Source organism: Burkholderia sp. MSMB617WGS, from assembly GCF_001532025.2.
In the GTDB taxonomy this organism is placed as follows: Bacteria; Pseudomonadota; Gammaproteobacteria; order Burkholderiales; family Burkholderiaceae; genus Burkholderia; species Burkholderia savannae.
The window spans coordinates 573,494-629,602 of sequence record NZ_CP013458.1; the positions used below are offsets into that span (position 1 = coordinate 573,494).

Annotated in this window: 55 protein-coding genes and 1 pseudogene (1 of these 56 running past the window's edge); 42 read left to right on the forward strand and 14 right to left on the reverse strand. The window is 66.5% G+C overall.

Annotated elements, in window-relative coordinates; translation table 11 throughout:
• Positions 1–162: 162 nt before the first annotated feature.
• The 8 genes from WT60_RS22715 to WT60_RS22765 all read left to right on the forward strand — a co-directional run bounded on the left by WT60_RS22715 (position 163) and on the right by WT60_RS22765 (position 8,513).
• Positions 163–576, forward strand: a complete 414-nt coding sequence (locus WT60_RS22715) for a YciI family protein (protein ID WP_038747998.1) — start codon at positions 163–165, stop codon at positions 574–576.
• Between the two features lie 21 nt (positions 577–597).
• Complete coding sequence (locus WT60_RS22720; protein ID WP_038748001.1) at positions 598–1,137, forward strand: SRPBCC family protein; 540 nt, start codon at positions 598–600, stop codon at positions 1,135–1,137.
• On the forward strand, positions 1,134–2,402 hold the full coding sequence (locus WT60_RS22725) for an RNA polymerase sigma factor (protein ID WP_038748004.1): 1,269 nt from the start codon (positions 1,134–1,136) through the stop codon (positions 2,400–2,402). The genes WT60_RS22720 and WT60_RS22725 overlap by 4 nt, the downstream gene beginning before the upstream one ends.
• Positions 2,403–3,079: 677 nt before the next feature.
• Entirely contained in the window at positions 3,080–4,126 is a 1,047-nt protein-coding gene (locus WT60_RS22740; protein ID WP_060355638.1) for an N-acetylmuramoyl-L-alanine amidase, read from the forward strand.
• A 301-nt stretch (positions 4,127–4,427) separates the two neighbouring features.
• Complete coding sequence (locus tag WT60_RS22745; protein WP_038748009.1) at positions 4,428–4,850, forward strand: rubrerythrin family protein; 423 nt, start codon at positions 4,428–4,430, stop codon at positions 4,848–4,850.
• Between the two features lie 127 nt (positions 4,851–4,977).
• Positions 4,978–6,315 (forward strand): heterodisulfide reductase-related iron-sulfur binding cluster, encoded by a 1,338-nt coding sequence (locus WT60_RS22750; protein WP_038748014.1) that lies wholly within the window; start codon positions 4,978–4,980, stop codon positions 6,313–6,315.
• A gap of 28 nt (positions 6,316–6,343) precedes the next feature.
• On the forward strand, positions 6,344–6,925 hold the full coding sequence (locus WT60_RS22755) for a DUF3501 family protein (RefSeq protein ID WP_038748016.1): 582 nt from the start codon (positions 6,344–6,346) through the stop codon (positions 6,923–6,925).
• Positions 6,926–7,508: 583 nt separating this feature from the next.
• The gene (locus tag WT60_RS22765) at positions 7,509–8,513 is read left to right on the forward strand and encodes a transposase (protein ID WP_060355639.1); all 1,005 of its coding nucleotides are present in this window, start codon (positions 7,509–7,511) and stop codon (positions 8,511–8,513) included.
• Positions 8,514–8,591: 78 nt separating this feature from the next.
• On the opposite strand, the gene WT60_RS22770 is transcribed toward WT60_RS22765, so the two are convergent.
• On the reverse strand, positions 8,592–10,106 hold the full coding sequence (locus WT60_RS22770; protein WP_059671621.1) for a mannose-1-phosphate guanylyltransferase/mannose-6-phosphate isomerase: 1,515 nt from the start codon (positions 10,104–10,106) through the stop codon (positions 8,592–8,594).
• A gap of 139 nt (positions 10,107–10,245) precedes the next feature.
• Between WT60_RS22770 and WT60_RS35580 the strand changes: the two genes are divergently transcribed.
• The 11 genes from WT60_RS35580 to WT60_RS22820 all read left to right on the forward strand — a co-directional run bounded on the left by WT60_RS35580 (position 10,246) and on the right by WT60_RS22820 (position 23,274).
• Positions 10,246–10,374, forward strand: a complete 129-nt coding sequence (locus WT60_RS35580) for a hypothetical protein (protein WP_257790889.1) — start codon at positions 10,246–10,248, stop codon at positions 10,372–10,374.
• A gap of 160 nt (positions 10,375–10,534) precedes the next feature.
• Positions 10,535–11,917: an undecaprenyl-phosphate glucose phosphotransferase gene (locus tag WT60_RS22775; protein ID WP_059581189.1), complete on the forward strand. Its 1,383-nt coding sequence runs from the start codon at positions 10,535–10,537 to the stop codon at positions 11,915–11,917.
• A gap of 45 nt (positions 11,918–11,962) precedes the next feature.
• Positions 11,963–13,384: a UDP-glucose/GDP-mannose dehydrogenase family protein gene (locus tag WT60_RS22780; RefSeq protein WP_059671620.1), complete on the forward strand. Its 1,422-nt coding sequence runs from the start codon at positions 11,963–11,965 to the stop codon at positions 13,382–13,384.
• A 20-nt stretch (positions 13,385–13,404) separates the two neighbouring features.
• Positions 13,405–13,839, forward strand: a complete 435-nt coding sequence (locus WT60_RS22785) for a low molecular weight protein-tyrosine-phosphatase (protein ID WP_059671619.1) — start codon at positions 13,405–13,407, stop codon at positions 13,837–13,839.
• Positions 13,833–15,008, forward strand: a complete 1,176-nt coding sequence (locus WT60_RS22790; RefSeq protein ID WP_059581197.1) for a polysaccharide biosynthesis/export family protein — start codon at positions 13,833–13,835, stop codon at positions 15,006–15,008. The genes WT60_RS22785 and WT60_RS22790 overlap by 7 nt, the downstream gene beginning before the upstream one ends.
• Positions 15,009–15,058: 50 nt before the next feature.
• Positions 15,059–17,278 carry a polysaccharide biosynthesis tyrosine autokinase gene (locus tag WT60_RS22795; protein WP_059644599.1) on the forward strand — a complete coding sequence of 740 codons (2,220 nt, stop codon included), beginning with the start codon at positions 15,059–15,061 and terminating at the stop codon, positions 17,276–17,278.
• A gap of 31 nt (positions 17,279–17,309) precedes the next feature.
• Positions 17,310–18,257: a glycosyltransferase family 2 protein gene (locus WT60_RS22800; protein WP_060355676.1), complete on the forward strand. Its 948-nt coding sequence runs from the start codon at positions 17,310–17,312 to the stop codon at positions 18,255–18,257.
• 43 nt (positions 18,258–18,300) lie between these two features.
• Entirely contained in the window at positions 18,301–19,440 is a 1,140-nt protein-coding gene (locus WT60_RS22805) for a glycosyltransferase (RefSeq protein WP_038748038.1), read from the forward strand.
• Between the two features lie 11 nt (positions 19,441–19,451).
• Complete coding sequence (locus WT60_RS22810) at positions 19,452–20,927, forward strand: glucose-6-phosphate isomerase (RefSeq protein WP_038748138.1); 1,476 nt, start codon at positions 19,452–19,454, stop codon at positions 20,925–20,927.
• Entirely contained in the window at positions 20,924–22,108 is a 1,185-nt protein-coding gene (locus WT60_RS22815) for a glycosyltransferase family 4 protein (RefSeq protein ID WP_038748041.1), read from the forward strand. The genes WT60_RS22810 and WT60_RS22815 overlap by 4 nt, the downstream gene beginning before the upstream one ends.
• Complete coding sequence (locus tag WT60_RS22820) at positions 22,108–23,274, forward strand: glycosyltransferase family 4 protein (RefSeq protein WP_038748044.1); 1,167 nt, start codon at positions 22,108–22,110, stop codon at positions 23,272–23,274. Before WT60_RS22815 ends, WT60_RS22820 begins: the two co-directional genes overlap by 1 nt.
• 327 nt (positions 23,275–23,601) lie before the next feature.
• Here WT60_RS22820 and WT60_RS22825 read toward each other — a convergent pair whose 3' ends face one another.
• Positions 23,602–24,354: an AraC family transcriptional regulator gene (locus WT60_RS22825; RefSeq protein WP_038748047.1), complete on the reverse strand. Its 753-nt coding sequence runs from the start codon at positions 24,352–24,354 to the stop codon at positions 23,602–23,604.
• A gap of 46 nt (positions 24,355–24,400) precedes the next feature.
• Complete coding sequence (locus tag WT60_RS22830; protein WP_038748049.1) at positions 24,401–24,742, reverse strand: FKBP-type peptidyl-prolyl cis-trans isomerase; 342 nt, start codon at positions 24,740–24,742, stop codon at positions 24,401–24,403.
• A gap of 498 nt (positions 24,743–25,240) precedes the next feature.
• On the opposite strand from WT60_RS22830, the gene WT60_RS22840 reads away from it, so the two are divergent.
• The 3 genes from WT60_RS22840 to WT60_RS22850 all read left to right on the forward strand — a co-directional run bounded on the left by WT60_RS22840 (position 25,241) and on the right by WT60_RS22850 (position 27,836).
• Positions 25,241–26,149 carry a metal-dependent hydrolase gene (locus WT60_RS22840; protein ID WP_038748054.1) on the forward strand — a complete coding sequence of 303 codons (909 nt, stop codon included), beginning with the start codon at positions 25,241–25,243 and terminating at the stop codon, positions 26,147–26,149.
• A gap of 569 nt (positions 26,150–26,718) precedes the next feature.
• On the forward strand, positions 26,719–27,138 hold the full coding sequence (locus WT60_RS22845) for an MbcA/ParS/Xre antitoxin family protein (protein ID WP_038748057.1): 420 nt from the start codon (positions 26,719–26,721) through the stop codon (positions 27,136–27,138).
• A complete protein-coding gene (locus WT60_RS22850; RefSeq protein WP_059671613.1) occupies positions 27,129–27,836 on the forward strand; it encodes an RES family NAD+ phosphorylase in 708 nt (235 codons plus the stop codon). The genes WT60_RS22845 and WT60_RS22850 overlap by 10 nt, the downstream gene beginning before the upstream one ends.
• An 87-nt stretch (positions 27,837–27,923) precedes the next feature.
• On the opposite strand, the gene WT60_RS22855 is transcribed toward WT60_RS22850, so the two are convergent.
• A complete protein-coding gene (locus WT60_RS22855; RefSeq protein WP_038748062.1) occupies positions 27,924–28,658 on the reverse strand; it encodes a metallophosphoesterase in 735 nt (244 codons plus the stop codon).
• 121 nt (positions 28,659–28,779) lie between these two features.
• Between WT60_RS22855 and WT60_RS22860 the strand changes: the two genes are divergently transcribed.
• From WT60_RS22860 to WT60_RS22935, 15 genes and pseudogenes are all read left to right on the forward strand, one after another.
• The gene (locus WT60_RS22860; protein WP_038748065.1) at positions 28,780–29,433 is read left to right on the forward strand and encodes a DUF1345 domain-containing protein; all 654 of its coding nucleotides are present in this window, start codon (positions 28,780–28,782) and stop codon (positions 29,431–29,433) included.
• Between the two features lie 143 nt (positions 29,434–29,576).
• Complete coding sequence (locus WT60_RS22865; protein WP_038748068.1) at positions 29,577–30,038, forward strand: SRPBCC family protein; 462 nt, start codon at positions 29,577–29,579, stop codon at positions 30,036–30,038.
• On the forward strand, positions 30,022–30,387 hold the full coding sequence (locus WT60_RS22870; RefSeq protein WP_059581213.1) for a metalloregulator ArsR/SmtB family transcription factor: 366 nt from the start codon (positions 30,022–30,024) through the stop codon (positions 30,385–30,387). The genes WT60_RS22865 and WT60_RS22870 overlap by 17 nt, the downstream gene beginning before the upstream one ends.
• Positions 30,388–30,615: 228 nt before the next feature.
• Positions 30,616–30,814: pseudogene (locus WT60_RS22875) on the forward strand (hypothetical protein); the annotation flags it as partial.
• Positions 30,815–31,485: 671 nt separating this feature from the next.
• Positions 31,486–33,075, forward strand: coding sequence for an amino acid adenylation domain-containing protein (locus tag WT60_RS22885; protein WP_059581216.1), 1,590 nt, complete (start codon positions 31,486–31,488; stop codon positions 33,073–33,075).
• On the forward strand, positions 33,072–33,332 hold the full coding sequence (locus WT60_RS22890; protein ID WP_038748080.1) for an acyl carrier protein: 261 nt from the start codon (positions 33,072–33,074) through the stop codon (positions 33,330–33,332). Before WT60_RS22885 ends, WT60_RS22890 begins: the two co-directional genes overlap by 4 nt.
• A 94-nt stretch (positions 33,333–33,426) precedes the next feature.
• A complete protein-coding gene (locus WT60_RS22895; protein ID WP_059581219.1) occupies positions 33,427–34,332 on the forward strand; it encodes a chlorinating enzyme in 906 nt (301 codons plus the stop codon).
• Between the two features lie 18 nt (positions 34,333–34,350).
• Positions 34,351–35,133: an alpha/beta fold hydrolase gene (locus tag WT60_RS22900; RefSeq protein WP_059671612.1), complete on the forward strand. Its 783-nt coding sequence runs from the start codon at positions 34,351–34,353 to the stop codon at positions 35,131–35,133.
• A 7-nt stretch (positions 35,134–35,140) separates the two neighbouring features.
• A complete protein-coding gene (locus WT60_RS22905; RefSeq protein ID WP_059671611.1) occupies positions 35,141–35,824 on the forward strand; it encodes an RraA family protein in 684 nt (227 codons plus the stop codon).
• A gap of 14 nt (positions 35,825–35,838) precedes the next feature.
• Positions 35,839–36,783, forward strand: coding sequence for a branched-chain amino acid transaminase (locus tag WT60_RS22910; RefSeq protein ID WP_038748091.1), 945 nt, complete (start codon positions 35,839–35,841; stop codon positions 36,781–36,783).
• The gene (locus WT60_RS22915) at positions 36,780–37,622 is read left to right on the forward strand and encodes a thioesterase domain-containing protein (protein WP_038748093.1); all 843 of its coding nucleotides are present in this window, start codon (positions 36,780–36,782) and stop codon (positions 37,620–37,622) included. The genes WT60_RS22910 and WT60_RS22915 overlap by 4 nt, the downstream gene beginning before the upstream one ends.
• Positions 37,619–38,512: an acetaldehyde dehydrogenase (acetylating) gene (locus WT60_RS22920; protein ID WP_038748095.1), complete on the forward strand. Its 894-nt coding sequence runs from the start codon at positions 37,619–37,621 to the stop codon at positions 38,510–38,512. Before WT60_RS22915 ends, WT60_RS22920 begins: the two co-directional genes overlap by 4 nt.
• Complete coding sequence (dmpG, locus tag WT60_RS22925; protein WP_038748096.1) at positions 38,509–39,552, forward strand: 4-hydroxy-2-oxovalerate aldolase; 1,044 nt, start codon at positions 38,509–38,511, stop codon at positions 39,550–39,552. Before WT60_RS22920 ends, dmpG begins: the two co-directional genes overlap by 4 nt.
• Before the next feature lie 48 nt (positions 39,553–39,600).
• Positions 39,601–40,008, forward strand: coding sequence for a cupin domain-containing protein (locus WT60_RS22930; protein ID WP_038748097.1), 408 nt, complete (start codon positions 39,601–39,603; stop codon positions 40,006–40,008).
• Positions 40,009–40,045: 37 nt separating this feature from the next.
• Positions 40,046–40,648 (forward strand): LysE family translocator, encoded by a 603-nt coding sequence (locus tag WT60_RS22935; RefSeq protein ID WP_059581226.1) that lies wholly within the window; start codon positions 40,046–40,048, stop codon positions 40,646–40,648.
• 76 nt (positions 40,649–40,724) lie between these two features.
• On the opposite strand, the gene WT60_RS22940 is transcribed toward WT60_RS22935, so the two are convergent.
• Both WT60_RS22940 and WT60_RS22945 read right to left on the reverse strand, forming a co-directional pair.
• Complete coding sequence (locus WT60_RS22940; RefSeq protein WP_038748101.1) at positions 40,725–41,756, reverse strand: autoinducer binding domain-containing protein; 1,032 nt, start codon at positions 41,754–41,756, stop codon at positions 40,725–40,727.
• A gap of 752 nt (positions 41,757–42,508) precedes the next feature.
• A complete protein-coding gene (locus WT60_RS22945; protein WP_038748103.1) occupies positions 42,509–43,363 on the reverse strand; it encodes an AraC family transcriptional regulator in 855 nt (284 codons plus the stop codon).
• Positions 43,364–43,456: 93 nt separating this feature from the next.
• Between WT60_RS22945 and WT60_RS22950 the strand changes: the two genes are divergently transcribed.
• Positions 43,457–44,050 (forward strand): LysE family transporter, encoded by a 594-nt coding sequence (locus WT60_RS22950; RefSeq protein ID WP_038748140.1) that lies wholly within the window; start codon positions 43,457–43,459, stop codon positions 44,048–44,050.
• A gap of 240 nt (positions 44,051–44,290) precedes the next feature.
• On the opposite strand, the gene WT60_RS22955 is transcribed toward WT60_RS22950, so the two are convergent.
• The gene (locus WT60_RS22955; RefSeq protein WP_059581232.1) at positions 44,291–44,701 is read right to left on the reverse strand and encodes a winged helix-turn-helix domain-containing protein; all 411 of its coding nucleotides are present in this window, start codon (positions 44,699–44,701) and stop codon (positions 44,291–44,293) included.
• 251 nt (positions 44,702–44,952) lie between these two features.
• Here WT60_RS22955 and WT60_RS22960 point away from each other — a divergent pair, with 251 nt between their 5' ends.
• Positions 44,953–46,209 (forward strand): alpha-hydroxy acid oxidase, encoded by a 1,257-nt coding sequence (locus WT60_RS22960; RefSeq protein ID WP_060355677.1) that lies wholly within the window; start codon positions 44,953–44,955, stop codon positions 46,207–46,209.
• Between the two features lie 44 nt (positions 46,210–46,253).
• On the opposite strand, the gene WT60_RS22965 is transcribed toward WT60_RS22960, so the two are convergent.
• Positions 46,254–46,709, reverse strand: coding sequence for a YbaK/EbsC family protein (locus WT60_RS22965; RefSeq protein ID WP_038748104.1), 456 nt, complete (start codon positions 46,707–46,709; stop codon positions 46,254–46,256).
• 255 nt (positions 46,710–46,964) lie between these two features.
• Positions 46,965–47,678, reverse strand: a complete 714-nt coding sequence (locus WT60_RS22970) for a class I SAM-dependent methyltransferase (RefSeq protein WP_038748105.1) — start codon at positions 47,676–47,678, stop codon at positions 46,965–46,967.
• A gap of 273 nt (positions 47,679–47,951) precedes the next feature.
• Between WT60_RS22970 and WT60_RS22980 the strand changes: the two genes are divergently transcribed.
• Positions 47,952–49,595 (forward strand): DUF3459 domain-containing protein, encoded by a 1,644-nt coding sequence (locus WT60_RS22980; protein ID WP_038748108.1) that lies wholly within the window; start codon positions 47,952–47,954, stop codon positions 49,593–49,595.
• Positions 49,596–49,747: 152 nt separating this feature from the next.
• Here the strand turns inward: WT60_RS22980 and WT60_RS22985 are convergent, their stop codons facing one another.
• From WT60_RS22985 to WT60_RS23005, 5 genes are all read right to left on the reverse strand, one after another.
• A complete protein-coding gene (locus WT60_RS22985; protein WP_038748110.1) occupies positions 49,748–50,338 on the reverse strand; it encodes a thiamine phosphate synthase in 591 nt (196 codons plus the stop codon).
• Between the two features lie 62 nt (positions 50,339–50,400).
• Complete coding sequence (locus tag WT60_RS22990; RefSeq protein ID WP_038748112.1) at positions 50,401–51,741, reverse strand: hemolysin family protein; 1,341 nt, start codon at positions 51,739–51,741, stop codon at positions 50,401–50,403.
• Between the two features lie 93 nt (positions 51,742–51,834).
• Positions 51,835–52,614, reverse strand: a complete 780-nt coding sequence (locus WT60_RS22995; protein WP_059581244.1) for a HAMP domain-containing sensor histidine kinase — start codon at positions 52,612–52,614, stop codon at positions 51,835–51,837.
• A gap of 84 nt (positions 52,615–52,698) precedes the next feature.
• A complete protein-coding gene (locus WT60_RS23000) occupies positions 52,699–53,622 on the reverse strand; it encodes a DMT family transporter (RefSeq protein WP_038748116.1) in 924 nt (307 codons plus the stop codon).
• A 66-nt stretch (positions 53,623–53,688) separates the two neighbouring features.
• Complete coding sequence (locus WT60_RS23005; protein ID WP_038748118.1) at positions 53,689–54,564, reverse strand: LysR family transcriptional regulator; 876 nt, start codon at positions 54,562–54,564, stop codon at positions 53,689–53,691.
• A gap of 97 nt (positions 54,565–54,661) precedes the next feature.
• Between WT60_RS23005 and WT60_RS23010 the strand changes: the two genes are divergently transcribed.
• Positions 54,662–55,045, forward strand: a complete 384-nt coding sequence (locus WT60_RS23010) for a tautomerase family protein (RefSeq protein WP_038748120.1) — start codon at positions 54,662–54,664, stop codon at positions 55,043–55,045.
• 213 nt (positions 55,046–55,258) lie between these two features.
• Positions 55,259–56,109, forward strand: the 5' portion of a protein-coding gene (locus tag WT60_RS23015) for a CHAD domain-containing protein (protein WP_059671602.1). It continues 1,045 nt past the right edge of the window; 851 of the gene's 1,896 nt are visible here — the first part of the coding sequence; it begins with the start codon at positions 55,259–55,261; its stop codon lies beyond the right edge, outside the window.

The window sequence follows — 56,109 nt, forward strand, 5'->3', positions numbered from 1 at the left end:
CCGGATGCGAGCGCGCGCGCAACGCTCGCCGGAAGCCGTGCGCCGCATGAATCTGGGGTTTTCCCTGATTCGATATCCTTGATGTCGAGCGGGGATCGCGTCGTCCGTCGTAGGGGCAGGACGCCAGGTCAGGCGTCCTGTCATCTGCCGAAGGAGAGCGCGATGCGTTTCATGATCATGGTGAAGGCCAACGCAACGAGCGAGTCCGGCGCGATGCCCGACGAGTCGCTGATCGCCGCGATGGCGACGTATCACGAAGAACTGGCGAAGGCGGGCGTACTGCTCGACGCGTCCGGCCTGCAGCCTTCGTCCAAAGGCTGGCGCGTGCGCTATTCGGGCGGCAGGCGCACCGTCGTCGATGGTCCGTTCACCGAAACGAAGGAGCTGATCGCCGGCTACACGCTGATTCAGGTGCGCTCGCGCGACGAGGCGCTCGAATGGGCCCGCCGTTTTCCCGCGCCGTTCGGCGAGCGCGAGGACGGCGAGATCGAAGTGCGGCAACTGTTCGAGCTCGACGATTTCGAGCCGAGCGGCGCGGTCGAGCGATTCCGCGAGCTCGAGAGCAAGCTCGGCTGACGCCGGCGACAGGAGACGGCAATGGTCCAGATCGTGGTGATCGCCGGCGCGGTGGTGATTGCGCTCGCGCTGCTGTTGATGCTGTATGCGGCGTCGCGGCCGGGCACGTTTAGCGTCGAGCGCAGCGCGCGGATCGACGCGAACGCCGCGCGCATCTTTCCATACGTGGCGGACTTGCGCCGCTTCAACACGTGGAATCCGTACGAGCGCAAGGACCCGACGCTGCGCGGCGAATACGGCGCGGTGACCTCGGGCGTCGGCGCGAGCTATGCGTGGACGAGCGAGAAAGTGGGCATCGGCCGTTTCGAGATCACCGAACTCGACGAGCCTTCGCACGTGACGATGCGGCTCGATTTCGAGAAGCCGTTCGAGGCACACAACGTCGCGGAATTCACGCTGCGGCCGGAGGGGGACGCGACGGTCGTCACGTGGGCGATGCGCGGGCCGTCGCCGTTCCTGTCGAAGCTGATGCAAGTGTTCTTCAGCATCGACAAGATGGTCGGCGCGGATTTTTCCGCGGGGCTCGCGAACCTGAAGGCGCTCGCCGAAGGACGCGCATGACGGGGAACGCCGTTCATCGCGCGATAGACGCCGTCTGGCGGATCGAGGCCGCGAGAATCATCGCGCATGTCGCGCGGCTCGTGCGCGATGTCGGCGTGGCCGAAGAGCTCGCGCAGGATGCGCTCGTTGCCGCGCTCGAGCACTGGCCGCGCGGCGGCGTGCCGGATAATCCCGGCGCATGGCTGATGACGGCCGCGAAGCGCCGCGCGCTCGATCATCTGCGACAGAACGCGCTGCATGCGCGCAAGCACGAGCAGATCGGCCTCGATCTCGACGCGCTCGGCGCGCACGTTTCGCCGGACGTCGCCGACGTGCTCGAGGCGGCGCGCGACGACGACATCGGCGACGATCTGCTGCGGCTCGTGTTCACCGCGTGTCATCCGGTGCTGTCGACCGACGCGCGCGTCGCGCTCACGCTGCGCCTGCTGGGCGGGCTGACGACGGGCGAGATCGCGCGCGCGTTTCTCACGCCCGAGCCGACGATCGCGCAGCGGATCGTGCGCGCGAAGCGCACGCTGTCTGCCGCGAAGGTGCCGTTCGAAGTGCCGCGCGCGCCCGAGCGCGCATCGCGCCTCGCTTCGGTGCTCGAAGTCATCTATCTGGTTTTCAACGAAGGCTATTCGGCGACGGCGGGCGACGACTGGATGCGTCCCGCGCTGACCGACGAGGCGCTGCGGCTCGGGCGCGTGCTCGCCGAGCTCGCGCCAAGCGAGAGCGAGGTGCACGGGCTCGTTGCGTTGATGGAGATCCAGGCGTCGCGGATGCATGCGCGCGTCGATGCGCGGGGGCGCCCCGTGTTGCTGCTCGATCAGGACCGCAGCCGCTGGGACCCGCTTCTGATCCGGCGCGGGCTCGCCGCGCTCGCGCGCTCGGAAGCGCTCGGCGGCGCGAGCGGCCCGTATGCGCTGCAGGCGGCGCTCGCCGCGTGCCACGCGCGTGCGCGCAGCGCCGCCGACACCGACTGGGAGCAGATCGTCGCGCTCTACGACGCGCTCGCGCAAGTCGCGCCGTCGCCCGTCGTCGAGCTGAATCGCGCGGTCGCGGTCGGCATGGCGTTCGGGCCGGCGGCGGGGCTCGAGATCGTCGACGGGCTCGCGGCCGATCCGGCGCTCGCGCGCTATCACTGGCTGCCGAGCGTGCGCGGCGATCTGCTCGCGAAGCTCGGGCGGCGCGACGAAGCGCGGGCGGAGTTTCGACGCGCGGCCGGCATGACGCTCAATGCGCGCGAGCGCGAGATGCTGCTCGCGCGGGCGATGGAGCGATGATGGTGCTTTCGATTTTCGATGCGTGATGCGTGGCGTGTCGGCGGCGTGTCGTCGGGCGGGTGCGCGCTGCGGATGCGGGATGTTCGACGCTCGATGTGCGAGCACGCGGCTTGACGGGCTTTCGACGCGCGCGGCGCGCGGGCGTGTGCCACGACGTCGCGCGACGCACATGTCGATGTCGATCGGGGCGACGATGCACATGTGAGTCGTTGCGCTGCGTTGGTATGTGTCGGAACAGCGCCGCTTCATTCGGACATCTGGTGAACCGCTTCACGTAGTCTTCCGAAAGCCGAAAGCCGAAAGCCGAAAGCCGAAAGCCGAAAGCCGAAAGCCGAAAGCCGAAAGCCGAAAGCCGAAAGCCGAAAGCCGCCAACCGCCAACCGCCAACCGCCAACCGTCAACCGCCAACCGTCAACGTCAACCGTCAACCGTCAACCGTCAACCGTCAACCGTCAACCGCCCGGCAAAGAATCGACAAGCGAAGCATTTTCAAGCCCTCCCCATCGTCGATTTCATTTCGAAGCTTTCCCGTTTTCCGATAATGCATCGCAGTCCGAACAGGAACTTGCGCCGCGTCGACGACTCCCACGGTCGCGCATCGCTTCATCGCGCAACCTACTCGCTCGGCGCGCCGCGCCGATTCTCAATCGCAAGTTACGACTCGAACGGAAAAGGGTATGGCTGAAGAACAACAAGCGAAAATCATCAACGAGGGCAGGCGCGGTTTTCTCGCGCGTTCGTCGGCATGGCCGGTGGGGATGCTCATGCTGCCGCTCGCCGGCTGCGGCGATGGCGACGGCGTCGTGTCGTCCGCGCACGCGCAGGATGCGTCGCAATCGTCGGGCTCGACGGGCGGCGCGGGCTACACGATCGATCGCTCGATCCAGTCGCCGAATCAGGATTCGCGCGTGCGCACGCTCGTGCTGCACTACACCGCGCAGACGCTCGCGGATTCGTTGGCATCGCTCACCAGTCCGCAGCGGCAGGTCAGCTCGCACTATCTCGTGCCCGACGCGGCCGACGACGGCCAGCGCTTCAAGGTATTCGAGCTCGTGCCGGAGGCGCGCCGCGCGTGGCATGCGGGCGTCAGCTACTGGCAGGGCGACCGGATGCTCAACGCGGGCTCGGTGGGCATCGAGATCGTCAATCTCGGCTTTCCGCCGGAAGACGAGAACCTGCCGCTGATGAACCGGCGCTGGTATTCGTATCCGGACGCGCAGGTCGCGGTGTTCGGCGCGCTCGCCGCCGACGTCGTCGCGCGGCACCAGGTGCTGCCGCACAAGGTGGTCGGGCATTCGGACGTCGCGCCCGGCCGCAAGACCGATCCGGGGCCGCTGTTCCCGTGGAAGAAGCTCTACGATCAATACAAGATCGGCGCGTGGCCGGAGGCCGAGGCGGTCGACTACTACCGGACCAACCGGCCTTTTTCGGGCGATGTCGCGAGCCTGCAGTCGAAGTTGCTCGCATACGGCTACGACACGCCGCAGACGGGCACGCTCGACGCACAGACGGTCAACGTCGTGTCGGCGTTCCAGATGCACTTCAGGCCGTCGAGCTATGACGGCGCGCCGGACGTCGAAACCGTCGCGATCCTCGACGCGCTGCTCGAGAAGTACTTCAACCGCAGCCGCGCGATCAGCAAGCAGGTGCTGCCGGGCGCGACCGCGCCGGCGGGAGAGAAGGGCAGCGACGTATGGCCGCTTGCACCGGCGTCGCCGCGCTGACGTCGCAGACGCGCGCGTACCGTGCCGCGACGCGGCGCGGTACGTCACGGTGCGGTGCGGTGCGGCGCCGCGCCGCGCCGCGCCGCGCCGTGCGGTGAGACCGCCGTCCGCCGAGCCGCGGCCTTCGAAGGTCATCGCCACGACTATCGGCGGCATTGAAAAAGCCTATTGGGGGATGCGCACGGAAGCGCCTAGATTGAAATGCACGGTGCCCCAGCGGCGGCAGCCGAGCTGCGCATCGTTCCCCACAATCGTTCATCCGGTCCGGCGCCGCGCGCCGGCATCGGACACGGAGGCGCAGATGGCACAGCTCAAGGGCAGCAAGACCGAAGAGAACCTGAAGTACGCATTCGCGGGCGAGTCGCAAGCGAATCGCCGCTACCTGTATTTCGCATCGAAGGCGGACGTCGAGGGACAGAACGACATCGCCGCATTGTTCCGCTCGACCGCCGAAGGCGAGACCGGCCACGCGCACGGCCACCTCGAATATCTGGAAGCGGTCGGCGATCCGGCGACCGGCTTGCCGTTCGGCACGTCCCGCCAGAATCTGCAATCGGCGATCGCGGGCGAGACGCACGAGTACACCGACATGTACCCGGGCATGGCGAAGACCGCGCGCGAAGAAGGCTTCGAGGAAATCGCGAACTGGTTCGAGACGCTCGCGAAAGCGGAGCGCAGCCACGCGAATCGGTATACGAAAGCGCTCGACGGGCTCGTCGACTGAGCGCGCCGCTCGCCGGCCCGCGAGCGTTCGCCCGCCGCATCGCCGGCCGGACGCGGCCGCGCGCGAGCGCGTCGCCGCGGGGCGGGCGCCACGCGCGCGTCCGCGCGCAACATGATGGAGCTGCCCCATGTCCCATCGAGAAGGCAGTCTGGAGGCTCCCACCCGGCATCCGCTCGATTGGCGATCGGATGCGTTCTACGATCAAGCCGCGATCGACGCCGAGCTCACCCGCGTATTCGAGATCTGCGCCGGCTGCCGGCGCTGCGTGTCGCTGTGCGGCGCGTTTCCGACGCTATTCGATCTCGTCGACGAGACCGACACGGGCGAAGCGCATGCGGTCGATCCGAAATCGTTCGGCAAGGTCGTCGACCAGTGCTATCTGTGCGACCTCTGCTACATGACGAAATGCCCGTACGTGCCGCCGCATCCATGGAACGTCGACTTCCCGCATCTGATGCTGCGCGCGAGGGCCGCGCGCTACAAGCGCAACGACGTGAAGCTGCGCGACAAGCTGCTGTCGAACACCGACATGCTCGGCTATTTCGCCGGCATCCCGATCGTCACGCAGGCCGTCAATGCCGCGAATCGCACGCAGCCCTTGCGCGGCGCGCTCGAGGCGACGCTCGGCGTCGACCGGCACGCATGGCTGCCGCCGTTCGCGCCGCGCAAGTTCCGCCGCGCCGCGCAGCGCTCGCCCGGCCCGACGCCGCGTGACGGCGAGCGCACGCCGGGGCGCGTCGCGATCTACGCGACTTGCTACGTGAACTACAACGAACCGGGCATCGGCCACGATCTGCTCGCGGTGCTCGCGCACAACGGCATTCCGTACGAACTCGTCTCGAGCGAAGCATGCTGCGGGATGCCGCTGCTCGAACAGGGCAATCTCGAAGGCGTCGCACGGAAGAAGGACGCGAACATTCCGGTGCTCGCCCGCTACGCGCGCGAAGGCTATGCGCTGATCGGCGCGATTCCGAGCTGCGTGTTGATGTTCAAGAGCGAGCTGCCGTCGATGTTCCCCGACGATCCCGACGTGCGTGCGGTCGCCGACGCGTTCTGGGACCCGTTCGAATACGTGATCGCGCGCCATCGCGACGGACTGCTGAAGACCGATTTCAAGCACGAGCTCGGCACCGTGTCGTATCACGTGCCGTGCCATGCGCGCGTGCAGAACATCGGGCGCAAGACGGCCGACGCGCTGTCGCTCGTGCCGGGCACGAAGGTAAACGTCGTCGAGCGCTGCTCGGGCCACGCGGGCACGTTCGGCGTGAAGAGGGAATTCCATGCGCAGGCACTGAGGATCGGCGCGCCGGTGTTCAAGTCGATCGCGGAGCAGGCGCCCGACTACATGTCGTCCGATTGCGCGCTCGCCGGACACCATATCGAAGAGGGCATCGGCGCGAAAGGCGTCGAGCCGCCGCCCTTCGCGCATCCGCTCACGCTGCTGCGCAAGGCATACGGCATCTGAGCGCGGCCCACCGAACGAGGACCACGACATGACGCTCACCCGCGACTCGCTGCTGACGCTCGAAGCGTACGCGAAGGTGCGCCGCCAGGAACGAGCTCGCGTGATCGAGCACAAGAAGCGCCGCGCGGTGCCGGTCGGCAATCATCTGCGCCTGCTGTTCGAGGACGAGACGACGATCCGCTATCAGATCCACGAGATGCTGCACGTCGAAAAAATCTTCGACGAGGACGGCATCTCGGCCGAGCTCGACGCGTATCTTCCGCTCGTGCCGGACGGCAGCAATCTCAAAGCGACGATGCAGATCGAATACGAAAACGAAACGCAGCGGCGCGCGGCGCTCACGCGCCTCATCGGCATCGAGGATCGCGTTTTTCTCGTCGTCGGCGATGAGACGCCTGTCTATGCGATCGCGGACGAGGATCTCGAACGCGAAACGGCGCAGAAGACGTCCGCCGTGCACTTCCTGCGCTTCGAGTTGAGCGGTGCGATGAAGGCGAGGCTCAAGGCGGGCGCGCCGCTGTCGATTGGCTGCGACCATCCCAACTACCCGGTGCAAACGATGCGGATCGATCCGGACGTCGCCGCGTCGCTCGCCGGCGATCTGGATTGAGCGAGCGCGCGGCACGCGGCCGAACGAGCTGGCATCGATCACATTTAATCAATTATGAGATTGCGTGTAATGAAAAGTATAACGATTGGAAAAGGATTTAATTACCGAACAATAAACAATTTGTCACGTATTTTCCCTTAATTTACCGATGTTGCAACGACGTCGGAAAATGCTTCCACTCATGCTGGGAGCTTGCGCCGGAACCGCTTGAAATATACTTTTCATATTCCCTTCAGCCTTGCTGGACGGGGCTTTGTGGCCACTCGAGATAAGAAATTCATAAAAATATGAAGGAAAAGCTGACCCTGCTTGACCACTTTCTTGTTTCAGTGCGTAACATGACGCCGGTGTCATATTGAGATAAACCCTGATGATGGTATGCTTCATGCACAAAAAATATCGCATACGAGTGAGACAGTGGTTCGTGCCTCATCGTCGGGAGTCGCGGCACCTTGTTTGTGCCTAGCGCGCCGGCGTGCACAACCGAATAGCGGTCCATGTGCAACCTGGCCGCGGTCACGAGAGCGACACGCTCGTGGCCGTGCCGCCAATCGCAGCCCGGCCTGGCTGCGTGGAGAGATCTATGTTCTTCGATGAGCTAAACGATGAAGAGTGGGCCCGTCTGTCGACGTTGATCGCCGATGAACCCATCCGACTGAACCGACGAGGTCGTCCGCGCGCGGAGAATCGGGTCGTTGCGAACGCGGTGCTGTGGATACTCACCACGGGCGAACCGTGGTCGAAGCTGCCCGGTCGCTATCCGTCCGGTCCGACGTGCCGGCGCCGTTTCGAAGAATGGCTCGCGAGCGGCACGCTCGGCGAGATGGTGAGAGTGCTGTCGGAAGAAAGCGGCCGCGCGTTCGCGTACGTGCCGCCGCCGCCCGAGTCCGTCACGCCCGTGCGGCGCGCGGAGCCCGCAGCCGATTGCGATCGGCTGCGTGGCGTGTTCTGGCAAAACCCGGAGTCGTGGCAACTGCCCGTCGCGCAAGCGAACGTCTGCCGCTCGGGCGCGGGCGTGAACGTTCGGCGCTTCGCGAGCGACGACGAGGAAGACGAGCCGCGCGACGTCGAGAAATCGCATCGCGACGGCTTCGCCGTGCCCGGCGCGGCCGTGCGCGACCATGGACATGGCCGCGCGCATCCCGCCTCGTTCAGCTTCGCGACACACGCGCCGCAAACCGAGACCTATCGCGGCTACACCGTGTACGGCATCGCGCAGCCCGTGCAGAACCTGATGTATCGGGCATGGGCGGAGATCGTGCAGGACGATCGGCGCGTCGAGCGCTCGGGACTCATCGGCCCGCGCTTCACCGACGCCGAATCGGCGGAGCAGTACGCGCTCGATTGGGCGCGTCAATGGATCGATCGCCAATCCGGGAGCGCGCAGAGCAAGCGTGAAGCGTCTGTGTCCGCGGACGGGGCGGCGGGCAAGTCGGTGCCGACGATCGCCGGGCTGTCCGCGCTCGCGATGGCCGAAACCAACATCAAGCATTTCGCGGCCGAGCGCCGTCGCGCGCTGGCAGAGGGACGCGGCGATGCGCCGCAAGTGCAGGTCGACCGGCACGAATACGCATATCGCGTCGGTTGAATGCCGTAGCGCCCGTCGCCGCGCGGCCCGCTTGGTCGCGGACCGCGCGGCCGCTGCGGGGCGGCCGCCCCGTTACCGTCAGTGTCTTCCATAGTTGTCTTCGAAGCGGACGATGTCGTCCTCCCCGAGATACGAGCCCGATTGCACTTCGATCAGTTCGAGCGGCATCTTGCCGGGATTTTCGAGCCGATGCGATACGCCTAGCGGAATGTAGGTCGACTCGTTCTCCGACAGCAGGAATGTTTCGTCGCCGCGCGTGATTCGTGCGGTGCCGCGCACGACGATCCAGTGCTCGGCGCGGTGGTGATGCATCTGGAGCGACAGGCGCGCGCCCGGCTTGACGACGATCCGCTTCACCTGGAAGCGCTCGCCGCTGTCGACCGAATCGTAATGCCCCCACGGGCGATGCACCTTGCGGTGATCGGACGTTTCCGCGCCGGATTCCGCCTTCAGGCGTCCGACGATTTTTTTCACGTCCTGCACGTGCGCGCGATCGGCGACAAGGATCGCATCCGGCGTTTCGACGACGACGAGATCCTGCGTGCCGACGCAGGCGATCAGGCGTCCTTCCGAATGCGCGAACGTCGACGACGCCTGCTCGAAGCACACGCGGCCGCGCGCGACGTTGCCGTCGGCGTCCTTGTCGCTGATCTGCCAGAGCGCGTCCCACGAGCCGACGTCTGACCAGCCGGCGTCGAGCGGCACGACCACGCTCTCGCAAACGGCGGGCAGGTTCGACAACGGTTCCATCACCGCGTAGTCGATCGAGTTCGACGGCGATGCGGCGAAGCTGTCCCGGTCGACGCGAAAGAACGGACCGTCGTCTCTGCCGAGCGCGACCGCACGCGCGCAGGCTTCGTGGATCGCCGGCTGGAAGTGGCGGATCGCCTTCAGCCACACCGACGCGCGGACGATGAAGATGCCGCTGTTCCACCAGTACTCGCCCGATGCGACGTATTGCTGAGCGAGCTCGAGATGCGGCTTTTCGACGAAGCGCTCGAGCTTCCTGACCGCGACGCCGAGCCCGGCGTCGCCCGCACTCGCGGCGCCGACGCGGATGTAGCCGTAGCCCGTCTCGGCGCGCGTCGGCACGATGCCGAGCGTCGCGATCATCCCTTGCTCGGCATGGCGCACGCCGGCCGCGACCGCTTGCTGGAAGCGCGCGACGTCGGCCACCGCGTGGTCGGCCGGCATCACGGCGAGCACGGCGTCGCCGCCGCCCGCGGCCGCATGCAGCGCGGCGATCGTCAGCGCTGGCGCGGTGTCGCGGCCGAGCGGCTCGAGCACGAGCGTCGCGTCCTTGCCCGCGAGCCGCAATTGCTCGGCGGTCGTGAAGCGGTGCTCTTCGCCGCACACGACGATCATTCGTTCGGATACCGGATGATCGGCCGACAGGCCGTCGAGACGGCGCGCGGTCGATTGCAGCAGCGATTCGTTGCCGAGCAGGTTGATCAGTTGCTTCGGATGACGCTCGCGCGACATCGGCCAGAGCCGCGTGCCCGACCCCCCGGCCAGAACGACGGGTTGCACGGAAAGGCGCGCGCCGACGGCGGCGGTGGCGGGGCCGGCGGCGGCGGCGGGCGTGGCGTTCATGATGGCGCTCCTCGAATACAAGACAGTCCCGAGGTTGTAGCACGACGTAAATCGACAATAAAAGAATCGCACGGATGCACCCGATTGGCGGCTTGTTATCGTGCGGTGCAAACAAGTTGCATCGAATGCGCGATAAGTAATGAATAAAAAATTAAAAAAATATTGGGTGCGGGTCCTTGGTGCCCTTGCTGGACAAGGGTTTCATCTCGATCTTCAGATCTTATGGTTCTCTATCGAAGTGATTGATTCGGAAAAACATGCTGCCTGAAAAGCATCGCGCGACCGAAAAAATTTCCGATTATTTTTAGAAATACTTGTGCGCTTGCGGGAGGAATTTTCTTCCCGGTTCAATAACGCCATGCAATGTTTAAATCGGATGCACGTCGACGAGATGTGTGCGGCCGGTTTCCGTCTCACGAGGAAGAGTCATGTTGAGCGTGCTGGCTAGGATGATCGATATCGCGATGGCCGTGGCGGGCGCGTTGTTCGCCGCGATGATCCATCGTGGCGGCTTCGTGTGGCTCGACGACCTTCAGCGCACGGTCGTCGTGTTCGACTGCATGCTCGTCGTCGTGTTCTTTCCGGCGTTCGGCATCTATCAGTCGTGGCGCGGCAAGCCGTTGTTCGGGCTCATGTGGCGCGTGTCGGTCGCGTGGCTCGTCGTCGAGGGCGCGGGCATCCTGATGAGCTTCAGCGTTCATCACGCGGGCGAGCTGTCGCGCCTGTGGCTCGGCTACTGGGCGATGGCGACGATCACGCTGCTGGTCGCCTCGAAGGCCGGCGTCTACGCGGTGCTGCGGCAACTGCGGCGCGGCGGCTTCAATCACAAGTCGGTCGCGATCGTCGGCAGCGCGGATGCGGCCGCGACGAAGCGCCTCGTCGCCCACATGCGGGCACGTCCGGATGCGGGCTTCAATCCGGTATGCATCTACGACGAGCACGACGACGCGGCGCTCGCCGAGATCGAAGGCGTCGCGATCGAGCGCCGCTTCGGCGATCTCGTGCGCCTCGTGCGCGGCCGCGAGATCCGCGAGCTGTGGCTCGTGCTGCCGCTGTCCGAGGAGCCGCAGATTCACCGGATCGTGACCGAGTTCCGAAACGATTTCGTCAACATTCGCTTCGTGCCGGACGTGCGCAGCCTGTCGTTCTTCAATCAGGAAGTCATCGAACTGCTCGGCGTGCCCGCGATCAATCTCGCCGCGTCGCCGATCACCGACGTGCGCATCCTGCCGAAGTTCGTGTTCGACCGGCTGTTCGCGCTCGCCGCGCTCATGATGCTGTCGCCCGCGATGCTCGCGATCGCTGCGCTCGTGAAGCTGACGTCGCCCGGCCCCGTGTTCTTCCGGCAAAAGCGCAAGGGCATCGACGGCAACGAGTTCGAGATCTACAAGTTCCGCTCGATGAAGGTGCATCACGAGGCGGCGGGGAGGATCACGCAGGCGAAGAAGAACGACGCGCGCGTGACGCCCGTCGGCCGCTTCCTGCGCCGCACGAGCCTCGACGAGCTGCCGCAGTTCATCAACGTGCTGAAGGGCGAGATGTCGGTGGTCGGCCCGCGTCCGCATGCGCTCGAGCACGACGACATCTACAAGGATCTCGTCAAGGGCTACATGTTCCGTTACCGGATCAAGCCGGGCATCACCGGCTGGGCGCAGATCAACGGCTTTCGCGGCGAGACCGATCGCGTCGAGAAGATGATGGGCCGCGTGAAGCTCGATCTGTACTACATGCAGAACTGGTCGTTCTGGCTCGACATCAAGATCGTCGCGCTGACGCTGTGGAAAGGCTTCACGGGCAGCAACGCGTACTGAGCGCGGCAACGCGTTTTTCGACTCACTGGGTAAGAGGTTCGACAGATGAATCTGACTATCATCGGCAGCGGTTACGTGGGGCTCGTCACGGGCGCCTGTCTCGCCGACATCGGCCACGACGTGTTTTGTCTCGACGTCGACCGGAAGAAAATCGACATCCTGAACGGCGGCGGCGTGCCGATTCACGAGCCGGGCCTCAAGGAGATCATCGCACGCAACCGTTCGGCGGGCCGCCTGCAATTCTCGACCGACGTCGAGGCGGCCGCCGCGCACGGCGACGTGCAGTTCATCGCGGTCGGCACGCCGCCCGACGAGGACGGCTCCGCGGATCTCCAGTACGTGCTCGCGGCCGCGCGCAACATCGGCCGGCACATGAAGGGCTTCAAGGTGATCGTCGACAAGTCGACGGTGCCCGTCGGCACGGCCGAGCGCGTGCGCGCGGTGGTCGCCGAGGAACTGGAAGCGCGCGGCGACGATTCGATGTTCTCGGTCGTGTCGAATCCGGAGTTCCTGAAGGAAGGCGCGGCGGTCGAGGACTTCACGCGGCCGGACCGGATCGTGATCGGCTGCGACGACGACGTGCCCGGCGAACGCGCGCGCGAGCTGATGAAGAAGCTCTATGCGCCGTTCAATCGCAATCACGAGCGCACGCTCTACATGGATGTGCGCTCGGCCGAGTTCACGAAATACGCGGCGAACGCGATGCTCGCTACGCGCATTTCGTTCATGAACGAGCTCGCGAATCTCGCGGACCGATTCGGTGCCGACATCGAGGCTGTGCGCCGCGGGATCGGCTCCGATCCCCGCATCGGCTATCACTTTCTGTACGCGGGTTGCGGCTTCGGCGGCTCGTGCTTTCCGAAGGATGTCGAAGCATTGATTCGCACCGCGTCCGAGCATGGGCAGGCGCTGCGTGTGCTGCAGGCGGTGTCGGCCGTCAACGACGAGCAGAAGCATGTGCTCGCGCGGAAGGTCGTTTCGCGTTTCGGAGAGGACCTCACGGGCCGCCGCTTCGGCGTGTGGGGGCTCGCGTTCAAGCCGAACACCGACGACATGCGCGAGGCGCCGAGCCGCGCGCTGATCGCGGAGCTGCTGTCGCGCGGCGCGCACGTCACGGCGTACGACCCGGTCGCGCAGGCCGAAGCGCAACGCGTGCTCGCGCTCGACTTGCACGATCGACCGGATGCGCTCGCGCGGCTCGCGTTCGCCGACGACGAAGCACAAGTCGCGCAGGACGCGGACGCGCTCGTGATCGTCACCGAATGGAAGGCGTTCAAGAGCCCGGATTTCGAGGCGCTCGGCAAGCGCTGGAAGACGCCCGTGATTTTCGACGGACGCAATCTGTACGAGCCGATCGCGATGCGCGAGCTCGGCATCGAGTATTACCCGATCGGGCGGCCGGGCGCCGCGCCGCACGCGGCGAAGAGCGACGGGCGCCGCGCGCGCGCGGCGCGCGCCGGCGCGTGAGCAACGACGCGAGTTCGACCATGTTCCGCAATATTCTGATCGTATGCCGCGCGAACGTGTGCCGGAGCCCGGCCGCGGAGCTGCTGTTCAAGTCGATGGCGCCGCGCGCGTCGCTCTCGTTCCATTCGGCGGGCATCGACGCGAACGACGGCGACGGCATCGATCCGACGATGTCGCGCCTGCTCGCGGCGCGCGGTGTCGACGCGGCGCCGCATCGTTCGCGGCGGCTGAGCCGCGTGCTCGTGCGCGCCGCGGATCTCGTCCTCGTCACCGAGCGCGGGCAGATTTCCGAAGTCGAGGCGATCGATCCGATCGCGCGCGGCAAGGTGCATCTGCTCGGCAAATGGGAGGGCGCGGAGATCGCCGATCCCCACGGCGGTCCCGAAGCCGATTATCGGGATAGCTACACATTGATCGAACGTCTGGTTCAAGGATGGCTGCAAAAGATATGCTGAATCGTTCGCTTAGACCTCTGGCGCTTGCCGTCGCCGCCGCCGTGCTGTTGCAGGCGTGCGCGATGGCGCCCGGCAACTACCTCGACACGTCGCGTCTCGACGACAAGGATGCGCAGCCGACCGAGCACTACAACGTGCAGCTCATCACCGCGCAGATGATCGTGTCGCAGGCCGATGCGCAGCATAAGGAGCGGCCGCTGCCGCCGTCGCGCTTCGTCGATCCGATGCAGTACGTGTACCGGGTCGCGCCGCAGGACATTCTCGGCGTCACCGTCTGGGATCACCCGGAGCTGACGACGCCGCAAGGCCAATCGTTCTCGAGCGGCGGCAACACGACGCAGACGGTCGCGGGCGCGCTGCAGCAGCCGTATGCGAATGCGCTGCCCGGCCAGGCCGATCCGTACGGGCAGACGGTGATGTCCGACGGCACGATCTACTTTCCGTTCGTCGGCCGCCTGCACGCGGCGGGCAAGACGGTGGGCCAGGTGCGTGACGAGCTCGCCGCGCGGCTCGCGCGCTACGTGAAGAATCCGCAGGTCGACGTGCGCGTGCTGTCGTACCGCAGCCAGAAGGTGCAGGTGACGGGCGAAGTGAAGACGCCCGGCCCGCTCGCGATCACCGACGTGCCGCTCACGCTCGTCGACGCGATCACGCGCTCGGGCGGCTCGACGAACGAGGCGGACCTGCAGCGCGTGCGCCTCACGCGCGAGGGCAAGTTCTATCAGCTCGACGCAAACGGGATGCTCGATCGCGGCGACGTCACGCAGAACGTGATGCTGCAGCCGGGTGACATCGTCAACGTGCCGGACCGCAGCGACAGCCGCGTGTTCGTGATGGGCGAAGTGAAAACGCCCGCGACAGTGCAGATGCTCAAGGGACGCCTGACCATTGCCGACGCGCTGACGGCGGGCGGCGGCATCCTCGACACCGACGCGAATCCGCGCCAGGTGTACGTGCTGCGCGATTTGCAGGACAAGCCGAACACGCCCGACATCTTCCGTCTCGACATGACGCAGCCCGACGCGCTGATGCTGTCGAGCCGCTTCCAGCTGAAGCCGCTCGACGTCGTGTACGTCGGCACGTCGGGATCGGTGCGCTTCAACCGCCTGCTGCAGCAGATTTTCCCGACGATCCAGTCGATTTACTACATGAAGCAGATCACGCGCTGATCGGTCCCGGGCCGTCGCGCGCGGCCCGCCTCAACCTCAAGCGGGAATGCATGGTGAATACGCAAGCGAAACATCCTTATGCCGACCTCGCGGTGAAGACCGACGAGGAAGACGTCGTCCTGGGACAGATGATCCAGGTGATTCTCGACGATATCTGGCTGCTTCTCGGCATCGCGTTTGTCGTGATCGCGCTCGCCGGGCTCTACTGCTACGTCGCGAAGCCGGTTTATTCGGCCGATGCGCAGGTGCGCGTCGAGGTGGGCGACAACACGTCTCAGGCCCTCACGCAAACGCAGACAGGCGCGATGATCAACAGCGGGCCGCCCACGCCGCCGACCGATGCGGAGATCGAGATCATCAAGAGTCGCGGCGTCGTCGCGCCCGTCGTCGAGCAGTTCAAGCTGAACGCGTCGGTCACGCCGGACACGTTCCCGATTCTCGGCGCGATCGCCGCGCGGCTCGCGGCACCAGACCATCCGGCGAAGCCGTGGCTCGGGTTGTCGTCGTACGCGTGGGGCGGCGAGGACGCGAACGTCGATTCGATCGACGTGTCGCCCGCGCTCGAGGGCAAGAAGCTGACGCTGACGGCCGGCGCGGACGGCGGCTACACGCTGGCCGATCCGGACGGCAATCTGCTCGTGCGCGGCAAGGTCGGCGAGAGCGAGCAGGGCGGCGGCGTGACCATCAACGTATCGAAGCTCGTCGCGCGTCCCGGCACCCGCTTCACGGTGGTCCGGCAGAACGATCTCGATGCGATCACCGCGTTCCAGTCGGCGATTCAGGTGGCCGAGCAGGGCAAGCAGACGGGCGTGATCCAGATCTCGCTCGAAGGCAAGGACCCCGAACAAACCGCGCAGATCGCGAACGCGCTCGCGCAGTCGTACCTGCATCAGCACGTGACGAGCAAGCAGGCGGAAGCGACGAAGATGCTCGAGTTCCTGAAGAACGAAGAGCCGCGTCTGAAATCGGACCTCGAGCGTGCGGAGGCGGAGCTCACCCAATATCAGCGCACGTCCGGCTCGATCAACGCGAGCGACGAAGCGAAGGTCTACCTTGAAGGCAGCGTCCAGTACGAGCAGCAGATCGCCGCGCAGCGGCTGCAACTCGCGGCGCTCGCGCAGCGCTACACGGACGAGCATCCGCTCGTCGTCGCGGCAAAGCAGCAGCTCGCGCAGCTCGAAGGGGAGCGTGCGAAGTACGACGGCAAGTTCCGCGGGCTGCCGGCGACCGAGGTGAAGGCGGTTGCATTGCAGCGCAACGCGAAGGTTGCGGAAGACATCTACGTGCTGCTGCTCAACCGCGTGCAGGAGCTGTCGGTGCAGAAGGCCGGCACGGGCGGCAACATCCGGCTCGTCGACGCGGCGCTGCGCCCGGGCGTGCCGGTCAAGCCGAAGAAGGTGCTGATCCTGTCGGCGGCGGCGCTGCTCGGCCTGATTCTCGGCACGAGCGTCGTGTTCCTGCGCCGCAACCTGTTCCATGGCATCGAGGACCCGGATCGCGTCGAGCGCGCGTTCAATCTTCCGCTGTACGGCCTCGTGCCGATGAGCGCCGAGCAGGCGCGCTTCGACGCCGCCGACAAGGGCAGCCGCGTGCGGCCGATTCTCGCGTGCGCGCGCCCGAAGGACATGAGCGTCGAAAGCCTGCGCAGCCTGCGCACCGCGATGCAGTTCGCGCTGATGGACGCGAAGAACCGCGTGATCGTGCTGACGGGCCCGACGCCCGGCATCGGCAAGAGCTTCCTCGCCGTGAATCTCGCCGCGCTCGTCGCGCATTCGGGCAAGCGCGTGCTGCTGATCGATGCGGACATGCGGCGCGGCACGCTCGACCGCTACTTCGGCATGGGCGAGAAGAACGGCTTGTCGGAGTTGCTGAGCGATCAGGTCGCGCTCGAAGAGTCGATTCGCGAAACGTCGGTGCCGGGGCTGTCGTTCATCCCGTCCGGCTCGCGTCCGCCGAACCCGTCGGAGCTGCTGATGTCGCCGCGTCTGTCGCAATACCTCGACGGCCTCGCGAAGCGCTACGACATGGTGATCGTCGATTCGCCGCCGATTCTCGCCGTCACCGACGCGACGATCTTCGGCGAGCTCGCCGGATCGACGTTCCTCGTGCTGCGCTCCGGCATGCACACCGAGGGCGAGATCGGCGACGCGATCAAGCGGCTGCGTACCGCGGGCGTGCAGCTGCAAGGCGGGATCTTCAACGGCGTGCCGGCGCGCACGCGCGGCTACGGCCGAGGCTATGCCGCCGTGCACGAATACCTGAGCGCGTGACGCGGGCCATTCTCCGATCGACGAGGTGACGATGAAAATTTCCGTACTCGTGCCGACCTACCGGCGTCCGGCGGATCTCGCGCGCTGCCTGATCGCGTTGCAGCGGCAGCGCGTCGCGCCCGACGAGGTGATCGTCGTCGCGCGCGCCGACGACGACGCGACCCACGAGCGGCTCGCCGATCCGGGCGTGCGCGGCGCGCTTGCGCTGCGCGTGGTCGCGGTCGACGTGCCGGGGCAGGTGGCGGCGCTCAATCGTGGGCTCGACGCGGCGCGCGGCGACGTGATCGCGATCACCGACGACGATGCCGCGCCGCGCGCCGACTGGCTCGAACGGATCGGCGCGATATTCGCCGCCGATCCGCGCGTCGGCGCGGTAGGCGGCCGCGACTGGGTGCACGAAAAAGGCTGCCTGCTCGACGGCGAACGTCCGCTCGTCGGCCGGCTCACCGTGTCGGGCAAGATCATCGGCAATCATCATCTCGGCGTAGGCGGCGCGCGCGAAGTCGATACGCTGAAAGGCGCGAACATGAGCTATCGCCGCGCGGCGATCGAGGGCCTGCGTTTCGACACGCGCCTTCGCGGCGCGGGCGCGCAGACGCACAACGACACGTCGTTCAGCATGTGCGTGAAGCGCGCGGGCTGGAAGCTCGTCTACGACCCGGCTGTCGCGGTCGATCACTATCCGGCCGAGCGCTTCGATGACGACCGCCGCGACGCCGCATCGATGGCCGCGCTGTCGAACGCTGCATACAACCTGCATCTGACCTTGCGCGAGCATTTGCCGCCCGCGCGGCGCATGATCGCGTGGTGGTGGTGGACGTTCGTCGGCACCCGCGTGTATCCGGGGCTCGCGCACGTCGCGCTGACCGTCGCGGCGAAGAACGGCGCGAGCATGCGCGCGCGATGGCGTGCCGTGCGGCGAGGCGCGCACGACGCGCGGCGCGTGACGCCCGCGCCGCACGCCGGCGTCGCGCGATGAGCGACACGTTTCGGATTCACTTGTTTCGGGCTGGAGTTACCGCATGATCGCCACGAAGGTTCACGTTCATCTCTTTTACGGCGCCGATCCGCGCACCTATCGCAAGGGCGACGACATCGGCTGCCTGTACGGCTATCACCATGCGGAGTCCGAAGAGTTCGCACTGACGTATTCGCGCGATGCGCGCGAGAACAGGCTCATCAGCGTCGGCCGTCGTGCGCTGAAGTACGTGCTCGGCTTCGATCTGATGCATGCGTGGCGCAACCGCGCCGAGCTGCTGGGTTCCGACGTGATCTGGACGCACACCGAACAGGAGCATCTTGCGGTGGCGCTCGTGCTGAAGCTGTCCGGCGCGCGCGGCGCGAAGCCGCTGCTGCTCGCGCAAAGCGTGTGGCTGTTCGACAAATGGCCCGACTACGGCGGCGTGCGCCGTTGGGCGTATCGGATGCTGATCGGCCGCGCGGACGTGCTGACGACGCTCGCGCGCAACAACGCCGAGCTGTGCCGCCGCTACCTGCGGCGCGATGCACTGCACGTGTACTACGGGCTGAACACGCAGGATTTTCCGGTGCGCGTGCCGGACGCATGGTCGCCGCATCGGCCGTTGCGGATCGCCGCGATCGGCAATGATCGCGATCGCGACTGGAAGACGTTCGTCACCGCGTTCGGCGGCGATTCGCGCTATGACGTGCGGCTCGCCACGCGCCGCCGGATTTCGCGCGCGCTGCACGCGCCGAACGTCGAGATCGCGCCTGCTTCGGGCATCGTCAAGCAGCGCGAACTATATGACTGGGCGGATCTGATCGTCGTGCCGCTGCGGCCCAATCATCATGCGTCGGGCATTACGGTGATGCTCGAGGCGGCGGCCGTCGGGAAACCGATGATCGTGAGCGACGTCGGCGGGCTACGCGACTATTTCCCGCACGGTACGGCGACATACGTGCAGCCGTTCGACGCTGGCGCATTGCGGCGCGCGGCCGATGCGCTCGCCGCGCGGCCCGAGCAGGCGCTCGCGCGCGCGCGGGCGGCTGCGCGCCGGCTGAAGGCGCGCGATCTGACGACGCAGCAGTTCGCCGAGCAGCACGTTCGGATCACGCGCGATCTGCTCAAGCGCCGGCGCGCGCACGCGACGGCCGCGGCGGCGCTGTCGTTCGCGGATTCGCGTTCGCGCTCGAACGGGTGAGGGCCGCGACGGTGAGCGTGACGACCCTGCCCGTTCCCGCATCCGGCGGCGGCGCGAGCCGGCGAAAGCTGCTTGGCGATCCGAAGCATTGGGTCGCGCAGGCGGGATTGTGGACCGTCACGGGGCTGCTGATCGCCGCGCATCAGGGCACGCTTCTGACGTACGGTTTTCCGTGCCTCGCGGTGGCAACCGGCTTGTGGCTGTATTTCGTGAACCCGGCGCGCTACGTCGGCTTCATGTGGTGGATGTGGTTCCTGAGTCCGGAAGTGCGGCGTCTCGCCGACTGGTCGAAGGGCGCGTACACGCCCACGAGCCTGATCCAGATCGCGCCGCTCGCGGTCACGATGATCGCGGGGCTCGGCCTGCTGCGCCACTACCGGGTGCTCGCGGAACGGCGCGGACTGCCGGTGCTGCTGATCCTGTTCGGCCTGATGTACGCGTTCCTCGTCGGCGTCGTGTCGAGCGGCCCGCTCGCCGCGACCTACGACCTCGCGAACTGGCTCTACCCGGTGGTGATCGGCTTTCACATCGTCGTGCATTCGCGCGATTACCCCGAGTACCGCAAGGTGATCCTGTCGACGTTCGTCTGGGGGATGTTCGTGATGGGCATCTACGGGATCGTGCAGTTCTTCGCGATGCCGAAATGGGATGCGCTGTGGATGATCGGCTCGCAGATGAATTCGCAGGGCGATCCGGTGCCGTACGGCGTGCGTGTGTTCAGCACGATGAATTCGTCGGGCCCGTTCGCGTTCGCGATGATGGGCGCGCTCGTGTTCATGATCGCCGCGACCGAGCGCGTGCGCTGGCTCGCGGGGGCGGCGGGCTTCATCTCGTTCTGCCTGTGCCTCGTGCGTTCGACGTGGGGCGGCTGGGTGATCGCGCTCGCTATCCAGCTCGCGAAATCGAGCAATCGCGTGCGCGTGCGGATCATCGGCAGCGCGATCGTGCTGGCCGCGCTGTGCGTGCCGCTTTTGACCGTCGGCCCCGTCGCGGACCGCCTCGGCCAGCGTCTGCAGACGATCACGAACCTGAAGGACGATCGCAGCTACGACGATCGCAACAAGTTCTACGCGACGTTCGCGCAGACCGCGTTTACCGACGTCGCGGGCGAAGGGCTCGGCGCGACCGGCGCGTCGACGAAACTGTCGAGCGACAGCGGCAACCTCGGCAAGTACGGCAGCTTCGACAGCGGCGTGATGAACGTGCCGTTCGTGCTCGGCTGGCCCGGCACGCTGCTCTACCTGCTCGGGCTCGTTTGGCTGCTCGCTCGTGCGCTGCGCGTGTCGTTCAGGCTGCGCAGCGACAAGTTCGTCGCCGCGTGCCTGAGTCTCAGTTTGTCTGTCTTCGCGATGCTCGTCTTTACCAATTCGTTCATCGGCACAGGAGGGCTGTTGCTGTTCATGAGCATATTTTCGATCTTGTCCGCGGCGCACTGGCAAAAGCTACAGCGCGCGAGCGCCGCGCGTTTTCCGGGAGCCGAACAATGAGAATCGCTATCGTCACGCACGTCGTGCGGCATAACGACGGCCAGGGACGCGTCAATTACGAGATCGCGCGAGCCGCGCTCGCGGAGAACTATCAAGTGACGCTCGTCGCGTCGCACGTCGCGCCGGAGCTGCTCGCCGATGCGCGCGTGCGCTGGATTCCGGTGAAATCCGGCCGCTTCTGGCCGTCGACCCTCGTCAAGCAGCAGGTGTTCGCGATCAAGAGCGCATGGTGGCTGCGCCGCCATCGCGATGCGTACGACGTGCTTCACGTCAACGGCTTCATCGCTTGGGTGCGCGCCGACGTGAACACCGCGCATTTCGTCCACGGCGGCTGGTTCGCGAGCCGTTATTACCCGTTCGGCCTCACGAAGGGAGTGTGGTCCGCGTATCAGTACGTCTATACGCGAACCAACACGCTGCTCGAACGCTGGGCGTATCGCCGCTCGCGCGCGATCACGGCCGTGTCGCAGAAGGTGGCCGACGAGATCCGCCGGATCGGCATCGACGGCGACCGGATCGGCGTGATCTACAACGGCGTCGACGCGCAGGCGTTTGCGAGCGCGACGCCCGATCGCCGCGCATTCGGTTTGCCGTCCGAACCGTTCATGCTGCTGTTCGTCGGCGATCTGCGCACGCCGCGCAAGAACCTCGGCACCGTGCTGAAGGCGCTGACGCAGTTGCCGCCCGACGTGCACTTGGCGGTCGCGGGATCTTTGCCGGGAAGTCCGTATCCGGACGAGGCGCGTGCGCTGAAGATCGATTCGCGCGTGCACTTTCTCGGGCTCGTGAAGAACATGCCGACGCTGATGTCGTCGGTCGACGCGTATGTGTTTCCTTCGCGCTACGAAGCGATGAGCCTGTCGCTGCTCGAGGCGATGGCGGCGGGGCTGCCCGTCGTGACCGCGCGCACCGCGGGCGGGGCGGAGATCATCACGCCGGATTGCGGGATCGTGCTCGAGGACCCCGACGATCCGGCCGCGCTCGCGCAGGCGATCGGCCGTCTCGCGCGCTCGCGCGACGCGTGTCGCGCGATGGGCGATGCGGCACGCAAGCTGATGGACGGATTCGGTTGGGCGCGCATGGGCGCGCAATACATTGCGCTGTATCGCCGGCTGCGCCAGTCGTCGCAGTCGCCGTCGCTCGTCGGCGCCGAGCATGCCGTGACGCAGGAGCCATCGTAATGAATCACACAGGAACGTCGATCAAGTCGCTGCAAATCGGCATGCACTGGTTTCCCGAGCGGGCGGGCGGGCTCGATCGCATGTATTACGCACTCGTCGGCGCGCTGCCGGGCGCGGGCGTCGCGGTGCGCGGCGTGGTCGCGGGCTCCGAGCGCGTCGCGGCCGACACGGGCGGCGCGATTCGCGGCTTCGGGCCGGCGACGTCGTCGCTGCCGCGCCGGATGATCGCCGCGCGCCACGCGCTGCGCGACGTGATCCGCGCCGAGCGGCCCGACGTGGTGTCGTCGCACTTCGCGCTGTACACGTTTCCCGGGCTCGACGTGACGCGCGGCATTCCGCAGGTGTCGCATTTTCAGGGGCCGTGGGCGGACGAGAGCCACGTCGAGGGCGCGGATTCGCTTGGGCAGAAGGTCAAGCACCGGCTCGAGCAGGCGGTCTACTCGCGCTCGTCGCGGTTCATCGTGCTGTCGCGCGCGTTCGGGCAGATTCTCACGTCGCGCTACAACATCGATCCGGCCCGCGTGCGCGTCGTGCCGGGCTGCGTCGACACCGCGCAGTTCGATCTGCCGATGATGCCCGCCGACGCGCGCCGCAAGCTGCAACTGCCGCAGGACCGGCCGATCGTGCTCGCGGTGCGGCGGCTCGTGCGGCGCATGGGGCTCGAGGATCTGATCGACGCGGTGAAGATCGTGCGCCGTCGGCATCCGGACGTGCTGCTGCTGATCGCGGGCAAGGGGCGGCTCGAAAGCGAATTGCAGAAGCGGATCGACGACGCCGAACTCGGCGACAACGTGAAGCTGCTCGGCTTCGTGCCCGACAACCATCTGGCCGCGCTGTATCGCGCGGCGACGGTGAGTGTCGTGCCGACCGTCGCGCTCGAAGGATTCGGGCTCATCACCGTCGAATCGCTCGCGTCCGGCACGCCGGTGCTCGTGACGCCCGTCGGCGGGCTGCCGGAGGCGGTTGCCGGCTTGTCGGATGCGCTCGTGCTGCCCGAAATCGGCGCGCACGCGATCGCGGACGGGTTGACGGCCGCGCTGTCGGGCTCGCTCGTGCTGCCGGATGCGGACGCTTGCCGGCGATACGCGCGCGAGCATTTCGACAACGCGGTGATCGCGCGGCGCGTTGCGCAGGTCTACGAGGAGGCGATTCGAGCGGGTGACTGATCGGTGCGCGGTAGCAGGGCGCGGAAGTGGTGCCTGGGCGCGTTCGCGCATCCGGGTTCCTTGAGTGGCGCCCGAGCGTTCGCGCATCCGGGGTCGATGTGCGTCGCGGGCGAACGGGCCGCGCGGCTTTGTCGTGGTGCTCCGCAATCGCCGGATGAGAACGCCGGATGGAGGCGCGGTGTGCCTCGCGGTGCAATGCCGCTTCGCTGGCCGCTCGAATGATCGACGACGAGATGGGCGAGCGCTTGGACGCGAGCAGGAGCCTGCTCATCGCGCGCGCTCGTCGCGCGGCATGCGGCACGAGCAAGAACGCTCGCGCCGGAAGGCTCAGTGCCGGCCGCCGCGCCACCGGCCGGGCGCGAGCCCGAACCGTTTCGTGAATGCGTGCGTGAACGCGCTCTGATCGGCGAATCCGATTTCGCCGGCGATGTCGGCGAGCGAACGCTTCGGATCACCGAGCAATACGACGGCGGCGTCGAGCCGCAACCGCTGCAGATAGCGATGCGGCGTCTCGCCGAACGCGTCGCAGAAGAGCTGATGGAAGCGGCGCATGCCGAAGCCGCAGTGTGCGGCGAGATCGGCGATGCGCAGCGGCTCGGCGAGATGCGCGCGCAGCCAGCGATCGATCCGCGCGAAGTCGAGCCCGGCGGCGGGCTGCATCGACGAAGCGCCGCCCAATTCGCCGACGAGCGCGCCGCATAGCCGTGCGGCCGCCTGCCAATGGAGGCGCCGGGCCGACAGCGCGTCGACGCGCGCCGCGAGTTCGCCGACGAGCGCCGTGAGGCCCGGATCGATCGCGATCGTCTTCGCGCGCTCGAACAGCCGCTCGGGCACGGCGAGCGAGCCGAGCGGCAGGTCGAGCACCAGTTGGCTGTTGTCGGCGAGCCCCGCGTATTCGTGCCGCGAGCCGGCCGGAATCAGCCATGCGGAGCGGCGGTCGATCCGCTCGTCGACGCCGTCGACCATCATCGTCATCGCGCCGTCGACGCCGAGCACGATCTGATGGAAGTCGTGCACGTCCGATTCCTGCACGGCGCCGTAGCGGCGCAGCGAGAGAGTCGGCGAAGCGAAGCGGGCCATGATGCGGCGACGGTCGGCGACACGGGGGCGACGGGCGGCGCCTGCGTCAGACGTCGAGCAGTTCGACTTCGAACACGAGCGTCGCGTTCGGCGGAATCACGCCGCCCGCGCCGCGCGCGCCGTAGCCGAGCTGCGGCGGGATCGTGAGGCGGCGCACGCCGCCCACCTTCATCCCCTGCACGCCTTCGTCCCAGCCCTTGATGACCATGCCGCCGCCGAGCACGAACGCGAACGGGTCGTTGCGGTCCTTGCTCGAATCGAACTTCTGGCCGTCGGTGAGCCAGCCGGTGTAATGGACGCTCACAGTCTGGCCCGCTTGCGCTTGTGCGCCCGTGCCTTCGGTCAAGTCTTCGTATTTGAGGCCGGATTCGGTGGTGACGGCTGTCATGAAATGCTCCTGATTGAAACGAAATGACCGCTATTGTAGGGGAGCCGCGCGAACTCGGCCGGATTTCGCGGCGCGCCGCGTTCGCCGCTTCGCGCGATGCGGCAAAAATGCGCCCGGCGATCGCGTTTGCAAGCCCGGGCGGCGGCCCGCGCCGTCGCGCCGAAACCCCCGCTGCACGGGGCTCACGGGCCGGCCGCACGGCGCTTCTCGCGCGGCCGGCGTTTGGAAGGCCGCCACTAACTCGCGCCTTGCCTATCCGCGGCTCCTCGCCATATTGTTTCAGTTATTAATGTAAAGGTCGGCGGCCGCACGGCGGGCGCGCGAGGCCGGGGCCGCTCGATGCGGCGGCCCCGGCGTGCGGAGCCGGAAGCGCGCGATCGACGTCGATCCGTCGGCCGCGCGAGCGTTCGCCGACGAACGCGACGAGCGCGACGCCGGCCGGATGCCGGGCATGGCTCGCATCGACGCCGTCCTCGGCCGCCCAGACAGGAGACATCGATGAATCAACCCGCGAAGTCGACGGACCCCGTGTTCGTCATGCCCGTGCGCCGCGACCTGCGCTTCAATTTGCCGGTCGAGCGCGCGACGGATTGGCATGGGCAGGGCTCGCAAGTCTCGCACTTCTTCAATGCGCTGTCGCTGCTGTTTCCGGCGGGCGAGCGTTTCTTCATGGATTCGGTGCGCAACTACCGCGACCGAATCGACGATCCGGTGCTGAAGAAACAGGTGCTCGGCTTCATCGGCCAGGAGGCGATGCACACGCGCGAGCACGTCGAGTACAACGATCTGATGCAGGCGCACCGGTTGCCGGCGCGCACGATCGACAGGCGCGTGTGGAAAGTGACGGGCTGGATGAAGAAGGTGCTGCCGCATTCGGTGCAGCTCGCGCACACGGTCGCGGCCGAGCACTATACGGCGATGCTGGCCAACTGGCTGCTGACCGAGCCGTCCGCGCTGGCCGGCTCGCATGAAGGCTACAAGCAGATGTGGCAGTGGCACGCGCTCGAGGAAACCGAGCACAAGGCGGTGTCGTTCGACGTCTGGAATGCGGTGATGAAGCCAGGGCCGAAGCGATACCTGATCCGCATCGGCGTGTATTTGCTGACGACGATGACGTTCTGGCCGAACGTGTTCCTGATCCATTCGCAGTTGATCCGTTGGGACCGCACGTCGGACAAGAGCGTGCGCGGCCTTTGGCGCGTGGTCGGCCTGCTGTACGGGCCGCGTCGTGGACTGTTTCCGAAGATCGCGCGCGAGTGGCTGAGTTTCCTCCGGCCGGGCTTCCATCCATGGGACTACGACAACCGCCATCATCTCGCGCGCGTCGACGGCATCGTCGCGGCGACGCAGGCGCGCGCGGCGCTAACGCTGCCGCCGATCGAGCTCGACAGCGCGGAGCCGGCGTGAGCCGGTGAGCTCGCGGGCGGGCCGTCGCACTGGCGGCTTGTCCGGTGCGGCATCGCGGCGCGCGGCGTGCGTTCTTCATGCGCTTTTCGTTCGCACTCGCGCGCGCTCCGGCCTATTTTTTTACGCTCCACGCGCGCTCCACGCGCTCCACGGCGCGCCGGGAAACATATCCGCGAGCGCGCTGCATCGGCCTCCCTTCATCCCGATTCCGTTTCTCGCCGGCTGCTCTTCCGGCAGCTTCAGCTCATCCCGCGCACGCGCGAACGCATCCGGACATTTCGCGCGCGTGAGATCCGCATTTTTCGTCGCCCGAGCGGAGGCCGACGCTCGACCGCCAGGCGCGTTGCCGTCTCGCGTGCCGGCGTCGAATGGGCCACGCGCGATTCGCTGCGAGTGCCGCGCGCACGGGCGCGCAAGCCGGCGAGGGCGGCGGCGCGGAAGGCCGCATATGATTTCCGACCCCACTAATTCACCCAATCCGCAGCTTATTGGGATCAGCCATTATTTTCCTTGTAAAGATCCCGAAATGGACTAATATTGTTAGTAGATTCATTTTGAGACTAACTGCCATGTCCCGTCCTGCTTTGAAGCCGCTGCCGAATCCGCCGGAGGCGACGGTCGCGCAAATGTCGGCGGCCGGCCTGCGCGCGTTCTTCAACATCGCGCGCGACTGGGAGCTGTCGACCGACGAGCAGATCGTCCTGCTGGGCTCGCCCGGCCGCTCGACGTTCTTCAAATGGAAGGCGTCGCCGCAAACCGCGCGCCTCACGCACGATACGCTCGAGCGCCTGTCGCTCGTGCTCGGCATCTACAAGGCGCTGCAGATCCTGCTGCCGCAGCCCGCCGCGGCGGACGCGTGGGTCAAGCGGCCGAACGACGCCGCGCCGTTCAACGGCAGGCGCGCGCTCGACCGGATGCTCGCGGGGAACGTCAGCGATCTCGTCGCGGTGCGCCAATATCTCGACGCGACGCGAGGCGGATGGGCGTGATCTTTCCCGAACGGCAGACGAACTGGCCCGTCGCGGCGCTCGACTGGGCACCCGCCTACCGCGTGATCCCCACGCGCTTTCCCGCGATCAATCTGTTCGACCGCGTCGCGTCGGCCGAGGATTTCGACGCGCTGTACGCGCTCGAGGCGTTGACCAACGATCGCGTGCGTACCGAGGTGGGCGTGCTCGGTCTCGTGCCGCCCGACGAGCGGCGCTTCGGGCCGGGCTACGGGCCGATCATGGCCGCGTTCACGCACCTGAATCCGAACGGCAGCCGTTTCTCCGACGGCAGCTACGGCGTGTTTTATTGCGCGCACACGCGCAACACGGCGATTGCGGAGACGCGCTATCACGCGTCGCTGTTCCTCGCGGCGACGAAGGAGCCGCCGATGCGTCAGCAGATGCGTCTCTACACGGTGGCCGCGCACGGCGAGGTCGCCGACCTGCGCGCGTGGCGCGAGCGCGATCCGGCGCTTCTCGATCCCGCCGACTATGCAGCCGGGCAGGCGTTCGGCCGTGCGGTGCGCGAGGCGGGCGGCGCGGGCGTCGCGTATCCGTCGGTGCGGGACCCGGGAGGCGAATGTCTCGCGGCGTTCAGGACGCTGCTGCTGCGCGATTGTCACCACGCCGCGTATCTCGAGTACAACTGGAACGGCGCGGCGATCGACGCGGTGTTCGAGCTGAGTCAGATCGGCTGACGATGCGGGCGGCGCGCGGCGGGACGCCCGGCGCAAGGCAGCATCGTTGCGCCGTCGCGGCTCCACGGTGGCGCCGCGGCCCGCGCATCAAGGCAGCGGCACGTCCGCCGCGCCCTGTTGGCGCGCGGCCGCGACCGACAGCGACCAGCTTTCGCCGCTGCGCGTGTCGAGCAGCGTGAGCCGGCCCGACGGATCGAACGCGCCGGTGTCGATGAACGTCTGCGCGCCGATTCGCACGACGTCGTGCATCGGCGTGTGGCCGCAATACGTGGTCGACATGCCGATCTGGCGTGCGGCCGGGTCGGTGCGGCCGTACGCGAGCTCGCGGCCCCACAGCAGGCGTGTGATCACGTCGGGCGCGTAGTCGCCGCGATCGAGGTCGGCGTCGCTGCCGAAGAATTCCGCGTGCAGCACGTTGAAGCGCTCGCCGCCTTCGCCGACGACGCGCACGAGCGGCAGTTCGCGCAGCCGTCGCGCATAGCATTCGAGCGTCGCGACGGGCAGGTCGGACGCCCAGTCGCCGCCGATGCGCTTCCAGACGCTCATCGGCAGCCTGCCGTCCGCGACCGAGCACAGCACGTCCTCGTGATTGCCGAGCACACAGTGGAACCACGGGCGCTCGAGCAGCGCGAGCGCCGCTTCCGACTGCGCGCCGCGGTCGACGAGATCGCCGACGGAGAACAGCCGGTCGCGCGCCGGATCGAAGCGCACGGTGTGCAGCAGCACGCGCAGCGGTTCGACGCAGCCGTGCAGATCGCCGACGACGAAATCGCGGCCGGCATGGTTCGCGGTATGGCGACGGATCAGGGGAGCGGTGTCCATTCGCCCATCTTAGGACACAGCCGCCCTTGGCGCAGCGGGACAACATGACGATAATCGCTGCGACGCGCCGCAGCAGCGGCGTGGTCTTTCACTCGACTTTCGATCGTCTCGACGAGGAATCATGACGCTTTATCCGCAAGTGCTGCGCAATCGTCCGCGCATGATGATCGCGGCCGCCGCCGGCGTCGCGTTCGGCCTGCTGTTCCCGTATCCGCTGCGGCCGTTCGCGCGTGTGCTGATCGGCTGGGATTGCACGATCTGGCTGTATCTCGTGCTGATGTGGGTGCGGATGGTGCGCGCGCAACATCACAGGGTGCGCGAGATCGCGATGCGCGAGGACGAGAACGCGACGATCGTGCTGACCATCATCTGTTTCGCAACGGTCGCGAGCATCGCCGCGATCGTGCTCGAGCTCGTCAGCGCGAAGAGCGTCGGATTCCGCTACGGCCTCGGTCATTACGCGGTGACGGGCGCGACGATGTTCGGCGCATGGTTCCTGATTCCGACGATCTTCACGCTGCACTACGCGCGGCTCTACTATCTGTCGCCGAAGGACGCGCGCGCGCTGTCGTTTCCCGATCGCGATCTCGAGCCCGATTATTGGGATTTCCTGTATTTCTCGTTCACGATCGCGGTCGCGTCGCAGACGTCCGACGTATCGCTGCGCGGACGATCGATCCGGCGCGCGGCGCTCGCGCAGTCGATTCTGTCGTTCTATTTCAACATGGCGGTGCTCGGGCTGTCGGTCAACGTCGCGGCGGGGCTCCTGAGCTGAATTCGATTGCGCCGACGTCGCATGCCGCGTCAGCCGACACATTCGCGCCGGCGCGGCGAGGCGGCGCATGCGATTTCCGGACAGGCAGCCGTTTCCTTGCATTTCACGAGTGCGCGGCCTAATGTGCAGCCAGGAGGCTGCATATGAACACATCGACCGATCGTATCGAAAGGCGGATCGTGCTGAGCGCGCCGCGCTCGCGCGTGTGGCGCGCGCTGACGAACGCCGACGAGTTCGGCGCGTGGTTTCGCGTCGATCTCGCAGGGCAGACCTTCGAGGCGGGACGCCACGTCGAAGGCCGCATCACGTATCCCGGTTACGAGCATGTAGTGTTGCAGATGCGGATCGAGCGGATCGAGCCGGAGCATCATTTCTCGTACCGCTGGCATCCGGCCGCGGTCGATCCCGCGCTCGACTACTCGCAAGAGACGCCGACGCTCGTCGCGTTCGAGCTCGCCGACGTCGAAGCCGGCACGTTGCTCACCATCATCGAATCGGGCTTCGACAAGCTGCCCATCGAGCGCCGCGCGGATGCGTTCCGGATGAACGGCGGCGGCTGGGACGAGCAGATGAAGAACATCGCCGTACATGTCGACGCGCGCTGACGGCCGGCCGCCGCGCGCGCCGCTCAAGCGCGCGCAGTTGCGCGATTGCGCGACGGTGTTCGCCGCGCTCGGCGACGAGACCCGCTTGCGCATCGTCGCCGCGCTCTGCGCGGGCACGGCGCTGTCGATCGCGCGGATCACCGCGGGCACCGACATCACGCGCCAGTCGGTCACGCAGCATCTGCAGGTGCTGGCGGACGCGGGGCTCGTGCGTGACGCGAAGCTCGGGCGCGAGCGGCTGTGGAGCTTCGAGCCCGCGCAGATCGATATCGCGCGGGCGGCGCTCGACGCGATCGGCCGGCGGTGGGATCAGGCGTTGCTGCGGCTCGAGCACGCAGTTCAGGCATGATGGCTGCGCTTGCGGCGCGCCGCTTCGCTTTCGCGGCGGGAACGGTCAGTTAAACGAACGATCGTCGATGGACGAACCGTTTCGCGCACGGCCGATGCGAGTGCCGTTTCGAAGCGGTCGCGAACGTCTCGCGAAATATCTCGCCACGCGGCTACTTGCCGTCGTGCGCGCTCCGCCTGGCGCATGGAGATAGTCCCGCTCGCCGCGCTCATCCGGCGCGCTCGGCGGCAGACGCCGAATCGAGTGGCGAGACGCGCGGGCATCGCTTGCCTGTCCGATTTCATGACCGCACGGAATCGCGATCGATGAAGGGCGGCTCGTGCAGCTGCTCACGCGCCAGACGCACGACGTGCTGCAGCCGGTTCACGCAGTCTATCGCCGCAATACGGCGATCTCGTCGCGCATCGCATCGTTCGTCGATTGTCTGACATCTGACGAGATGAAACGCATCGGATCGCAACGCGCTCGGCGCGGAAGTGCCGGGCGCCTAATCGGCGAATGCGTCGGGCCTGCAGCGACACGCGCTTGCCTCCTCTTTTACGATCGCATTCAACGCGAAACCGCGCTTTTCCGCTCTTGCTAAAGAATTCAACCGCGCGCAGCGGCATGCTTTGAATCATCCATTTATTTAGGCAGCCAAAAATACATCAACAAACGCTTAAATATCAGGTTCGGAGCTTATTCTTGAATCGCGCTGAAATCGTGCGGACATATTCTGGAAGTGATCTAAGTATTTCCGCAGGGAATTTCATCTAGCCTATCAATCAACGAATGCGGCGACGAACGACACGCATTCGAGCCGACGTCGAGCAACGCGCATTCCGCCTGTTCGACGTGCGCTCGCCAGCATTGCATCCGGGTGCGGGCGCGTCCGCTTCATCGGCGGATCGGCGGTGCAGCGGCAGAACGATTCGAACAAGCAGCCAGCAGTCTGAGAGAAAGCAGCACGCAGTCAAATGACGAGGGGCCGGTAGTCGACGGCGAACGAACGTGCATCGCAAGCGCGCATGCAGGGTCGTTCGCCCGTTAGCCGGTGCGCAATGCCGCCTGAATCTCGAAGGTGCCCGTAAAGAGACATCGCAAAGAGGATTCATTCAGATGGCCAGACACATCGTTCAAGCAATCCAGTCTCATGCGTTCGCCACGCCGTATAAATGCGCGTTGTCCGATTCTCGCGGCGATCTCGGCTACGCCGATCTCGACAGCTTCAGCACCCGTTTCGCGATGCGCCTGCAGGATCTGGGCTGCCGCCCGGGAGATCGCGTCGTGATGCTCGCGAGCCGCCGCGCGTTGCTCGTCGCGGCGATCGTCGGCGTGTTCAAGGCCGGCTGCGTGCACGTGCCGCTCGATCCGCGCATGCCGACGGACCGCCTGCGATACATCCTGCACGACGTCGCGCCGGCGCTCGTGATCGCCGACGAAGATCTGACCGAAGCGCTCGAGCACGCGTTGCCGTCGGCCGCGCCGATCCTGCCGCTGAGCGAGCTCGAGCGGCTCCTCGCCGACGCAGATTCGGCACGGCTCGACGCGCTCGTGCAGCCGTTGCCGCTGCCGCCGTTCGACGAAACCGCGATCGCATATTGCATCTACACCTCCGGCTCGACCGGCCGCCCGAAGGGCGTGCTGATCAACCACCGCAGCATCGCGGATTTCTTCGAAGGTACGCGCGCCGTCTACGACGTCACGTCGCAATCGAGATGCGCGAGCTTTTCGCCGCTGCATTTCGACGTGTATCTGATGGACATGATGTTTCCGCTCGCGCAGGGCGCGTCGCTGTACGTGCACGACGACGTGAACGCGCCTGACTTGCTGTTCGACGCGATCCGCGCGCACGACGTCACGCATTTCTCCGCGTGGGGCATGATGCTCGGCCTGATCGCGCAGGCGGACGCGTTCGAAGCCGCGCCGCTGCCGCACCTGAAGACGATCCTTACAGGCACCGACGTGCCCGACGTGAAGACGATCCAGCGCTGGCTGAAGAAAAACGCGGGCGTGCAGGTGATCAACGCGTACGGTCCGACCGAGGCCACATGCGCGGCGGTCGCGCACGTGATCCGAGAGGTCGAGCCCGAGCGGCGCGCGCTCTATCCGATCGGCAAGCCGCTCGAGCACGTGAGGGCGTTGCTCGCCGACGAGCGCGGCGAGCGGATCACGGCGCCGGGTGTGCCGGGCGAGCTGATGATCGGCGGCACGCAGGTCATGCAGGGCTATTGGAACTTGCCCGAGGAGACGGCGGCGCGGCTCGTTCGCATGAACGGCGTGCCGTTTTATCGAACGGGCGACGTCTGCACGTATCTCGCCGACGGCAGCCTGTATTACATGGGCCGCAAGGATAACGAAGTGAAGATCGGCGGTTACCGGATTCATCTGAGCGAAATCCAGCGGGTCGTCAACGGCGTGCCGCACGTGCATGGATCGGAGGTCGTGCTGCTCGAATCGCGCTACGGCGAGACGCTGCTTGCCGCGGGCGTGCTGCTCGAGCGCGGCGCGTCGCTCGACGCCGATTCGAAGGTCGACGAAATCAGGCGGCGCCTCGCGGCGGAGCTTCCCGCCTACATGGTGCCTCGCCACGTCATGGTTCTCGAGCAGTTTCCGCAGTTGTCATCGGGAAAGACGGATCGCAAAGCGCTTCTGTCGATATTGCAACACCGCGTCAATGAAAGTAACCAGGAGGAAGTGAATCCATGAAGACCGAAACGATGTTGATTCAGATTCTGGAGAGCGTGATCGGCGTCAAGAAGGTGACGGGCGATACCCGTTTTCTGGATATCGGCGGCAATTCGCTCAATCTCGTCGAAGTGCTGAAGCAGATCAAGGCGAAAACGGGCGTCGCGCCGTCGCCGAGGCTGTTTTTCGACAAGACGCGCTCGACGGTGGCGGCGTTGAGCGGCGAAATCGACGCACTGCGCGAGCTCAGCGGCGCCGAGGCCCCGGTCGCGGGCTGATTCCGGAGGGCGTTTCACGAGCCGCGAAAGCGGCGGCCGCGACAAGCGGATTTTTCAAGACATGGCTCTTTACGCCATATTTAGGAGAACTGAGATGCAAAAGCGTTTTCACATGTCGGAAGCCGAAAAGAAATCTTTTTACGAGAACGGCTTCGCCGGCCCGTTCACGCTGTACGAACCGGAGGAGATGACCCGCGTCTGGAACGAAGTGCGGATGGACCTGCTCGATGCGACGAAGGCGGCGTTCCCGAACAGCCGGCTCAACTATGACCGTCATCTCGACATGCCCGATCTGAACCAGATCATTAGTCATCCGAAGATCGTCGATCGGATCTCGAGCATCCTCGGCCCGGACGTGCTGAGCTGGCGAACCGAGTGGTTTCCGAAATACCCGGGCGACGAAGGTACCGACTGGCACCAGGCCGAGAGCTTCGTGGAGTTCGAAGGCACCGAGAAGCTCGAGCCGACGGCGGCGGAAGAAGGGCGGCCGTGGGAGCTGACCGCGTGGATCGCGATGAGCGAGGCGACGAAGGAGAACGGCTGCCTGAAGCTGATGCCGGGCAGCCACCGCACCTGGTTCTTCGACGAGAAGCGCAACATCCCGTTCGAGCCGGAGAACTTCAACAAGCGCGTGCTCGACGACGGCCAGAAATCAGGCTTCTACGGCTACGACTACGAGAAGCTGAAGCTCGATCCGAGCTGGAAGCCGGACGAGTCGCGCGCGGTGCACATGGAAGTGAAGCCGGGCCAGTTCTTCATCTTCACGTCGCGCTGCATGCATGGCTCGAATCCGAACACGAGCAAGGATTCGGTGCGTTTCGGCTGGGCGACGCGCTTCGTGCCGACGCACGTGAAGGTGTATTCGGGCCAGGAGTCGTTCCACCACTTCGGCGAAGTGCTGCCGCTCGACCGCTACTCGACGGTGCTGGTGGCGGGCGAGGACCGCTATGGCCATAACCGCGTGACGAAGCCGCTCGCCGCAGTTGCGGCGATCGCGTAAGCGAAGGAAGGCGCCGACATGAATGCATGCGAGGCCCGCTGGTTCCTGTTCGGCGCCGACGAACGGAAACCCGATGTACGAATCCGGCTGTTCTGCTTTCACTACGCGGGCAGCGGCGGCTCGATCTTCAGGAACTGGGTCGAGTCGCTGCCGGACGGCGTCGAGCTTGTCGCGGTGCAGATGCCCGGCCGCGAGAACCGGCTGAACGAGCCGCTGTTGCACTCGATGGACGAAGTCGCGTCTCCGCTCGTCGACGCGCTCGCTCCGCTGCTCGACCGGCCGTTTGCGTTCTTCGGGCACAGCACGGGCGCGCTGATCGGTTTCGAGGTCGCGCGGGTGCTGCGCGCTCGCGGATATCCGCAGCCGAGGCTTCTGATCGCGTCCGCGCAGAACGCGCCCGACGTGAAGCCGGAAGTGATTCGGCATCGGTTGTCGGATGCCGAGTTCGTCGAAGTGCTGCGCGGCTGCAACGGCACGCCCGACGCGATTCTGCAGGACCCGGCGCTGCTCGAGCTGCTGCTGCCGCGGATTCGCGCGGACGGCGCCGTGTTCGAGACGTACCGCTACGAGCCACAAGCGCCGCTCGATTGCCGGATCGTCGTCTTTCACGGCGTTCACGACGGCCTCGTGCGCGAAGACGGGCTCGCACGCTGGGCGAGCGAGACGCGGCAAAGCTTCGCACGCTACCGGTTTGCCGGCGACCACTTCTTCATTCACGACGAAGAGGCGTCGGTACTCGACCACATCAACCGCGAGCTCGAGCCGCTCTTGAGCGATGCGAGCTCCACTCTACTCGGATGACAGACAAATGGCGCAGTGGAATTCAGATGACGAGCTGTTCGCGCTGATGCGCGCCGAGCTCTCGACCTGCCCCGTCAGCGACGTGATGGAGCAGCTCGGGTTCGCGTACCCGATGCTGCCGCCGGAGATCCGCCCGCTGCGGCGGGACATGGTGATGATCGGCCGCGCGATGCCCGTGCAGGACGAGCCGCCCGTGCCGCACGGCGGTCTCAAGCGTTATGACGCGAAACCGTTTGGACTGCTGTTCGAATCGGTCGAGGCGTTGCGTCAGGGCGAGGTCTACGTCGCGAGCGGCGGCCCGACGGCCGTCGCGCGGCTCGGCGATCTGCTTGTCACGCGAGCGCGCAATCTCGGTGCGGCGGGTGTCGTGTTGAACGCGCACGTGCGCGACGCGAACGCGATTGCCGATCTGAACCTGCCGGCGTTCGCGCACGGCACGTACGCATACGGGCTGCAGGGGCGCCACAACGTCGTCGACTATCGCTGTTCGATCACCGTTGGCCACGTGCGAATCCGGCCGGGCGACCTGATCTTCGGCGACGGTGACGGCGTCTGCGTGATTCCGCGCGAAGCGGAGCAGGAAGTGATCAACCGCGCGATCGCGAAGAACCGGCTCGAACGCAAGGTTCGCGACGCGATCGTCGAAGGCCGCAGCGTCGTCGACGCATTCAATCAATACAACGTCATGTGAGGAGCGCAACAGCGATGAAAGCGAGCTACGTGTGGAAGAACGGCGAACTGGTGCCGTGGGAGCGTGCGCAGGTGCACGTGATGAGCCATGCGCTGCATTACGGAACCAGCGTGTTCGAGGGCGTGCGCGCCTACGAGATCGGCGAGAAGGCGGCGATTCTCTGCGGCCGCGAGCACTTCGAGCGCTTGCTGTTCAGCTGCAAGGTCGCGCGGATTCCATCGCCGATGAGCGTCGGGCAGTGGATGGAGGCGACGGTCGAGACGCTGCGCGCGAACGGTCAGCGCAGCGCGTACATCCGGCCGCTCGTCTATCGCGGCGCGGGCGAGTCGCTCGGGCTCGACGCGCGGCAATGCCCGGCCGAAGCGCTGCTCGTGACGATGCCGTGGGGCGCGTATCTCGGCGACGAGGCGCTGGAGCAGGGTGTCGACGTGCAGGTCAGCAGCTGGCGGCGCAACGGCGCGGGCGCGGCGAGCACGCTCGCGAAGATCGGCGGCCAGTACGTCAACGGCCAGGCGATCGTGATGGAGGCGCACGAGAACGGGATGAGCGAGGGCATCGCGCTCGACGCGAACGGTTTCGTGAGCGAAGGCAGCGGCGAGAACGTGTTCCTCGTCTACAAGAACGAGATCTTCACGCCGTCGATCGGCAGCAGCATCCTGAGCGGCATCACGCGCAATTGCGTGATTCGGATCGCGCGCGACCTCGGCTACACCGTGACCGAGACGAGCATCCCGCGCGAGATGCTTTATCTCGCCGACGAGATCTTCTTCACCGGCACCGCGGTCGAGATCTGTCCGGTGCGCTCGGTCGACAGGATGTTCGTCGGCGGTGGCAAGCGCGGCCCCGTGACGAAGGCGATCCAGGATCAGTACTTCGGCATCGTGCGTGGCACGCACGCGGACAAATGGAACTGGCTTACGCCCGTGCCGGTGCCGGCGCGCGACGGAGCGCGGTCATGAGCGCGCGCGAATCGGCGGCCGCTTCGCCGTGGCTGATCGTCCACGCGGCGCGGGATGCGCGCGTACGGCTCTTCTGCTTTCACTACGCGGGCGCGACCGCGTCGATCTTTCGGACGTGGCCGCGCGGCTTGCCCGACTGGGTCGAAGTGGTGGCGGTGCAACTGCCCGGCCGCGAGTATCGGCTGGGCGAGCCGCTGATCGAGGACGCCGAGCCGATCGTCGCGGCGCTCGCGGAGGTCGTGCCGCCGCTGCTCGATCTGCCGTACGCGTTCTTCGGCCACAGCATGGGCGCGCTGATCGCGTTCGACCTCGCACGCCTGCTGCGCGCGCGCGGCTTCGCCAAGCCTTCGCTGTTCGTCGCGTCGGGCCGCAGCGCGCCGCGTTTTCGCTGGCGGGACGCGGGCATTCAGACGCTGCCCGACGATGCGTTCATCGCCGCGGTGCGCGACTACAACGGCACGCCCGACGCGCTGATCGCCGATCCGGCGCTGCGCGACCTCTGGCTGCCCCGGCTGCGGGCGGATCTGACGATCTCCGCGACGTACCGATACGTCGAAGCGCCGCCGCTCGATTGCCCGCTGCTCGTGCTGCACGGCTCGAACGACGGCCTCGTGAGCGACGCCGGGCTGTCGGGCTGGCTCGCCGAGACGAGCGGAGCCGCGCGCTACGTCGGTTTTTCGGGCGGCCATTTCTTCATGCACGGCGAAGAAGAGGGCGTGCTCGGCGAAATCGGCCGCGAGCTGGAGCGTGTGCTCGCACGCGAAGCGGCGGGTGTGCAAAGCGGCATGCGCGGTTCGGCGGCGCGCATGCGTCATTTGACGGAGGAGAGCGGCATATGAAGAACAAATCATCGCGCACGCGCGTGGCGATCCTCGGGTCGGGCAGCATCGGGCTCGATCTGATGTTCAAAGTGAAGGCATCCGAACAATTCGATCTGAGGTTCGTCGTCGGGCGTAATGCGCAGAGCGACGGACTCAAGCTCGCGCGCAGCTGCAACGTCGAGACGTCGAGCGACGGTCTCGACTTCCTGAAGGAGAACGAGGGGGCGTACGACCTCGTGTTCGACGCGACGTCGGCCGCCGCGCACAAAATCAACAATCGCTTCTTCTCGGACGCGGGCAAGTTCGTGATCGACCTGACGCCCGCGAAGCTCGGCCGCCTGTGCGTGCCGTGCATCAATCTGGACGACATGGGCGCCGAGCAGAACGTGAACCTCATCACCTGCGGCGGGCAGGCGAGCCTGCCGCTTGCGTACGCACTGAAGCAGGCGGTCGACGAGATCGAATACCTGGAGGTGGTGTCGGCGATCGCGTCGCGCAGCGCCGGCATCGCGACGCGCGAGAACATCGACGAATACATGACGACGACCGAATACGCGCTCGCGAAATTCAGCGGTGCGAAGAAGACGAAGGCGATCCTCAACATCAATCCCGCCGAGCCCGGCGTGCGGATGCAGACCACGCTCTATGCGTACGCGCGCTATCGCGATTTCGATCGGGTGCGTGCGTGCGTCGCCGGCATGGTCGAGAAGGTTCGCGAATACGTGCCCGGCTATCGGCTTGTCGTCGAACCGCTCGAAAGCCAGGGCAGGATCACGATCGGCCTGACGGTGCGCGGGCGCGGCGACTACCTGCCCGAGTACGCGGGCAATCTGGACATCATCAATTGCGCGGCGCTCGCGGTCGCCTCGCATCGACATGCAACCGCCAGACAAGGAGCCACACAATGATACTGATCAGCGATGCGACCTTGCGCGACGGCAATCACGCGATTCGCCATCAACTGAGCGCTGCGCAGATTCATGCGTATGCGCGCGCGGCCGACGAGGCCGGCATCGACGTCGTCGAAGTCGGGCACGGCAACGGTCTCGGCGGTTCGTCGTGCCTGCTCGGACAGACGCCCATCGGCGATCGCCTGATGCTCGAGACCGCGCGCGCCGCGCTGCGCACGAGCCGGCTCGGCGTGCATTTCATTCCCGGGCTCGGCAAGGCGGCGGACATCGCGCTCGCGCTCGAGATCGGCGTCGACGTCGTGCGCGTCGCGACGCATTGCACCGAAGCGAACGTGTCCGCGCGCTTCATCGAGCAGACGCGACACGCGGGCCGCACAGCGTTCGGTGTGCTGATGATGTCGCACATGGCGCCGCCCGACGTGCTGCTCGCGCAAGCGAGGCTGATGGAGCGTTACGGCGCGCAGGCGGTCGTGCTGATGGACAGCGCCGGCTACTCGACGCCGTCGCTCGTGCGCGCGAAGGTCGAGCGCCTCGTCGACGGCCTCGATATCGACGTCGGCTTTCATGCGCACAACAATCTCGGGCTCGCGGTCGCGAACAGCCTCGTCGCGCTCGAGGCAGGCGCGCGCATCGTCGATGCCTGCGTGAAAGGCTTCGGCGCGGGCGCGGGCAACACGCAGCTCGAGACGCTCGTCGCCGCGATGGAACGCGAAGGGCACGGCGCGCGAACGACGTTCGAGCGCGTGATGACGCTCGCGCGCAGCACCGAGGCTTTCCTGAATCCGAAGACGCCGCACATCCAGCCGGCGAACATCGCGAGCGGCCTGTACGGCCTCTTTTCCGGCTATGTGCCGCACATCCAGAAGGCGGCGCAGGAGTTCGGCGTCAACGAGTTCGATCTGTACAAGCGGCTCGCGGAACGCAAGCTCGTCGCCGGCCAGGAGGACATCATCATCGAGGAGGCGAGCCGTCTCGCGCGCGAGCGGGACGTGCAGCGCGCGAGCGACGGCGTGCGGATTCGCGAGCTGTCCGCGTGAGCGCGGACGCATTTCACACGATCGAACGAGGAGGGAATCGTGACAGGTTTGAGCGAACGAGGTTTTGGTGCATGGGATCGAGTCGAGCGCGAAGTGCTGACCGATCGGATCGAGCGTCAGGTCGTCTCGGGCGACGCGCTGACGCTGGCGAAGCTGTTCCTGAAGAAAGGCGCGTTCGTCGGAACGCATTCGCATCCGAACGAGCAGTTCACCTACATCCTCGAAGGACGCCTGCTGTTCCGTTACGGCGAGCGCCTCGAGCACGAGGTCGAGGTGGGGCCCGGCGAGATCCTGCATCTTCCGGCGAACGTGCCGCACAACGCGTTGTGTCTCGAGGACGCGGTCGATCTCGACGTGTTTACGCCGCCGCGGGCCGACTGGCTCGCGCCGGACGGCAATCGCTACTTCGCCGGCGCACCGGCCGCGGCTTCGTCCGCGCCGGCGGCCGGCCGATGAACGACCACCATCGAAGCCGACGAACCGAGGAGGCGCCGTGCTCATCCAGGATGCATTGCTCAAGATGTCGTTATACGTGTCGCTCGTGCTGATCGTGCCGGGGCCGACGAACACGCTGCTGCTGTCGTCGGGCCTGAAGGCCGGCCTGCGCGGCACCTGGCACCTCGTGATCGCGGAGGCGCTGGGCTATGTCGTCGCGATCTCGCTATGGGGGTTCTTCCTGCTGTCGGTGGCGGCGAGCCGGCCCTGGCTCTTCGGCGCGATCAAGCTGCTGAGCGCCGCGTACATCCTGTGGCTCGCGGTCAAGATGTGGACGAAGAGCCGCGCGCTGCACGAGCTGACCGCGGGGCCGATCAGTTTCGCGGATCTGTTCGTCGCGACGCTGATGAACCCGAAGGCACTGCTGTTTGCGAGCACGATGTTTCCGCTAGAAGCGTTCCGGTCGCTCAGCTACTTCGGATGGGCGGTCGTCGTGTTCCTGATCGTGCTCGCGCCGATCGGCGTCGGCTGGTCGAGCCTGGGCGGGCTGCTGACGTCGCAGCGCTCGTGGGCCGCGCATACGTCGACGTTCATGCGCTGCGCGTCGCTCGTGCTCGCGACGTTTTCTGGATCGCTCGCGTATTCGGTGTTGGGGCGCTGAATCCGCTCGCGGGCGGGCGGCCCGCGAGCGGCCATCGACGATAGGAGAGACGGGCGGGCCGTGCGCCGCGCCCCGTTCATTCGGAGATGTAGCCCTCCGCCAGGAAACCGAGCTGCTTCGCCTTGTTCGCGCTCGTCTTGATGTGGCTGCTATTCATCTTCTTGTTGATCGACGTGAACAGCTGATAGACCGCATGTTCGTCGAGCTGTAGTTCCTCGGCGACGTGGCGCGCGTTGCCGCCCCTGCCGACGAGCCGCAACGCGACGAGTTCGCGACGGCTCAGCGACATTTCTCGGGCAAGCATCTGGCGCTGCGCCGTGACTTTCCATTCGAGCATCTCGGTCGCTAGTCCGCGCAGCGTTCGCCGGTTGCGCCAGATGATTTCTTCGCCTTGCGCGGGCGGCAGCGACGAACTGACGTGCAACAAACCGATCGTGTCGTCGTCGCGGCGGTGTGCAGGAAAGAACACGTTGCTGGCCAGGCCGAGCAATTGCGTCTGCTGATTCAGCCAATGATCGGACGGCAGCGTTGCGAGCGTCGACGCACGCAGCGGGCGCGTGTCGTTGCGTGCATGCGCGATGGCGGGATCGTTCAAATACCAATGGCGATGCACATAACGGTGTGCCCAAACGGGCGTTCCGCCGATTAATAATTCATGGTTCTTCAAGTTTCCGGTTTTCTCGTCGATTCTGAAGTAATGGTAAAAACAGTTTGTTGCGCCACATTCGGCGGCTGTGTTGCGCATTACAGTCAGTAAACCGCTTTCGCTGACGCATTCAGACGCGAATTCGGGTTGAATCGCCTTGTATTCGGTGGATTCCACGGTGTTTTCGGGAACGCCAACTACTGCTCGATATAGACTTTCGAGCTCCACCGAATAAGGATCGTGTTCGATGAACGACGTAACGGTCGCGCCGTCGAATAAATCCAGACGTTGCACGAACGATGGCTGGCGCGGCGCCGCGTGATGTCGCTCGAGCAAGTATCCTTGGGCCGCGTCGCCACATATCCTGAGCGATATCTGTTTGTCGCCGACAACGCCGTTGCGTTCCTGGGTGACGTCCATTCGCGCGTGTTCGATAGGAAATACGGTGCGATTTCGAGCCATACGCGCCAGGCCGTGCTTCGAGGATTCCGAACTTCATGACGATTCGCCGCGACCTACCGGAGCGCCGAGCTGATGGCGACGGGCGCGACGGGAAATTGCTCGCGGTGTGCGGGGTCGGAGGCATATGCCGAATTATGTCCTTTAACTTACTGCGACTATAGATTGGTTGGCAATACAAACTTTTAATTACTTGTATCGCTCTGAATGAGTAATTTGAGATTTGTAAATTTAGTTTTTTTGGTGGCCAATAAAATCGATGGAAATCGAATCGGAAAATTCCTAGATGACCATTCGATCCGCAGATGCACATCGAGATTCGACGAGGCGATTCTTCCGGCGATGCGTGCGGTTCCCGTCTCGACGTGAATGGATGGTTGTGCACTCAATCATCGACGGACGAGTCCCTATCGTCTCTCTGGCGACACGATCCCCATATGTGCTGGCACGCGACTTCGCCGGCCATGCGTTCCGATGGCGTGAGCTCGAACGGCGTTGGCTGCCGTCATCGAGATGCGCCAGCGCGATGGATGTCGAGTAACGAGCGGTTCGCAACGTTTGTCTCGCTGGTTGGTTTATGCGAAGCCAGGCGGATATGCCGCCGACGGCGCGCCGAATGTCGAGCGCGGCCGGATGGGCCGCGCGTGCGCGCAAGCGCTCGGACGAGGACGTCCGCATCCACCTGGTGGGCGGATGCGGCGGTCGGAAGAGGCGGGGCGAGGGGTGTTCGGCCGCCGCCGGGTGGTCGAATGTCTTTAGTGGTCTGCCTGGTGCTGCGAGCGCCGGCCGCGGACCGCGGAAATCCACGAACCCGGCGTGATGCCGTAAGTGCTCTTGAAGTGCCGCGACATATGGCTTTGATCGGAGAAGCCCGCGTCGGTGGACGAGGTCGACAGCGATTCGCCTTCCATCAACAGTTTGCGCACGAGATTGAGCTGCCGTTGAGTGCGAAAGCGGCTCGGGCTCGTGCCGAACAGCGTGCGGAACTGGCGGGCGATTGTCCAGCGGTCGAGCCCCGAGGCGTGTTCGAGCGCGTCCATCGAGATCGCCGTGTGCGGGCGGGACGCGATGATATCGCGTATGCGCGTCAATTCGGCCACGGCGAGCGTGCCGGTCTTGGGCGCGCCGCTGTTCGCGGCGGCGGCCGTCAGCAGGTTCGCGACGGCGACGGCGATGTCGAAGCGGGACAGGTTGTCGATTTCCTCGTCCAGGTTCCAGACGCCGGCTGCGAGTCCTTCGGCGACGGCGGGCGCCTGAACGATCGGTGAGCGGACGAACGGAAGCATGCGTCCGCCAAGGGCTTCCTGGACGAGCGCGGGGTCAACGTAGACGATCCGGTAGCCGAAGCCTTCGTCGGTTCCCGCGCGGCCGTCGTGCAGTTCGTCCGGGTGAAGGATATGGCACTGCCCCGGCAGGCAGTGGTGGGTTTCGCCGAGATAGCGGAAGGTCTGCACGCCCGAGAGCGTGATGCCGATCGCGTACGTGTCGTGACGATGGGGCGTGAACGCGTGATCGAGGAAGTGCGCCTCTGCGCGCTCGATGCCCGTGGCGCCGGAGCCGATCCGAATGTGGTTCCTGTCGGGCGCGGTGTCGCGTGCACAATCGTTCAAGACAGCCTCCGTGGCGCTTCCATAAGCTACCTGTTCAAAAAATGGTGCATTGGAGCCTCGATGGTAAACCAAGTCGATCTAGTTTCGGATATGTTGCGCTCACTTCTGGCCCTGCTCCTTGCGGCGACCGTGGTGATGGGCAGCCCCGGGCCGTCGACGGTCAGTGCGACGGCGATGGGCGCGTCCTACGGGGTGCGCAGGTCGCTCAAATATGCTTGGGGCCTCATTGCCGGCACGGTCGCCGTGCTGCTTCTCGTGTCGACGGGCGTGACGGCTTTCGTGATGTCGATGCCGAACGGCGCGAGGATGCTCAACATCATTTCCGCTGTCTACATTCTCTATCTTGCGTACAAGATTGCGACTGCGCCACCGCTCGACGCGCGCAAAGGAGACGTCTCGTCTCCCGCGTTCAAGGGCGGCTTCCTTTTGGCCGTCGCCAATCCGAAGGCGTACATCGCGATCGGCGCGGTGTTTGCAGGGACGACGCTCGTTGCCAGCAACTATGGCCTGGATGCTGCCGCCAAAATTGCCCTGCTGAGCGTGATGATCATCGTTATCCATCTCGGCTGGCTGCTGGCAGGCGTGTCGTTGTCCCGTTTCCTGCACGATCCGGTTGCGTCCCGCATCATCAATGTTTCCTTGGCGGCGATATTGGTGCTTGTTTCGCTGATTGCGCTATTCGAATGAAGTAATTGCCTTGGGGGCGTTATCGATTGCGGCTCTTCGTTTTCGTCTCGGCTCGGTTGGAGCGGCCGATTCGGCGTCGGAGCCGATCCGCTGTTCGCCGTCGGCGGTATGAGATTTGCGCCGTCGGCGCGCGCATTCGATCAGGCGGCCCGTTGGCATCGGAAGGGTGCGGGCGCTATCGCGATGCGATGCCGATGCCCGTCGGCTTGGGCATCGGTGCGGAGCGTCTTCGGCCGTGCATCAGCGTGCGGCGCGCGGGTGTTTTTCCATTCGTTGCAACGAGATGCCTAGCGTGCGCAACAATTCCCATCCACCGGTTTTGCTATATGCGACGCCGAATTCTCGCTCGATCAACATGCATACTCGCGCGACCGTCCACTGCGGGCTCGTGAAACCCGCCGCGAGCGCGCCGTCGTCGAGCATGGCGCGAAGTACCGCGCATTTTGCGGAAGTCAATCGCCTTGGCCGTCCCAGCGGCTTTGCGACATGCAACTCGCGTTGCGCAAGCCGTCTCGCCCATCTGCACACCGACTGCCGCGACACGACCAGCGTTCGCGCAACGTCGGCCTGAGACATGCCCATCTCGAGCAAGTCGAGACCCTTCATGCGCCGTTCGGCGACCGACGATCCTCTATCTTGCTTCGTGCCCATATGCTTTCACCATTTAAAAGTCATCGTTGATGAAATGGAGTGCTAAATAATTAAAAAATCAGTGAAAGGTCGATGAAAATAACATTAGAATGTCGATGAGACAGCTAGTGAAAAAATCCTGCCGAATCCGAGCCGCTGCCATGAAAACATGGCCGTAATGCCTCGGTGCGAGTGAGATGCATGCCCGCTACGGCGCCCGTGCATGGAAGAGGCGAACGCCCGCGTTGCGGCGGCGAATGGAGAGGGTCAAGATGAGCGACGTCGGAAAGGCATGGAACATCGATGATTTGAGAAAAATGGCGCAAAAACGGGTGCCGAAGTATTTCTTCGATTATCTGGACGGCGGCGCGAACAGCGAAACCACGATGCGCGCGAATGAAAGCGATTTCGCACGCTGGCGGTTGCGTCAGAAGGTGTTGACCGGGGCGCAGAGCAGTGCGGCGGGTTTGAACGCGACGTACCTCGGCGCCGAACATCGGCTTCCGATCCTGCTCGGGCCGGTGGGATTCGCAGGCATGTATTGGCCGCAAGGGGAAATCGCGGCGGGGCGTGCGGCCGACGAGGCGGGCATTGGTCAGTGCTTGTCGACGTTTTCGATCTGTTCGCTCGAAGATGTCGCCGCGGCGCGGTTCGGTCCGCTGTATTTCCAGCTCTACATGTTCCGCAATCGCGATCTGACCGAGGACATTCTCGTGCGTTGCCGGCAGACGAACGTAGACGTTGTCTTCCTGACGGTCGACACGTGCTACATCCCGATTCGCGAACGTGATGCGCGCAACGGTTTTCGCGCCGATACGCGTTTGTCGGCGCGAGGTGTGTGGTCGATGCTCAAGCACCCAGGCTGGTGCGTCGGCGCGCTGTCCAACGGAATGCCGAAAATCGGCAACGTCTTGCGCTATCCGGATCTCGGCGCATCGTTGCTCGAGCAGTCCGCGGCGGTCGGCCGGATGATCGACTCGCGTTTGTCTTGGGCCGACGTCAAGTGGTTGCGCGCGCGCTGGCCCGGCAAGATCGTCATCAAGGGCATTCTCGATCCCGACGATGCGCGGCGCGCGGTCGACGAAGGCGTCGACGGCATTCTGATTTCGAATCACGGCGGACGGCAACTCGATCCGGCGCCCTCGGCGATGGATGTGCTGCCGGAGATCGCCGACGCGGTCGGCAAGCGGACCGAGATTCTGATGGACGGCGGCGTGCGCCGCGGCGCGGACGTGATCAAGGCGCTGGCGCTCGGGGCGAGCGCGGTCTCGATCGGGCGCGCGTATGTCTACGGCCTCGGCGCGGCGGGCGGGAAGGGCGTCGAGCGGTGCCTCGAACTGTTGAAGAGCGAGATGCTGCCCGCGCTCAACATGATGGGCTTCGAATCGATTGCGGAACTCAGGGCGGCGGGCAAGTCGGCGTTGCGGATGGCGGGGGCGGTCCATCGTGCGGTGACGGCGGTTGCAAAACCGGAGGAAGCATCGCGCAAGCTGATGGAGCGTGCGCTGCAAGGCGCCGACAGTCATTGACGCACGCCGCCGCAACCGATAACCGACGGCGCGCGGCGCGCCGGCTATTTGCAGACGTCGACCCACTCTGCTTCGACGAGTTCGGCCAGCCGGACCGGATCGATGCGCAGCGCGGCGTGCGTCGAGCCGGCGGCCGGCACGACGAAATCGTACGATTTCAACATCACGTCGCAATAAACGGGCAACGGCGTCGAGAGTCCGAACGGACATACGCCGCCCACCGGATGGCCGGTGACGGCGACCGTTTCGTCCGCGGAGAGCATTTTCGCCTTGCCGCCCAGCGCGGTTTTGACTTTCTGGTTGTCGAGACGGGAATCGCCGCAGGATACGAGCAGCAAATGGGTGTCGCCGACCTTCATCGCGAGCGTCTTGGCGATCTGCGCGGGCTTGATGTCCCAGGCTGCCGACAACGTCAACGTGGAACTGCTTTCGTTCAAGGGAATGACGTCGATGTCCGGCGCCTTTTCCGCCAGAAACCGGCGAACCGATTCAACACTCATATTCTTTGCACTCCTTGCGGCCGACTTGTCTGTCTTCGCATGATCGGCGGGAGAAAAGGCTGGCTCGGCAGCCTTTGCGCTCGCATTGTTGGTGAACGCTCGGAACGGATAAGCTATCGCCCGTGGGGCAGAATGTATTGAACGATTGTGCAGTGACCGTTGCGGCCGTTCGCCGAGCCGGCCGAGCGGTCATGCATCGCACGACGCGCGAAAACGCAACTGGCGCTGTGGAGCGCGCCGCCGGCAAGCTCGCGCTCATGCGTCACGCGTCGCGACCCACGCACCCCAGAACAGGCTCGCGAAAAAACGTACCGGCTCGCGGAACCCCGCAGCGTCGAGCAGCGCATGCACGGCGTCCTCGGACGCGGGCGGATCGGCGCCGCGCAGGATCGTCGCGAGCTTTTGCGTGACTTCGTCGGGCGATGCCCCATGCATCCGCCAGCGCTGCGCCCACGCGCACAGCAGGCGCGGATGCTCGGCATAGCGACGGTAGTTGCCCGCGACGACGAGCGGCGCGCCGGGCTTCAGGCGCCGCGCGATCGAGCCGAGCAGCGCGGCCTTAGCGTCGTCGCCGGGCACGTGGTGCAGCACGCCGATCAGCGTCGCGCCGTCGAAGCGCGCGTCGGCGGGCAGATCGTCGACGTAGCCGTGATGTAGCCGCGCGCGCGCGTCGAGGCCGGCCGCCGCGAGGTTCGCGCTCGCGAGCTCGAGCATCGGCCGCGACGGATCGACAGCGGTGAAGCGCCAGGCGGGCTCCAGGGCCGCGAGCGCGACGATTTCGCGCGCGGTGCCGCCCGCGCCCGCGACGAGGATCTGCGCGGCGCCCGCTTCCGATGCGACCGACGATGCGAGCATGCATGCGGCGAGATCGTGGCACGCGTCGTAGCCCGCGAGCGCGATGCGGCTTTGCTCCGCGTATTCGGCGGCGCGCGACGGATCGAATTTGGCTGCGCCGGATGGCGTGGACATGACGTCGGACTCCTGAAGAATCGCGCGCGCGGGACCGTGCGCGAAACCGCAGCGTAGGCGCCGACGCTGTGCGCAACAAGACAAGCGGCGATCATGGTATCGCGGCTACCGGCCATTTTCGGGGTCGCTTCACGTTTAAAACACCGCGTCGACGCTCGCATCGCAACGCGAATCGGCGCATACTGATTGCCCCTCTTCGTCGGGCCACGCGTGTCATGCATGCACGCCGCAAGCGGCGCATCGTCATGCCTCTGAACGCAGGAGGATCGCATCATGTCCGAATGTCCTCACGATCCGTATGCGCGGCACTATTCGCACTGCCTGCCTTTCGGCGCACAGCCGTGCGGCGCCGCGGGCGCGACCACGCGCACGCACTTCCGCGTCTGGGCGCCCGCGCATGCGAACGCGACGCTCGCGCTCGAAACCGCGGGCGGCCCGCATGAACTTCAGATGGCGCCCGCGGGCGACGGCTGGTTCGAGGCTTTCGCCGATTGCGGCGCGCACACACGCTATCGCTACCGGCTCGACGATGCGCTGACGATTCCCGATCCCGCATCGCGCTCGCAGCCGGAAGGCATCGAAGGGCCGAGCGAAGTGGTCGACCCGCGTGCGTTCACCTGGCGCCATACGTTCTGGCGCGGCCGGCCGTGGGAGGAGATCGCGCTTTACGCGATCCAGCCCGGCGCGGCGGGCGGCTACGACGGCATTCGCCGGCGCTTGCCGCAACTTGCGCAGCTCGGCATCACGGCGCTCGAATTACTCGCGGCGCCGCATGCGCGCGACGACAGCCTGCCGTTTGTGCCGCTCGCCGACTACGGCGGCCCCGACGCGCTGAAGCAACTGATCGACGAAGCGCACGGCTTCGGCCTCGCGGTGCTGCTCGATCTCGACTACGCGCGCTTCGGCTGCGGCACGGACGAGATGCGGCGCTACGCGCAACCGTTCTTCCACACGCGCGACGATCCGCTGCAAGCGCCGCCGCTCGCGCTCGATCATCCGCAGGTCTGCGAGTTCTTCTGCGACAACGCGCTGTACTGGCTCGAAGAGTACCGATGCGACGGGTTGCGGATTCGCGAGGCGGACCGCATCGACAGCACGTGGTTGCGCGAGATCGCGGATCGCGTGCACGCGGCGATGCCGACCGATCGGATCGTGCATCTCGTGCTCGGCAGCGAGCGGCATCCGTCGCATCTCGCCGACACGCATTTCGACGCGCAATGGAACGGCTGCGGCGAACGCGCGCTGTACCGGCTCACGGGCCGCCGCGACCGCGCGCGCGGCGACGGCGTGTCGACCCATCAGTCGATTCACGCGCTCGCGCGCGCATTGACCGCGGACGGCGCGGTGTTCCAGCGCGCGCAACCGATCGGCGACGGCGGGATGGCCGACGTCGGGCTGTCGCTGACGTCGCTCGTCCTGTCCGACGGCGTGGTGCGCGATGCGCGCGAGGCGGATCTCGCGGCGCTCGCGCTGTCGTTGCTGACGCCGCAGATTCCGCTGATCTTCGACGAAGCCGCGGGCGATCCGTCGCGTCGGCATTTTCTGCAGTCGGCGCTCGCGGTGCGCGCGAAGCTGATCGCGCCGCGCCTGCTCGACGTGCGCCCGCGCAGTGCCGACATGCTGAGGACCAACGACGGCGTCGAAGCCGATGCGCTCGTTGCCGCATGGCGGCTTGGCGACGGCGAGACGCTCAGCATCGCGCTGAACCTGTCGCCGCAGCCGTTGCCGTTCTATGGCGCGCCGGACGGAATGATCGTGTTCGAGACGCCGGCGCGCGCGCGGGATCGCGTCGACGAAGGCGAGCTGCCGCCTTACGCGCTCGTCGCGTGGCTGACGGGCGACGTCAATCAGTACGCGCTGACGCACGATGCGCGTCGCTACGCGGATGTCGCGCCGCGCCCGTTGGGCGGTGTTTGAACGAGTGAAAGCGCCCGGCGTGGCGTCGCGCCGGCCGAGCCGGCGGCGCCTGCGGCGTTTCTTCCGATCAGGATGCCTGAACGAACGCGGGCCGAAGGCGGCGTGCGCGTGACGAGGCGACAGGCGCGTGGCGTCCGTTGCCGGATCGCTTCCTACCAGAGCCCCCGAATGCTGGCGATGCCGTGCGCGCGATGCTCGCGCGCCGTCGCCAGATGCTCGCGCGTCATCCCGCCGAGCGCGTAGACGGGCATGCGCGCTTGCGCCGCGTAGTCGGCGAAGCGGGTCCAGCCGAGCGTCGGCGCGCCGGGATGCGTGAGAGTCGGCAGGACCGGCGACAGCGTCGCGAAATCCGCGCCGATGCGCTCCGCGTGCAGCAGCTCGTCGAGCGAGTGGCACGCGGCCGACAGCAGGCAGTCCGAAGTGAGCGGGCGGGCGGTCGCGACGCGCAGCGCCGCGCTGCCGAGGTGCACGCCGCTCGCGCCGAGCGCGAGCGCGGTTCCGGCATCGATCGGCCCGTTGACGATCAGGCTCGCGCGTTGCGCGCGGCAGCGCGCGATCGCGTCGGCGGCGAGCGCCGCATACGCGGCGGCATCGAGCGTCTTCACGCGCAATTGAACGAGCGCGAGCCCGGTCGAGAGCGCGGCCGACAGCCGATCGAGAAACGCCGCGAGATCCGCGTCGGAATCCGAGTCCGGTTCCGGCGTGATCAGGTAGTACGGCGGCAGCGCGAGATCTTCGGGCATTTCGTCATCCTACGCACTTGCGCGCGCGGCCGCGTTTGCCGCGTCGAGCGCCGTATTCCCGCTCATTCGTCCGCCTCCTTGAACGCCTTCGGATACACGCGCACGAGCACGATCCGCGGGCCGATCATCTTTTTCACGACGACGTCGAAGCGCTCGAACGACACGCGCTGGCCTTCGGTCGGCAGATCGTTGAGCGCCTGGATCACGAGGCCGCCGACCGATTCCGCGCGGCCTTCGTCGATGTCGATCCCGAGCGCCTGCTCGAGCGACACGACGGGCAGGCTGCCCTTGCCGATCAGCGTGCCGTCGTCGAGGCGGTTCCAATCGGAATCGCCCTGCCGGAATTCGTCGTGGATCTGGCCGACGAGCGCGCCGAGCAGGTTGTCGAGCGTGAGGAAGCCGATCGGCTTCTCGCCCTTCTTGCCGACGAGCGCGAAGTGCGGCGCGCCCTTGCGGAAACGGCGGAACAGGTCGAGAGCGGGCGTGTCGGGCTTCACGTACTGCACCGGGCGTACGTAGTCGGAAAGATCGGCGAGCGCCGCGCCCGCGTGCCGCGCGAGCAGCAGATCCTTCAGGTGGATGAGGCCGTTCACGCGCTCGCGCGAGTGGTCGTCGAAGAGCGGGTAGCGGCTGAAGCGGTGGCGCGCGACGACTTCCATGTTGTCCGCGAGCGGCACGTCGCGGCGCAGGCCGACCATCTCGTGCGCGGGCCGCATCAGGTCGGATACGGTCATCGACGAAAAATCGAGCGAATGCGCGAGCGTGTTCCATTCGTCGGTGCTGTACGCGTCCTTCGACGTCTTCGCGGAGCTGGCCGTGTTGCGCCGGCTGCGCAGGATCAGCTTCAGCTCGTCGGTCGAGTAGTGCGCGTCGCCGCCGTGCTCGGCGGACAGCCCAGCGAGCCGCAGCACGGCGTTCGCGCTCGTGTTGAGCACCCAGATCGCCGGATACATCGCCCAGTAGAACGCGTAGAGCGGGATCGCGACCCACAGGCCCGTCTTCTCGGCTTGCCGGATCGCCATCGATTTCGGCGCGAGCTCGCCGACGACGATGTGCAGGAACGAGATCACCGAGAACGCGAACACGAGCGAGATCAGGTGCACGAGCTTCTCGGACTCGACGCCGACGAGCGCGAGAACGGGCGACAGCAGCGCGGCGAACGCCGGCTCGCCGATCCAGCCGAGGCCGAGCGACGCGAGCGTGATGCCGAGCTGGCATGCGGACAGATACGCGTCGAGCCGCGCATGGACGACGCGCAGGATGCGCCCGCGCAAACCGTGCTGGCGGGCGAGGGTTTTGACGCGCGTCGCGCGCAGCTTGACGAGACCGAATTCGGCGGCGACGAAGAAGCCGTTGAGGGCCACGAGGAACAACGCGCCGACGAGCGCGAAGATCTGTATCAACGAAGGGACTCCGGAAATGAACGAAGCGACAGTATAAGGTTGGAAAGGAAAACGTAATTTATTGTCGCGCAGTGCGACATGCGCGGCCGCCCATTACGCGCGGGCGGCGGCGATCGTCAGCGCGAGCGTGGCCGGCGCGCCGGCCTCGAGCGGCGTCTGCGCGAACGTGCCGCCGTGCGCGCGCGCGACGCGCTGCGCGAGCGCGAACACCGCCACCGGACGCTCGCCGTGGCGCTCGGCCAGCGCGTCGCGCCGCGCGAACGTCTCGAACACGTGCGGCAGCGCGGCGTCGGTCAGCGCCGACGGCTGCGCGCGGAACGTCACGCCGAAACGCGTCGCGTCGGCCGCGACGTCGCAGCCGAGCGCGATTTCGCCACCCGGCGCGCTCGCTTCGATCGCGAACGTGAGCATCGACCACAACGCCTGCGCGACGCGCTCGCGATCGCAATCGAGCGAGCCGCCGGGCAGCGCGGGAGGCGCGACCGTCACGGCCGCGCCGCGCGCATCGCCGAGCGCGGCGCGCGCGAGCGCCGCGCATTCGCCGACGAGCGCGTCGAGCGAGACGTCGGCGCGTGTGATCGAGAGCGCGCGCGTCTCGGCGCGCGGCGCGTCGACGATCGTTTCCAGCAATTTCGTCTGCTGTTCGATTCCGGTCCGGATGCCGTCGAGCGCGCGCCGCACGCTGTCGTCGCTCGGCGCGAGCCGGCGCTCGAGCACGTACGCCCAGCTGTGCATCGCGTTGAGCGGGCCGCGCAGATCGTGCGACGCGATCGACAGCGCGTGGTCGCGGACGAACAGCGCCACCTCGGCGGCGTAGCGTGCGGCGCGTTCGCGCAGCAGCGCGACGGCCGGATCGGCGGCGGACGGAATCACAGTGTTTCCCTTGTGTGAAATCGTGATGAAGGGCGAATCGACATTATAGGGACCGGACACGCGCGCGGCGGCCGGCGCGCGTCGTCACGCGGGGAGCGCGTCGTTGTCGTCGGCGCGCCGCGCGTGGCCCGGCAGCAACTGGCAGACGAGGAGCCCGGCGAGCATCAGCGCGCAGCCCATCAGCGCGCGCAGCGACAGCGTCTCGCCGAGCGCGGCCCAGCCGGCGATCGCGGCGAACACGCCTTCCATGCTGAAGATCACGGCCGCGTGCGCGGGCGCGGCGTCGCGTTGCGCGACGACCTGCAGCGTGTAGCCGACGCCGACCGACAGCAGCCCGCCGTACAGCAGCGTCGGCAGCGCGCGCACGAGCGTCGCGCGGTCGACGGGCTCGATCGCGAGCCCGATGGTGACGCACAGCGCGCCGCAGACGGCGAACTGCATGAACGACAGCACGAGCGGATCGTGCCGGCGCGCGAGGTGTCCGACCGCGATCACGTGGAACGCGATCACGATCGCGCCCGCGAGCTGGAACCAGTCGCCGTACAGCATCGAGAAATGCTCGTCGACGCTCAGGAAGTACAGGCCGATCGCCGCGAGCAGCGCGCCGAGCCAAGTGCCCATGCCGGTGCGATGCCGAAAGAACACGCCGATGATCGGCACGAGCACGACGTAGAGCGAGCTGATGAAGCCCGCGTTCGCGATCTTCGTGTATTGCAGCCCGATCTGCTGCAGCGAGATCGACACCGCGAGCAGCACGCCCAGCACGAGCCCCGGCAGCAATAGCGTCCGATCGCGCGTGAGCGCCGCGCAGTGCGCGCGCGCCGCGCCGTTGATGCGCAACAGCGGCACGAGCACCGCCGCGCCGAGCAGGAAGCGCAGCCCGGTGAACAGGAACGGGCCGATCACGGCGAGGCTCAGCCGCTGCGCGACGAACGCCGATCCCCAGATCGCGGCGGCGGCGAGCATCAGCAGGTTGGCGCGGAGGTGTTTGCGGGCGTCGTGGGTCATGCGGCGGCGGAAGGGCGGGCGAAAGTCGCGCGAAAGGCGAGAAATCGACAGACGAAATCCGACAGTCTACTCGCGTCCGGCCGATTGCGTCGGCCCCGCCAGGCTGTCGGCGAAGCGCCGCAGCGTGTCCTTCGAGCGGGCGTCGCGCACCCGCGAATACAGCGCGACTTGCGAGTCGGGCAGCGCGGGCAGGCCGAAGCGCGCGCCGACGTCGACGAGCGCGTGCGGCGCGACGCGGCGCGCAAGCGGACATACCGCGAGACCCGCGGCGGCGGCCGCCGCCACGGCCGCCACGCCGCCGCCCGTGAAGCGCTCGCGCCACGGCACGCCGGCACGGTCGAGCGCGCGCAGCGCGGCCGCGCGCACGCCGCACGGGCCCGCCAGCACCGCGAGCGGCAGCGGCTCGCCCGCGCGCGGCGTCCAGCCCGGCGCGGCGAGCCATGCGAGCGGCTCGGTGAAGAGCGGCGTCGCGTCGTCGCGCGGCGGATCTTCGCCCGGCTCGTGGCGCACGAACGCCGCGTCGAGACGCCGCTCGTCGTACTGCGCGAGCAGCCCGGTCGACATCCCGACGTGCATTTCGAGCACGAGGCCGGGGTCGTGCCGGCTCAGGCCCGTGAGGACGGCCGGCAGATCCGGCACCGCGACGTGCTCGCTGACGCCGATCGAGAGCCTGCGTCGCTCGGGCGCAAGCGATGCGAGCGCGCGCTCGTGCGCGTCGAGCAGCTCGCGCGCGGCGGGCAGGAACGCGGCGCCGACGGCGGCGAGCGTCACGCGCCGCGGCGTGCGTTCGAGAAGCGGCGTGCCGAGCTGCGCCTCGAGCCGCTTGAGCTTCAGGCTGACGGCCGATTGCGTGGTGCCGAGCGCGTCGGCGGCGCGCGTGAAGCTCGCCAAGTCGGCGACGAGGACGAATGCGCGAACGGCGTCCAGATCGAGCGGTTTCATTTCAAATGAAAATAGATAAAATATTCATCGATATCTGTTCATTATAGATGGCGGGCCCTAAGCTGCATGCGTGTCCCAACCCGTGAGGAGAAACACGATGCCGTTCACCCGTATCGCATTGCGCGAAGGCAAGCCCGCCGAATACCGACGGGCGCTGTCGGAGGGCATTCACCGTGCGTTGCAGCGCGCGTTCGACGTGCCCGCCGACGATATTTTCATGACCGTGACCGAATACAGCGCCGATAATTTCTTTTATGGCCGCGACTATCTCGGGATCGCGCGCAGCGACGATCTGGTGATGATCCAGATCACCGCGAACAACACGCGCACGCTCGAGCAGAAGCGCGAACTGTACCGGTTGATCGCCGAGCATCTCGCCGAACGTCCGGGCTTGCGCCGCGAAGACGTGTTCATTAGTCTCGTCGAGGTGCTGAAGGAGGATTGGTCGTTCGGCAACGGCATTGCGCAGTACGTGAGCTGAAACTCGGCGCAGCCGCGCCGGTCGGACGGCTGAAGGCCGAGCGGCCGGCATCGCAAGCCGAGGCGCGGTGCGCGGGGGCGCGCACGATGCGCGGAGCTTGCGCGCGGCGTTCCGCCTCACTGGCCGTAAAAAGGGCCGTGTACTATGGAGAACGTCGGGTCCGTCGACGCGTGCGCGGCGGCAGCGGGCGGCCCGACCTACGCCGGAGCTTCCATGGCGCGCGTTCTGGAAATCGTGTTGGACTTTCCGTTGCAGGGCTGGCAGGCCGGGCGCGGATCGCGGGCGCGCGCGTCGCGCGACCTCGGCGCGGAACTCGCGCGGGCATGGCGGATCTGTCCGCCGGTGAAGATGCGTCGCGGGCACGAGCGCGTGACGATCGAGCCGTGCCGATTCGCCGAAGCGGAGCCCGACGACGGCGGCCGCTGGCAGGCCTGGATCGAGACGACCGCGCAGGCGCGGCGCGCGCTCGCGTCGCGCAGTCACCCGTTCGTGCCCGGCGTGATGGTGCGCGAGCGCTTCGACGGCGATCGCGGCGGCGTGCGCGTCGCGATGGCGATCGTGGCGGAGCGCCCGGCGACGGCGGCTGCGTCCGCATCCGATTCACCCCATTTACCCGATTTGCCCGATTCGATGGCCGCGGCGAGCGACGCACGGCGTTCGCACGGCCGGACGTCGAAGACGGCTGTCGCGCGGGCGGCGGCGCAAGCTTTGACAAGCACGCGCGCTTCTTCCGATTCCTCAGTCGCAACCGATGCGAGCGCACGCGTTCTATCCGCCGCCTCCGCGCCGACCGGCTCCGCGCTTCCGTCGGCCGATTCCGCCTCGCCTGCCGCTCCTGCCGCCGCCGGCGCGGCGGGTCCCGAATCGCAGGCTGCCGGCCAGCCGGCCTATGGTTTCGTCGCCGAACGCCGGCGCGGACGATGGCTCGACACCGACGGCATCGAAGTCGAACTGACGCTCGACGACGTCACGTTCGCGCCGGCCGCCGCCGCTTCGTCGGCTGCCGCGTCGTCCGCCGCCACCCGCGCCGCGCCGCTGCGCGTGTGCGAATTGCGTCTCGCCGC

What these genes read in the sequence shown, in the direction of transcription:
- WT60_RS22715 (WP_038747998.1), top strand. Translation starts at nt 163, where the DNA reads ATGCGTTTCATGATCATGGTGAAGGCCAACGCAACGAGCGAGTCCGGC.
- WT60_RS22720 (WP_038748001.1), top strand. Translation starts at nt 598, where the DNA reads ATGGTCCAGATCGTGGTGATCGCCGGCGCGGTGGTGATTGCGCTCGCG.
- WT60_RS22725 (WP_038748004.1), top strand. Translation starts at nt 1,134, where the DNA reads ATGACGGGGAACGCCGTTCATCGCGCGATAGACGCCGTCTGGCGGATC.
- WT60_RS22740 (WP_060355638.1), top strand. Translation starts at nt 3,080, where the DNA reads ATGGCTGAAGAACAACAAGCGAAAATCATCAACGAGGGCAGGCGCGGT.
- WT60_RS22745 (WP_038748009.1), top strand. Translation starts at nt 4,428, where the DNA reads ATGGCACAGCTCAAGGGCAGCAAGACCGAAGAGAACCTGAAGTACGCA.
- WT60_RS22750 (WP_038748014.1), top strand. Translation starts at nt 4,978, where the DNA reads ATGTCCCATCGAGAAGGCAGTCTGGAGGCTCCCACCCGGCATCCGCTC.
- WT60_RS22755 (WP_038748016.1), top strand. Translation starts at nt 6,344, where the DNA reads ATGACGCTCACCCGCGACTCGCTGCTGACGCTCGAAGCGTACGCGAAG.
- WT60_RS22765 (WP_060355639.1), top strand. Translation starts at nt 7,509, where the DNA reads ATGTTCTTCGATGAGCTAAACGATGAAGAGTGGGCCCGTCTGTCGACG.
- WT60_RS22770 (WP_059671621.1), bottom strand. Translation starts at nt 10,106, where the DNA reads ATGAACGCCACGCCCGCCGCCGCCGCCGGCCCCGCCACCGCCGCCGTC.
- WT60_RS35580 (WP_257790889.1), top strand. Translation starts at nt 10,246, where the DNA reads ATGAATAAAAAATTAAAAAAATATTGGGTGCGGGTCCTTGGTGCCCTT.
- WT60_RS22775 (WP_059581189.1), top strand. Translation starts at nt 10,535, where the DNA reads ATGTTGAGCGTGCTGGCTAGGATGATCGATATCGCGATGGCCGTGGCG.
- WT60_RS22780 (WP_059671620.1), top strand. Translation starts at nt 11,963, where the DNA reads ATGAATCTGACTATCATCGGCAGCGGTTACGTGGGGCTCGTCACGGGC.
- WT60_RS22785 (WP_059671619.1), top strand. Translation starts at nt 13,405, where the DNA reads ATGTTCCGCAATATTCTGATCGTATGCCGCGCGAACGTGTGCCGGAGC.
- WT60_RS22790 (WP_059581197.1), top strand. Translation starts at nt 13,833, where the DNA reads ATGCTGAATCGTTCGCTTAGACCTCTGGCGCTTGCCGTCGCCGCCGCC.
- WT60_RS22795 (WP_059644599.1), top strand. Translation starts at nt 15,059, where the DNA reads ATGGTGAATACGCAAGCGAAACATCCTTATGCCGACCTCGCGGTGAAG.
- WT60_RS22800 (WP_060355676.1), top strand. Translation starts at nt 17,310, where the DNA reads ATGAAAATTTCCGTACTCGTGCCGACCTACCGGCGTCCGGCGGATCTC.
- WT60_RS22805 (WP_038748038.1), top strand. Translation starts at nt 18,301, where the DNA reads ATGATCGCCACGAAGGTTCACGTTCATCTCTTTTACGGCGCCGATCCG.
- WT60_RS22815 (WP_038748041.1), top strand. Translation starts at nt 20,924, where the DNA reads ATGAGAATCGCTATCGTCACGCACGTCGTGCGGCATAACGACGGCCAG.
- WT60_RS22820 (WP_038748044.1), top strand. Translation starts at nt 22,108, where the DNA reads ATGAATCACACAGGAACGTCGATCAAGTCGCTGCAAATCGGCATGCAC.
- WT60_RS22825 (WP_038748047.1), bottom strand. Translation starts at nt 24,354, where the DNA reads ATGGCCCGCTTCGCTTCGCCGACTCTCTCGCTGCGCCGCTACGGCGCC.
- WT60_RS22830 (WP_038748049.1), bottom strand. Translation starts at nt 24,742, where the DNA reads ATGACAGCCGTCACCACCGAATCCGGCCTCAAATACGAAGACTTGACC.
- WT60_RS22840 (WP_038748054.1), top strand. Translation starts at nt 25,241, where the DNA reads ATGAATCAACCCGCGAAGTCGACGGACCCCGTGTTCGTCATGCCCGTG.
- WT60_RS22845 (WP_038748057.1), top strand. Translation starts at nt 26,719, where the DNA reads ATGTCCCGTCCTGCTTTGAAGCCGCTGCCGAATCCGCCGGAGGCGACG.
- WT60_RS22850 (WP_059671613.1), top strand. Translation starts at nt 27,129, where the DNA reads ATGGGCGTGATCTTTCCCGAACGGCAGACGAACTGGCCCGTCGCGGCG.
- WT60_RS22855 (WP_038748062.1), bottom strand. Translation starts at nt 28,658, where the DNA reads ATGGACACCGCTCCCCTGATCCGTCGCCATACCGCGAACCATGCCGGC.
- WT60_RS22860 (WP_038748065.1), top strand. Translation starts at nt 28,780, where the DNA reads ATGACGCTTTATCCGCAAGTGCTGCGCAATCGTCCGCGCATGATGATC.
- WT60_RS22865 (WP_038748068.1), top strand. Translation starts at nt 29,577, where the DNA reads ATGAACACATCGACCGATCGTATCGAAAGGCGGATCGTGCTGAGCGCG.
- WT60_RS22870 (WP_059581213.1), top strand. Translation starts at nt 30,022, where the DNA reads ATGTCGACGCGCGCTGACGGCCGGCCGCCGCGCGCGCCGCTCAAGCGC.
- WT60_RS22885 (WP_059581216.1), top strand. Translation starts at nt 31,486, where the DNA reads ATGGCCAGACACATCGTTCAAGCAATCCAGTCTCATGCGTTCGCCACG.
- WT60_RS22890 (WP_038748080.1), top strand. Translation starts at nt 33,072, where the DNA reads ATGAAGACCGAAACGATGTTGATTCAGATTCTGGAGAGCGTGATCGGC.
- WT60_RS22895 (WP_059581219.1), top strand. Translation starts at nt 33,427, where the DNA reads ATGCAAAAGCGTTTTCACATGTCGGAAGCCGAAAAGAAATCTTTTTAC.
- WT60_RS22900 (WP_059671612.1), top strand. Translation starts at nt 34,351, where the DNA reads ATGAATGCATGCGAGGCCCGCTGGTTCCTGTTCGGCGCCGACGAACGG.
- WT60_RS22905 (WP_059671611.1), top strand. Translation starts at nt 35,141, where the DNA reads ATGGCGCAGTGGAATTCAGATGACGAGCTGTTCGCGCTGATGCGCGCC.
- WT60_RS22910 (WP_038748091.1), top strand. Translation starts at nt 35,839, where the DNA reads ATGAAAGCGAGCTACGTGTGGAAGAACGGCGAACTGGTGCCGTGGGAG.
- WT60_RS22915 (WP_038748093.1), top strand. Translation starts at nt 36,780, where the DNA reads ATGAGCGCGCGCGAATCGGCGGCCGCTTCGCCGTGGCTGATCGTCCAC.
- WT60_RS22920 (WP_038748095.1), top strand. Translation starts at nt 37,619, where the DNA reads ATGAAGAACAAATCATCGCGCACGCGCGTGGCGATCCTCGGGTCGGGC.
- dmpG (WP_038748096.1), top strand. Translation starts at nt 38,509, where the DNA reads ATGATACTGATCAGCGATGCGACCTTGCGCGACGGCAATCACGCGATT.
- WT60_RS22940 (WP_038748101.1), bottom strand. Translation starts at nt 41,756, where the DNA reads ATGGCTCGAAATCGCACCGTATTTCCTATCGAACACGCGCGAATGGAC.
- WT60_RS22955 (WP_059581232.1), bottom strand. Translation starts at nt 44,701, where the DNA reads ATGGGCACGAAGCAAGATAGAGGATCGTCGGTCGCCGAACGGCGCATG.
- WT60_RS22960 (WP_060355677.1), top strand. Translation starts at nt 44,953, where the DNA reads ATGAGCGACGTCGGAAAGGCATGGAACATCGATGATTTGAGAAAAATG.
- WT60_RS22965 (WP_038748104.1), bottom strand. Translation starts at nt 46,709, where the DNA reads ATGAGTGTTGAATCGGTTCGCCGGTTTCTGGCGGAAAAGGCGCCGGAC.
- WT60_RS22970 (WP_038748105.1), bottom strand. Translation starts at nt 47,678, where the DNA reads ATGTCCACGCCATCCGGCGCAGCCAAATTCGATCCGTCGCGCGCCGCC.
- WT60_RS22980 (WP_038748108.1), top strand. Translation starts at nt 47,952, where the DNA reads ATGTCCGAATGTCCTCACGATCCGTATGCGCGGCACTATTCGCACTGC.
- WT60_RS22985 (WP_038748110.1), bottom strand. Translation starts at nt 50,338, where the DNA reads ATGCCCGAAGATCTCGCGCTGCCGCCGTACTACCTGATCACGCCGGAA.
- WT60_RS23000 (WP_038748116.1), bottom strand. Translation starts at nt 53,622, where the DNA reads ATGACCCACGACGCCCGCAAACACCTCCGCGCCAACCTGCTGATGCTC.
- WT60_RS23005 (WP_038748118.1), bottom strand. Translation starts at nt 54,564, where the DNA reads ATGAAACCGCTCGATCTGGACGCCGTTCGCGCATTCGTCCTCGTCGCC.
- WT60_RS23010 (WP_038748120.1), top strand. Translation starts at nt 54,662, where the DNA reads ATGCCGTTCACCCGTATCGCATTGCGCGAAGGCAAGCCCGCCGAATAC.